The sequence below is a fragment of the Rhizobium sp. BR 314 genome (assembly GCF_047445805.1).
Classification (GTDB): domain Bacteria; phylum Pseudomonadota; class Alphaproteobacteria; order Rhizobiales; family Rhizobiaceae; genus Rhizobium; species Rhizobium lusitanum_B.
In genome coordinates this window covers 1-56,717 of record NZ_JARWLA010000004.1, presented here as the reverse complement: position 1 = coordinate 56,717, position 56,717 = coordinate 1, and the positions used below count along the sequence as shown (strand labels likewise).

General features: G+C 59.2%; 57 protein-coding genes (1 of these 57 running past the window's edge). 40 read left to right on the top strand and 17 right to left on the bottom strand.

The annotated features are described in order from the left end of the window. From QD461_RS07350 to QD461_RS07335, 4 genes are all read left to right on the top strand, one after another. Positions 1-1,066, top strand: partial view of a glutathionylspermidine synthase family protein gene (locus tag QD461_RS07350; protein WP_414087132.1) — the 3' portion only. Its footprint begins 104 nt before the window's first position; 1,066 of the gene's 1,170 nt are visible here — the last part of the coding sequence; its start codon lies off the left edge, out of view; its stop codon occupies positions 1,064-1,066. 230 nt (positions 1,067-1,296) lie between these two features. After that, positions 1,297-4,782 carry a carbamoyl-phosphate synthase large subunit gene (gene carB, locus QD461_RS07345; RefSeq protein ID WP_414087131.1) on the top strand — a complete coding sequence of 1,162 codons (3,486 nt, stop codon included), beginning with the start codon at positions 1,297-1,299 and terminating at the stop codon, positions 4,780-4,782. Between the two features lie 299 nt (positions 4,783-5,081). Continuing rightward, on the top strand, positions 5,082-5,558 hold the full coding sequence (greA, locus tag QD461_RS07340; protein WP_184703180.1) for a transcription elongation factor GreA: 477 nt from the start codon (positions 5,082-5,084) through the stop codon (positions 5,556-5,558). A 6-nt stretch (positions 5,559-5,564) separates the two neighbouring features. After that, positions 5,565-6,644, top strand: a complete 1,080-nt coding sequence (locus tag QD461_RS07335; RefSeq protein WP_414087130.1) for a glycosyltransferase family 4 protein — start codon at positions 5,565-5,567, stop codon at positions 6,642-6,644. A gap of 6 nt (positions 6,645-6,650) precedes the next feature. Here QD461_RS07335 and QD461_RS07330 read toward each other — a convergent pair whose 3' ends face one another. Both QD461_RS07330 and QD461_RS07325 read right to left on the bottom strand, forming a co-directional pair. Continuing rightward, positions 6,651-7,559 carry a glycosyl transferase gene (locus QD461_RS07330; protein ID WP_414087129.1) on the bottom strand — a complete coding sequence of 303 codons (909 nt, stop codon included), beginning with the start codon at positions 7,557-7,559 and terminating at the stop codon, positions 6,651-6,653. Between the two features lie 6 nt (positions 7,560-7,565). Then, positions 7,566-8,033, bottom strand: coding sequence for an Lrp/AsnC family transcriptional regulator (locus QD461_RS07325; protein ID WP_034476732.1), 468 nt, complete (start codon positions 8,031-8,033; stop codon positions 7,566-7,568). Positions 8,034-8,271: 238 nt separating this feature from the next. On the opposite strand from QD461_RS07325, the gene trxB reads away from it, so the two are divergent. The 7 genes from trxB (at position 8,272) to QD461_RS07290 (ending at position 14,925) form a co-directional block, all read left to right on the top strand. Next, positions 8,272-9,246: a thioredoxin-disulfide reductase gene (trxB, locus tag QD461_RS07320; RefSeq protein WP_414087128.1), complete on the top strand. Its 975-nt coding sequence runs from the start codon at positions 8,272-8,274 to the stop codon at positions 9,244-9,246. 23 nt (positions 9,247-9,269) lie between these two features. Then, the gene (locus QD461_RS07315) at positions 9,270-10,166 is read left to right on the top strand and encodes a LysR family transcriptional regulator VtlR (RefSeq protein ID WP_004116399.1); all 897 of its coding nucleotides are present in this window, start codon (positions 9,270-9,272) and stop codon (positions 10,164-10,166) included. A 565-nt stretch (positions 10,167-10,731) separates the two neighbouring features. Further along, on the top strand, positions 10,732-11,025 hold the full coding sequence (locus tag QD461_RS07310) for an ArsR/SmtB family transcription factor (RefSeq protein WP_184703175.1): 294 nt from the start codon (positions 10,732-10,734) through the stop codon (positions 11,023-11,025). Between the two features lies 1 nt (position 11,026). Then, positions 11,027-12,193 (top strand): MFS transporter, encoded by a 1,167-nt coding sequence (locus QD461_RS07305; protein WP_414087127.1) that lies wholly within the window; start codon positions 11,027-11,029, stop codon positions 12,191-12,193. 37 nt (positions 12,194-12,230) lie between these two features. After that, positions 12,231-13,343 (top strand): alkene reductase, encoded by a 1,113-nt coding sequence (locus QD461_RS07300; RefSeq protein ID WP_414087126.1) that lies wholly within the window; start codon positions 12,231-12,233, stop codon positions 13,341-13,343. A gap of 279 nt (positions 13,344-13,622) precedes the next feature. Next, positions 13,623-14,003: a MerR family transcriptional regulator gene (locus QD461_RS07295; RefSeq protein WP_414087125.1), complete on the top strand. Its 381-nt coding sequence runs from the start codon at positions 13,623-13,625 to the stop codon at positions 14,001-14,003. Beyond that, on the top strand, positions 13,981-14,925 hold the full coding sequence (locus QD461_RS07290) for an aldo/keto reductase (protein ID WP_414087124.1): 945 nt from the start codon (positions 13,981-13,983) through the stop codon (positions 14,923-14,925). Before QD461_RS07295 ends, QD461_RS07290 begins: the two co-directional genes overlap by 23 nt. Before the next feature lie 152 nt (positions 14,926-15,077). Here QD461_RS07290 and QD461_RS07285 read toward each other — a convergent pair whose 3' ends face one another. Beyond that, positions 15,078-16,061, bottom strand: a complete 984-nt coding sequence (locus QD461_RS07285; protein WP_414087123.1) for an SDR family oxidoreductase — start codon at positions 16,059-16,061, stop codon at positions 15,078-15,080. A gap of 92 nt (positions 16,062-16,153) precedes the next feature. On the opposite strand from QD461_RS07285, the gene QD461_RS07280 reads away from it, so the two are divergent. After that, positions 16,154-17,062: a LysR family transcriptional regulator gene (locus QD461_RS07280; protein WP_414087122.1), complete on the top strand. Its 909-nt coding sequence runs from the start codon at positions 16,154-16,156 to the stop codon at positions 17,060-17,062. Positions 17,063-17,235: 173 nt separating this feature from the next. On the opposite strand, the gene QD461_RS07275 is transcribed toward QD461_RS07280, so the two are convergent. Then, positions 17,236-17,517: a DUF2188 domain-containing protein gene (locus tag QD461_RS07275; RefSeq protein WP_184703168.1), complete on the bottom strand. Its 282-nt coding sequence runs from the start codon at positions 17,515-17,517 to the stop codon at positions 17,236-17,238. A gap of 273 nt (positions 17,518-17,790) precedes the next feature. Between QD461_RS07275 and QD461_RS07270 the strand changes: the two genes are divergently transcribed. Next, positions 17,791-18,846, top strand: coding sequence for a calcium:proton antiporter (locus QD461_RS07270; protein ID WP_414087375.1), 1,056 nt, complete (start codon positions 17,791-17,793; stop codon positions 18,844-18,846). Positions 18,847-18,987: 141 nt separating this feature from the next. Here the strand turns inward: QD461_RS07270 and QD461_RS07265 are convergent, their stop codons facing one another. Continuing rightward, positions 18,988-20,190, bottom strand: coding sequence for a pyridoxal phosphate-dependent aminotransferase (locus QD461_RS07265; RefSeq protein ID WP_414087121.1), 1,203 nt, complete (start codon positions 20,188-20,190; stop codon positions 18,988-18,990). A 488-nt stretch (positions 20,191-20,678) separates the two neighbouring features. Here QD461_RS07265 and QD461_RS07260 point away from each other — a divergent pair, with 488 nt between their 5' ends. The 5 genes from QD461_RS07260 (at position 20,679) to QD461_RS07240 (ending at position 24,907) form a co-directional block, all read left to right on the top strand. Further along, positions 20,679-21,824 (top strand): PQQ-dependent sugar dehydrogenase, encoded by a 1,146-nt coding sequence (locus QD461_RS07260; protein ID WP_414087119.1) that lies wholly within the window; start codon positions 20,679-20,681, stop codon positions 21,822-21,824. Between the two features lie 88 nt (positions 21,825-21,912). Then, positions 21,913-22,803: a DMT family transporter gene (locus QD461_RS07255; RefSeq protein WP_414087118.1), complete on the top strand. Its 891-nt coding sequence runs from the start codon at positions 21,913-21,915 to the stop codon at positions 22,801-22,803. A gap of 496 nt (positions 22,804-23,299) precedes the next feature. Next, positions 23,300-23,515 carry a cold-shock protein gene (locus tag QD461_RS07250; RefSeq protein ID WP_004116423.1) on the top strand — a complete coding sequence of 72 codons (216 nt, stop codon included), beginning with the start codon at positions 23,300-23,302 and terminating at the stop codon, positions 23,513-23,515. 145 nt (positions 23,516-23,660) lie between these two features. After that, the gene (locus QD461_RS07245) at positions 23,661-24,098 is read left to right on the top strand and encodes a BA14K family protein (RefSeq protein ID WP_414087117.1); all 438 of its coding nucleotides are present in this window, start codon (positions 23,661-23,663) and stop codon (positions 24,096-24,098) included. Positions 24,099-24,376: 278 nt separating this feature from the next. Continuing rightward, positions 24,377-24,907 (top strand): nucleoside kinase, encoded by a 531-nt coding sequence (locus tag QD461_RS07240; RefSeq protein WP_414087116.1) that lies wholly within the window; start codon positions 24,377-24,379, stop codon positions 24,905-24,907. Positions 24,908-24,935: 28 nt separating this feature from the next. Here the strand turns inward: QD461_RS07240 and QD461_RS07235 are convergent, their stop codons facing one another. Then, complete coding sequence (locus QD461_RS07235) at positions 24,936-25,580, bottom strand: MBL fold metallo-hydrolase (protein ID WP_414087115.1); 645 nt, start codon at positions 25,578-25,580, stop codon at positions 24,936-24,938. 233 nt (positions 25,581-25,813) lie between these two features. Between QD461_RS07235 and QD461_RS07230 the strand changes: the two genes are divergently transcribed. The 6 genes from QD461_RS07230 to QD461_RS07205 all read left to right on the top strand — a co-directional run bounded on the left by QD461_RS07230 (position 25,814) and on the right by QD461_RS07205 (position 30,702). After that, positions 25,814-26,452 (top strand): DUF1236 domain-containing protein, encoded by a 639-nt coding sequence (locus QD461_RS07230; RefSeq protein ID WP_184703160.1) that lies wholly within the window; start codon positions 25,814-25,816, stop codon positions 26,450-26,452. A gap of 247 nt (positions 26,453-26,699) precedes the next feature. Further along, the gene (locus QD461_RS07225; RefSeq protein WP_184703159.1) at positions 26,700-26,963 is read left to right on the top strand and encodes a hypothetical protein; all 264 of its coding nucleotides are present in this window, start codon (positions 26,700-26,702) and stop codon (positions 26,961-26,963) included. Between the two features lie 495 nt (positions 26,964-27,458). Continuing rightward, the gene (locus QD461_RS07220; protein WP_184703243.1) at positions 27,459-27,929 is read left to right on the top strand and encodes a MarR family winged helix-turn-helix transcriptional regulator; all 471 of its coding nucleotides are present in this window, start codon (positions 27,459-27,461) and stop codon (positions 27,927-27,929) included. Positions 27,930-28,003: 74 nt separating this feature from the next. Beyond that, positions 28,004-28,708, top strand: a complete 705-nt coding sequence (locus tag QD461_RS07215; RefSeq protein ID WP_184703158.1) for a response regulator — start codon at positions 28,004-28,006, stop codon at positions 28,706-28,708. 18 nt (positions 28,709-28,726) lie between these two features. Continuing rightward, the gene (locus QD461_RS07210) at positions 28,727-30,109 is read left to right on the top strand and encodes an ATP-binding protein (protein ID WP_414087114.1); all 1,383 of its coding nucleotides are present in this window, start codon (positions 28,727-28,729) and stop codon (positions 30,107-30,109) included. An 11-nt stretch (positions 30,110-30,120) separates the two neighbouring features. Beyond that, the gene (locus tag QD461_RS07205; RefSeq protein WP_414087113.1) at positions 30,121-30,702 is read left to right on the top strand and encodes a DUF1349 domain-containing protein; all 582 of its coding nucleotides are present in this window, start codon (positions 30,121-30,123) and stop codon (positions 30,700-30,702) included. Positions 30,703-30,733: 31 nt separating this feature from the next. On the opposite strand, the gene QD461_RS07200 is transcribed toward QD461_RS07205, so the two are convergent. From QD461_RS07200 to QD461_RS07185, 4 genes are all read right to left on the bottom strand, one after another. Further along, a complete protein-coding gene (locus tag QD461_RS07200) occupies positions 30,734-31,075 on the bottom strand; it encodes a tRNA-binding protein (RefSeq protein ID WP_414087112.1) in 342 nt (113 codons plus the stop codon). A 124-nt stretch (positions 31,076-31,199) separates the two neighbouring features. Further along, entirely contained in the window at positions 31,200-32,039 is an 840-nt protein-coding gene (gene proC / locus QD461_RS07195; RefSeq protein WP_414087111.1) for a pyrroline-5-carboxylate reductase, read from the bottom strand. 1 nt (position 32,040) lies between these two features. Then, positions 32,041-32,541: a YbjN domain-containing protein gene (locus tag QD461_RS07190; protein ID WP_184703153.1), complete on the bottom strand. Its 501-nt coding sequence runs from the start codon at positions 32,539-32,541 to the stop codon at positions 32,041-32,043. Positions 32,542-32,929: 388 nt separating this feature from the next. Next, positions 32,930-33,190, bottom strand: coding sequence for an accessory factor UbiK family protein (locus QD461_RS07185; RefSeq protein ID WP_414087110.1), 261 nt, complete (start codon positions 33,188-33,190; stop codon positions 32,930-32,932). A 277-nt stretch (positions 33,191-33,467) separates the two neighbouring features. Between QD461_RS07185 and lgt the strand changes: the two genes are divergently transcribed. The 6 genes from lgt to QD461_RS07155 all read left to right on the top strand — a co-directional run bounded on the left by lgt (position 33,468) and on the right by QD461_RS07155 (position 39,565). Next, on the top strand, positions 33,468-34,355 hold the full coding sequence (gene lgt / locus QD461_RS07180; protein ID WP_414087109.1) for a prolipoprotein diacylglyceryl transferase: 888 nt from the start codon (positions 33,468-33,470) through the stop codon (positions 34,353-34,355). Between the two features lie 80 nt (positions 34,356-34,435). Further along, on the top strand, positions 34,436-35,533 hold the full coding sequence (locus QD461_RS07175; protein ID WP_414087108.1) for a class I SAM-dependent methyltransferase: 1,098 nt from the start codon (positions 34,436-34,438) through the stop codon (positions 35,531-35,533). Between the two features lie 133 nt (positions 35,534-35,666). Then, positions 35,667-36,449 (top strand): peptidoglycan editing factor PgeF, encoded by a 783-nt coding sequence (pgeF, locus tag QD461_RS07170; RefSeq protein ID WP_414087107.1) that lies wholly within the window; start codon positions 35,667-35,669, stop codon positions 36,447-36,449. A 1-nt stretch (position 36,450) separates the two neighbouring features. Beyond that, a complete protein-coding gene (locus QD461_RS07165; RefSeq protein WP_414087106.1) occupies positions 36,451-37,602 on the top strand; it encodes a M24 family metallopeptidase in 1,152 nt (383 codons plus the stop codon). 55 nt (positions 37,603-37,657) lie between these two features. Next, entirely contained in the window at positions 37,658-38,527 is an 870-nt protein-coding gene (locus QD461_RS07160) for a hypothetical protein (RefSeq protein ID WP_414087104.1), read from the top strand. A gap of 105 nt (positions 38,528-38,632) precedes the next feature. Then, entirely contained in the window at positions 38,633-39,565 is a 933-nt protein-coding gene (locus QD461_RS07155) for a ribose-phosphate pyrophosphokinase (protein ID WP_414087103.1), read from the top strand. A gap of 116 nt (positions 39,566-39,681) precedes the next feature. Here QD461_RS07155 and QD461_RS07150 read toward each other — a convergent pair whose 3' ends face one another. From QD461_RS07150 to QD461_RS07140, 3 genes are all read right to left on the bottom strand, one after another. Then, the gene (locus QD461_RS07150) at positions 39,682-40,917 is read right to left on the bottom strand and encodes an MFS transporter (protein ID WP_414087102.1); all 1,236 of its coding nucleotides are present in this window, start codon (positions 40,915-40,917) and stop codon (positions 39,682-39,684) included. Positions 40,918-40,942: 25 nt separating this feature from the next. Next, complete coding sequence (locus tag QD461_RS07145; RefSeq protein WP_414087101.1) at positions 40,943-42,397, bottom strand: hypothetical protein; 1,455 nt, start codon at positions 42,395-42,397, stop codon at positions 40,943-40,945. Positions 42,398-42,510: 113 nt separating this feature from the next. Then, positions 42,511-43,950: a hypothetical protein gene (locus QD461_RS07140; protein WP_414087100.1), complete on the bottom strand. Its 1,440-nt coding sequence runs from the start codon at positions 43,948-43,950 to the stop codon at positions 42,511-42,513. A 299-nt stretch (positions 43,951-44,249) separates the two neighbouring features. On the opposite strand from QD461_RS07140, the gene QD461_RS07135 reads away from it, so the two are divergent. The 5 genes from QD461_RS07135 to QD461_RS07115 all read left to right on the top strand — a co-directional run bounded on the left by QD461_RS07135 (position 44,250) and on the right by QD461_RS07115 (position 49,483). After that, entirely contained in the window at positions 44,250-44,861 is a 612-nt protein-coding gene (locus QD461_RS07135; RefSeq protein WP_184703142.1) for a 50S ribosomal protein L25/general stress protein Ctc, read from the top strand. A 241-nt stretch (positions 44,862-45,102) separates the two neighbouring features. Next, positions 45,103-47,469 carry an EAL domain-containing protein gene (locus QD461_RS07130; RefSeq protein WP_414087099.1) on the top strand — a complete coding sequence of 789 codons (2,367 nt, stop codon included), beginning with the start codon at positions 45,103-45,105 and terminating at the stop codon, positions 47,467-47,469. A gap of 14 nt (positions 47,470-47,483) precedes the next feature. Further along, entirely contained in the window at positions 47,484-48,215 is a 732-nt protein-coding gene (locus tag QD461_RS07125; protein WP_414087098.1) for a substrate-binding periplasmic protein, read from the top strand. A 73-nt stretch (positions 48,216-48,288) separates the two neighbouring features. Then, on the top strand, positions 48,289-49,008 hold the full coding sequence (gene pth, locus QD461_RS07120; protein ID WP_414087097.1) for an aminoacyl-tRNA hydrolase: 720 nt from the start codon (positions 48,289-48,291) through the stop codon (positions 49,006-49,008). A 1-nt stretch (position 49,009) separates the two neighbouring features. Beyond that, positions 49,010-49,483, top strand: coding sequence for a GNAT family N-acetyltransferase (locus tag QD461_RS07115; protein ID WP_414087096.1), 474 nt, complete (start codon positions 49,010-49,012; stop codon positions 49,481-49,483). Between the two features lie 15 nt (positions 49,484-49,498). On the opposite strand, the gene clpS is transcribed toward QD461_RS07115, so the two are convergent. Next, entirely contained in the window at positions 49,499-49,810 is a 312-nt protein-coding gene (gene clpS, locus QD461_RS07110; RefSeq protein WP_184703137.1) for an ATP-dependent Clp protease adapter ClpS, read from the bottom strand. Positions 49,811-50,128: 318 nt separating this feature from the next. Here clpS and QD461_RS07105 point away from each other — a divergent pair, with 318 nt between their 5' ends. The 3 genes from QD461_RS07105 (at position 50,129) to ychF (ending at position 53,217) form a co-directional block, all read left to right on the top strand. Then, a complete protein-coding gene (locus QD461_RS07105) occupies positions 50,129-51,349 on the top strand; it encodes an RNA ligase RtcB family protein (protein ID WP_414087095.1) in 1,221 nt (406 codons plus the stop codon). Further along, positions 51,342-51,959: a peptide chain release factor H gene (gene prfH / locus QD461_RS07100; RefSeq protein WP_414087094.1), complete on the top strand. Its 618-nt coding sequence runs from the start codon at positions 51,342-51,344 to the stop codon at positions 51,957-51,959. Before QD461_RS07105 ends, prfH begins: the two co-directional genes overlap by 8 nt. A 154-nt stretch (positions 51,960-52,113) precedes the next feature. Then, a complete protein-coding gene (gene ychF / locus QD461_RS07095) occupies positions 52,114-53,217 on the top strand; it encodes a redox-regulated ATPase YchF (RefSeq protein WP_184703134.1) in 1,104 nt (367 codons plus the stop codon). 125 nt (positions 53,218-53,342) lie between these two features. On the opposite strand, the gene QD461_RS07090 is transcribed toward ychF, so the two are convergent. Beyond that, positions 53,343-54,464, bottom strand: a complete 1,122-nt coding sequence (locus QD461_RS07090) for a hypothetical protein (RefSeq protein WP_414087093.1) — start codon at positions 54,462-54,464, stop codon at positions 53,343-53,345. Between the two features lie 289 nt (positions 54,465-54,753). On the opposite strand from QD461_RS07090, the gene QD461_RS07085 reads away from it, so the two are divergent. Together QD461_RS07085 and QD461_RS07080 are read left to right on the top strand one after the other, a co-directional pair. Then, a complete protein-coding gene (locus QD461_RS07085) occupies positions 54,754-55,218 on the top strand; it encodes a MaoC family dehydratase (protein WP_414087092.1) in 465 nt (154 codons plus the stop codon). Next, entirely contained in the window at positions 55,215-55,682 is a 468-nt protein-coding gene (locus QD461_RS07080) for a MaoC family dehydratase (protein WP_414087091.1), read from the top strand. The genes QD461_RS07085 and QD461_RS07080 overlap by 4 nt, the downstream gene beginning before the upstream one ends. A gap of 97 nt (positions 55,683-55,779) precedes the next feature. On the opposite strand, the gene QD461_RS07075 is transcribed toward QD461_RS07080, so the two are convergent. Next, positions 55,780-56,322, bottom strand: a complete 543-nt coding sequence (locus QD461_RS07075; protein ID WP_414087090.1) for an adenine phosphoribosyltransferase — start codon at positions 56,320-56,322, stop codon at positions 55,780-55,782. Between the two features lie 147 nt (positions 56,323-56,469). After that, a partial coding sequence (locus QD461_RS07070) for a transposase (protein ID WP_414087089.1) occupies positions 56,470-56,717 on the bottom strand: 248 nt, incomplete at its 5' end.

Sequence of the window (56,717 nt, the reverse complement as noted above, 5' to 3'; positions counted from 1 at the left end):
GCATGCTTATGCCTTCTCCCTCGAAGAAATTGAGACGAAACTCGAGGAACCCTCGGCCAAATTGCTGGAAATGTGCTACGCGGCAGCCGAAAGGATCGCTTGCGATGCCGAACTCATGCGTCGGATGGCCATTCCGCCGGCCTATCACGATGGGATATTGCGCTCATGGCGCAATCGGGAACATGATCTCTACGGCCGTTTCGATCTCTCCTATGACGGAAGCGGTCCGGCAAAGCTCCTCGAATTCAATGCCGATACCCCGACCAGCCTGTTTGAAAGCGCGGTTTTCCAATGGCAGTGGTTGGAAGACATGAAGCAACGCGGCGAACTTCCATCTTCGGTAGACCAGTTCAACTCGCTGCATGAGCGCCTGATCGATGCGATCCGTGTTCTTGCCGCGCCTTCGGGTCGCATGCATTTCGCCGGCATGCTGGAATCGGAAGAGGACCTCGTAACCCTGAACTACCTCGCCGATTGCGCCGTACAAGCCGGGTGCGAAGCAAAACTCCTTGCCATGCCCGATATCGGCATCGATGATACGCATTGGCTCATCGATCTTGAGGACGAGCGGATGGACTGCCTGTTCAAGCTCTATCCGCTCGAAGATATGGTTCGCGAGCCTTTTGGCCGCCATATGCCGCTCACCCCGACCCGCGTCATCGAGCCGCTGTGGAAGCTGACCTTATCGAACAAGGGATTGCTGCCGGTGCTTTGGGACATGTTCCCCGGCCACGAAAATCTGCTGCCGGCCTATTTCGAAGACGATCCGTGTATCGGCGTCCTCGGCGATCGCTACGTTCGCAAGCCCTTGTTATCCCGCGAAGGCGCGAATGTGACGCTCGTCAACCACGAAGCCAGCAGCGGCATATATCAGGTTGAAGGCCCCTATGGCGAAGAGGGATATATAAGGCAGGCAATGCACTTGCTTCCCCGCTTCGGCAACGATTGGACCGTGATCGGCTCCTGGGTCGTGGCCGGGCAGCCTGCAGGTATCGGCATTCGCGAAGATGACACCCCCATCACGCGGGATACCTCGCGCTTCGTCCCTCATTATATAGAGAGCTAGCCCGATCGGGGAGCCCGATGCGGGCGTCATATTGCCTGTACGGCTCCTCATTTTGCGATGGCGTGATGATCTAGGCAGAATTCATGTCGATTCCGCCATTTATGGGGTTCCGTTTGCAAATACATTTGCCTATAAGCCGCTTCTAGCCTGAAAATATTGCCCATGCGCCCCGACCGGTGACCTCCCACCCTGGCCGGCTTTTTGCGCAACAAAAAAACGGATGAGAGCCCATGCCGAAGCGCCAAGATATCAAATCGATCCTCATTATCGGTGCAGGACCGATTGTTATCGGCCAGGCTTGCGAATTCGACTATTCCGGTACCCAGGCCTGTAAGGCACTCCGAGAGGAAGGCTACCGCGTCATCCTCGTCAACTCCAACCCGGCAACGATCATGACCGACCCGGGCCTTGCGGATGCGACATACGTCGAGCCGATCACGCCTGAGGTCGTCGCCAAGATCATCGCCAAGGAGCGCCCGGACGCACTGCTGCCGACCATGGGCGGCCAGACGGCGCTCAACACCGCCCTGTCGCTGAAGCGCATGGGCGTGCTCGATCGCTATAATGTCGAGATGATCGGCGCCAAGCCCGCCGCCATCGACATGGCCGAAGACCGCGCCCTCTTCCGCGAAGCCATGGCCCGCATCGGCCTGGAGACACCGCGCTCCATGCTGGCAAACGCCACAGACATCAAGGATGCCGACCGCAAGACGCACGAGGCCGAGCGCAGCAAGCTGAAGGCATCCCTCTCAGGCCCCGCGCTCGACAAGGCGCTCGACGAACTGGAAAACCAGTGGAACCTCGGCGAGAGCGACCGCAAGCAGCGCTATATGAGCCATGCGATAGCCGTTGCCGCGCAGGCACTCGACCATGTCGGCCTGCCCGCAATCATCCGTCCATCCTTTACGCTCGGCGGCACTGGCGGCGGCATCGCCTACAACCGTTCGGAGTTCTTCGAAATCGTCGGCGGCGGCCTCGATGCCTCCCCGACCACGGAAGTCCTGATCGAAGAATCGGTGCTCGGCTGGAAGGAATTCGAGATGGAAGTCGTCCGCGACACGGCGGACAACTGCATCATCATCTGCTCGATCGAGAACATCGATCCGATGGGCGTCCACACCGGCGACTCCATTACCGTTGCTCCGGCGCTGACGCTGACGGACAAAGAATACCAGATTATGCGTAACGCCTCGATCGCGGTTCTGCGCGAGATCGGCGTCGAAACAGGCGGCTCGAACGTACAGTTTGCGGTTAATCCGAAGGACGGCCGCCTCGTCGTCATCGAGATGAACCCGCGCGTATCGCGTTCCTCCGCGCTCGCCTCGAAGGCCACTGGTTTCCCGATCGCCAAGATCGCAGCCAAGCTCGCCATCGGCTACACGCTGGACGAACTGGAAAACGACATCACCGGCGGTGCGACGCCGGCCTCCTTCGAGCCGTCGATCGATTATGTCGTCACCAAGATCCCGCGTTTCGCCTTCGAAAAGTTCCCAGGCGCTTCTCCGGTTCTGACCACCGCTATGAAATCTGTCGGTGAAGTCATGGCGATCGGTCGTACTTTTGCTGAATCGCTGCAGAAGGCTCTGCGCGGCCTTGAAACCGGCCTGACCGGCTTGGACGAGATCGAAATCCCTGGCACCGAGGAAGGCGAAGGCAGCCAGAATGCCATCCGTGCGGCCATCGGCACGCCGACGCCGGATCGTCTGCGCATGGTCGCCCAGGCGCTGCGCCTGGGGCTCAGCATCGAAGAGGTGCATGAAGGCTGCAAGATCGACCCATGGTTCCTCGCCCAGCTCAAGAACATCGTCGATATGGAAACCCGTATCCGCGAACATGGCCTGCCGACGGATGAAGCCAATCTGCGCATGCTTAAAGCCATGGGCTTTTCTGACGCGCGCCTGGCGACGCTGACGGGCAAGCGCCCCAAGGAAGTGGCCGAACTGCGCAACTCGTTGAATGTCCGCCCCGTCTTCAAGCGCATCGACACCTGCGCGGCCGAATTCGCCTCGCCGACCGCCTACATGTACTCGACCTATGAGACGCCCTTCGTCGGCACCGCCCGTTCGGAAGCACAGGTCTCCGACCGCAGGAAGGTCGTCATCCTCGGTGGCGGCCCTAACCGTATCGGCCAGGGCATCGAGTTCGACTATTGCTGCTGTCACGCCGCCTTCGCGCTGAAGGATGCCGGCTACGAAGCAATCATGATCAACTGCAACCCGGAAACCGTTTCGACCGACTACGACACCTCGGATCGTCTCTATTTCGAGCCGCTGACGGCGGAAGACGTCATCGAAATCCTGCGCGCAGAGCAGGAAAAGGGCGAAGTGGTTGGTGTCATCGTGCAGTTCGGCGGCCAGACACCGCTGAAGCTCGCCGAAGCGCTCGAAAAGAACGGCATTCCGATCCTCGGCACTGCACCCGACGCGATCGATCTTGCAGAAGACCGCGACCGCTTCCAGAAGCTGCTGATGAAGCTCGATCTCAACCAGCCGAACAATGGCATCGCCTATTCGGTCGAGCAGGCTCGCCTCGTCGCGTCCGAAATCGGCTTCCCGCTGGTTGTTCGCCCGTCCTACGTTCTCGGCGGCCGCGCCATGCAGATCCTCCATTCGGAAGGCCAACTGCAGAGTTACCTGCTCGACACGGTTCCGGAACTAGTGCCGGAAGACATCAAGCAGCGCTACCCGAACGACAAGACCGGCCAGATCAACACGCTGCTCGGCAAGAACCCGCTGCTGTTCGACAGCTACCTCACCAACGCAATTGAAGTCGACGTCGACTGCCTCTCCGATGGCACTGATGTCTACATTGCCGGTATTATGGAGCATATCGAAGAGGCTGGCATCCATTCCGGCGACTCCGCGTGCTCGCTGCCGCCGCGCACCCTCTCCCCGGAGATGATCGATGAACTGGAGCGCCAGGCCAAGGCCATGGCCAAGGCTCTGAACGTCGGCGGCCTGATGAACGTCCAGTTCGCTATCAAGGACGGCACGGTCTATGTGCTCGAAGTAAACCCGCGCGCCTCGCGTACCGTGCCTTTCGTCGCCAAGACCATTGGCGCCCCGATCGCAAAGATCGCGGCCCGCGTCATGGCTGGCGAAAAGCTGAATGCGACCTTTGCCGCCTATGGCGAAAAGCCCGATCCGCGCAAGCTGAAGCATATCGCCGTCAAGGAAGCGGTGTTCCCCTTCGCTCGCTTCCCGGGCGTCGACACCCTGCTCGGACCGGAAATGCGCTCGACTGGCGAAGTCATCGGCCTCGACACCGACTTCGCGCTGGCCTTCGCCAAATCGCAGCTCGGCGCGGGCGTCGAACTGCCGCGTGACGGAACGGTATTCGTGTCGGTTCGCGACGACGACAAGCCGCGCGTGCTGCCGGCCATCCGCATGCTGGCGGAACTGGGCTTCAAGGTTCTCGCGACCGGCGGAACCCAGCGCTATTTGGCCGAAAACGGTATCGAAGCCACGAAGATCAACAAGGTGCTCGAAGGTCGCCCCCATATCGAGGACGCCATCCGCAACCGGCAGGTCCAGTTGGTGATCAATACCACCGATAGCAACAAGGCGATCTCCGATTCCAAGTCGCTGCGCCGGGCGACGCTGATGCAGAAGGTGCCCTACTACACCACCATGGCTGGTGCCGAAGCAGCCGCCATGGCGATCAAGGCACTGAAGGCCGGAAACCTCGAAGTTCAGCCGCTGCAGAGTTACTTCTGACACGCAAGAATTGTCGCGGCGGATGTGAACGGCAATAGCCGGCTTACATCGGCCGCGGCGTCATAGGATCCATGCGACAATTTTTGACGCTTGCCGCCTCGTCGATTGCAGGGGATTGATCTGCAATGTGTGCGAGCGGGGAGCGGCATTCCTTCAAGCATCGAATCTTCTGGAAATCGGCTGTCGCAATCTGCTATAGATGACAAAATGATGGCTCTACTGGTTCCGAAGTACCGCTTCGGAACCTGTTTTCTTTTGTGTGTGCGAAAGAGCAGCGCAGGGACTGAAGGATAAGGAAAATGGTTGAAAAGGTACCGATGACGCAGAGCGGGTTCGTCAAGCTGCAGGAAGAACTGCGCTGGCGTCAGCAGGAAGAGCGCCCGCGAATCATCGAGGCAATTGCGGAAGCACGCGCCCATGGCGATCTCTCCGAAAATGCCGAGTACCACGCTGCCAAGGAAGCCCAGAGCCATAACGAAGGTCGCGTCAGCGAGCTCGAAGACCTGACGGCGCGCGCGGAAGTTATCGACCTCACCAAAATGTCTGGCTCGAAGATCAAGTTCGGCGCCAAGGTAAAGCTCGTCGACGAGGATACCGAGGAAGAGAAGATCTACCAGATCGTCGGTGATCAAGAAGCCGACGTGAAGGCCGGCCGCATCTCCATCTCCTCGCCGATCGCCCGCGCCCTGATCGGCAAGGAAGTCGGCGATTCCATCGAGGTCAATGCGCCAGGCGGCGCCAAGGCATACGAAATCCTCTCCGTCACCTGGGGCTGATTGCCGGTGCGCGATCGTGATTCAGCGCATGCCTCCGATCTCCGCGAGATCGAGATCATCGCAACGAATTTCAAACGCCGGTTGTCCGGCGTTACCTCGACGATCGTACAGCTCATCCCGAAGCAGATCGAGCTTGGCTATCATGTCGCCACGCTCGGTCCCGGCCTGCCGGAAAACCTGCCCAAGCTCGGCTGGCTGAGGCTTCCCGGCCTTTGGAGAAGGCCACGCCGGCATCGCCACCGGATTTGGCACGCCCGCCGCAACAACGAGATGCTGGTGGGCCTGCTGCTTCGCGCCGTTCTGCGCATGCCTTTGAAGCTCGTTTTCACCTCCGCCGCACAGCGCCGCCACAGCAATTATACCCGCTGGCTCATCCGCCGCATGGATGCGATCATCGCCACCAGCACGCGTTCCGGCAGCTTTCTGCAGGTTCCGCACACCGTCATCCAGCACGGCGTCGATCTCAATCGCTTTCATCCGCCCGAAACTCCTGACGATCGCATGGCCGCCACCGGGTTGCCCGGCATCTACCTGATCGGCTGTTTCGGCCGTGTCCGGCATCAGAAGGGCACCGATCTCTTCGTCAAGGCGATGATAGAGCTGCTGCCGCGCTATCCCGATTGGACGGCGATCGTCTGCGGTCGGGTCACCGCCGAACATCGCGGCTTTGGCGATGAGTTGGAAAAGATGGTCGCCAGCGCCGGTCTCTCGGATCGCATTCGCTTCATGGGCGAAGTCGACGACATCAAGCCCTGGTATCGTCGTGCCACGCTTTACGTCGCCCCTTCCCGCAACGAGGGTTTTGGCCTGACGCCATTGGAGGCCATGGCGTCGCGCACCGCGGTCGTCGCCTCGGATGCCGGAGCCTATGCGGAGATGATCGTTCCGGGTGAAACCGGCGCCGTCGCGCCGGCAGGCGACGGGGAAGCCCTGACCAAGGCCATCGCCTTCTATCTGGCCAATCCCGAAGAGGCGCTTCGCCAGGGTGACAATGCCGTACGCCATGTGCGCAGCGAGTTCGCTCTGGAAAAAGAGGCCACCGCCATCGGCGACGTCTATCGGCAGGTACTTGCTACCAACCGCTGAGGCACGTCACGCCTTCGGCTTTACCGCAAACCTGTCGTCATAACCGAAGTCATACTTCAGCAGCGCCGAAACCGGAGAGTAGTTGACAAGCGAAACACCGCGCTCCGCAGCCATCTTGCGCGCGAATGCGAGATGCTTGACGATGCGCCCCTCGGCCTGGGCAATGCCGGAAAACGCAGTATCACCAGCGGTTTCGTAAAAGCGAGGTTCGCGGGCGTTGGAAATGTCAATCCCGAGAAAGCCGATCGTGCGCTGCGCGCAATACAGAGCAAACTGCAAGGCCGATACCGCCACCGACCCGCCGACGAAAACGCCGTGATCGGGCAAGAGCGAGAAGCCGGCCGAGCCGGCCGCATCCAGGCGCACATATTGAAGCTTCCGGAGATCGTCAAGGGAGCGGCGCCGCGCGCCATAGGGTTTGCGGATGTCGTCGATCAGGATGATCGTCTTGTCCTCGAGGTAGCTTCTGTCGACCTCGCAAAGGGCGCGCAGCACCGCTACGGAAAACAGACAGAGCGAACCGGGAGCAATCTTCGCACGCATCGTGTCGATGTGCCGCCAGACGAAACGCTCATCCTCGATTGCGACCGCCAGCGGCTCGCCGATCTGCTCCCCGGCGAGCCTTATCGCACCATTCAGAAGAATGGCGCTGCACGCTTCCATGCCGCTCAGGTCGCAATGACGAATGGATGGTCCCGAACCGACAATATAGATTGCCTCACCGGACCGCTCGCTCAGCCGGTCCATCCCGGCAAGACTGGCGACTTTGGCGCCACGGTAGAGCACCTCGCCGCCGTTTGCGTTGCGATTGATGTTGAGCCCGGGAAACCAGTCCTGCACATGCGCCAACGAGCCGCCCAGGAAAACACGCACGCCAGACTTGATCAGCGATCGATGCCAGGGCCTACGTGTCATCTCTACCTAGAGCTCTACCAAACCAAGCTTCTTGACCTGTCGAATGGTCAACATCGTACGCACCGTATCGACATGTTCGTTCGCGGTCAAAACCTCGATGACGAAATCCTGGAAGCGGGTGAGATTTTCGGCCACGCAATGCAGCAGGAAATCGCTGTCTCCAGAGACCATCCATGCCTGCCGGACCAGCGGCCACGCCGCTGTCGCACTGGCGAAAGCCTTGAGATTGGCTTCCGACTGATGCTTGAGACCGACCATACAGAAGGCGACGAGATCGAAGCCCAGCTTCGGGCTGTTCAACATGGCGTGATAGCCTTCGATGACGCCGGCTTCTTCGAGCTTGCGCACCCGACGCAGGCATGGCGGTGCGGAGATGCCCACCCGATCCGCGAGTTCGACGTTGGTCATCCGTCCGTCCCGCTGGAGTTCCCGCAGAATCTTGATATCGATGGCATCGAGTTCAGCGCGAAGCACTTGCATTGCCTTTCTTTAATTCCCCCTCGCCAGCTTCTATATAAGGCACGAAAATTCGCAAGAAAGTTTCTCGGGGGTGACCGATTCTTACACAAAGCAGATTTGCTCTGTGTGTAATGCAAGGCTGCCCTTGAATAAATGCATAAGGCAATCATAAATGGAGCCGCGGATCGCGAAATCGCCTGCTTTACCCGCTTGAAGCCGCGTTTGCGAACTCGCTGAATTGAAAGGACTGACTATGCCCGCCCGCCACACCAAAGTGCTCATCATCGGCTCCGGCCCAGCCGGCTATACCGCCGCTGTTTATGCCGCCCGTGCGATGCTGCAGCCGGTACTGATCGCTGGACTGGAACAGGGCGGCCAGCTGATGATCACGACGGATGTCGAAAACTATCCGGGCTTTGCCGATCCCATCCAAGGACCATGGCTGATGGAGCAGATGCTTCAGCAGGCACAGCATGTCGGCGCCGAGATCGTCAACGACCTCGTGACCGAAGTCGACACCAGCAAGCGTCCTTTCGTCGCCCACACCGATAGCGGCCAGGTCTGGACCGCCGATACCCTCATCATTGCTACCGGCGCAAAGGCGAAGTGGCTGGGCATCGAGAGCGAGCAGCATTTCCAGGGCTTCGGCGTTTCCGCCTGCGCCACCTGCGATGGCTTCTTCTATCGTAACAAGGACGTGATCGTCGTCGGCGGCGGCAACAGCGCCGTCGAAGAAGCGCTCTATCTCTCCAATATCGCCAAGTCGGTAACGCTCGTGCATCGCCGCGATACCTTCCGCTCGGAGAAGATTCTGCAGGAGCGCCTGTTCGCCAAGGCAAACGTCAACATCCTCTGGAACACCGAAGTTGCCGAGATTACCGGTACTCCGGCCAAGCCGCCGATGCCGCCGTCGGTTACAGGTGCCCGCCTGCGCGATACGCGCACGGGCGCTATCACCGAAATGCCGATCGACGGCGTCTTCGTCGCCATCGGCCACGCACCGGCAACCGAACTCTTCAAGGGCAAGCTGAGGCTCAAGGATAACGGCTATCTCTGGACCGCTGCCGATTCTACGGCGACCAGCGTAGAAGGCATCTATGCCGCCGGCGATGTGACCGACGACACGTTCCGACAAGCGATCACGGCAGCGGGGATGGGCTGCATGGCCGCGCTTGAAGCGGAACGCTACTTGACCGGGCACATGCCCGTCGCCGTGGCTGCGGAGTGATGCAGCCGATGAGGGGAAACGGCATGCCATTGGATTGGGACAAGCTGCGTATCTTTCACGCGGCCGCCGAAGCGGGTTCGTTCACGCATGCGGCTGACAAATTGCATTTGTCCCAATCCGCCATCAGCCGACAGGTCAGCGCACTTGAGCAGGACGTCGGCATAAAGCTTTTCCATCGCCATGCGCGCGGCCTCATCCTGACCGAACAGGGTGAACTGCTGTATCGCACGGCTCACGACGTTCTGCTGAAGCTCGAAACGGTCAAGATGCAATTGACCGAAACGACCGACAAGCCGAGCGGCAAGTTGCGCGTCACGACGACGGTCGGTCTCGGCCAGGGCTGGCTGACGGACAAGATCCAGGAGTTCCTGCAGCTCTATCCAGATATGCAGATTCAGCTGATCCTCGATAACGAGGAGCTGGACGTGAACATGCGCCATGCGGACTGTGCCATTCGTCTACGCCAGCCGCAGCAATCCGACCTGATCCAGCGCAAGCTTTTCACCGTGCATATGCACGTCTACGCAGCCCCCTCCTACATCAACCGCCACGGCGAGCCGCAATCGGTGGAGGATCTGGACGAGCATCGCATCATCAGCTTCGGCGAACCGGCGCCCAATTACCTGCTCGACGTCAATTGGCTCGAGATCGCCGGCCGGTCGTCGGATAACAAGCGCATACCGCATCTGCAGATCAACAGTCAGACCTCGATCAAGCGCGCCTGCCTGCTCGGCATCGGCATCGCCGTCCTGCCCGACTACATCGTCGGCCGTGACCCAGGCCTCATTCAGCTCGCGATCAACGCCGACGTGCCGTCCTTCGACACGTATTTCTGCTACCCGGACGAGATGAAAAATGCGGCAAAACTCAAGGTTTTCCGAGATTTTATCGTGGCCAAAGCTCGAAACTGGAATTTCTAGCGAAGGTAAGCCACTGATAACGAACTCGTTTTTGTGACCGGCATATCAGCCACGCATATGACGCATGGCTGATATGCACAAAATAGAGTTGAAGCCTGCCCATATAACTACCATATCGCACATAGCTGATGCACACGGTGGCTTTTCCTCCCAGTTCCACCGCATTGGCTGTTCCCCTCTGGAGGTTTTTGACCTTCATACCTATAGGGCCCTGGTTTACTCCGGCGGCCCTTTTTTTTGCCTTTTTGAATCTGGCGCGGCAAATGCATAACTGCCATGCACAAAAATGCATTGCGCACTGCACAAATTAGCATCATAACGCACACAGCTGATGCACATGGTGGCTTTTCCTCCCAGTTCCACCGCATTAGCTGTTCCCCTCTGGAGGTTTAGACCTTCACACCTATAAGGGCCCTGGTTCATACCGGTGGCCCTCTTTTTTTGCCTTTTTTTCGATCATGCACTCCGGCTGCCTTGCAGAAAATAATGTTCTGTGCCGACCTTGATATATCGAAAAGCATCGATACATAAATCGAGATTATTCGATATTCATCTAGTGAACACCATGGACAAGAGCGAGATACTCAAAGCCCTGGCCAACCCGGCAAGGCTCGAAATCCTGAACCACCTCAAGGATCCGCATACCCATTTTCCCACCCAGGAACATCCGCTTGAGCTTGGCGTTTGCGCCAGTCAGTTCGAGCGTTGTGGCCTTTCGCAATCCACCGTGTCGGCGCATCTGAGCACGCTGCATCGCGCCGGCCTGGTGACGACGCGGCGCCTGGGCCAATGGATTTTCTACAAACGTAACGAGGAAACCATCGCGGCATTCCTCGAAGCCATGCAAAAGGAACTTTGACATGCCCCTAGCGCTCCTCATTCTTGCGCTCAGTTCTTTCGCCATCGGCACCACCGAGTTCGTCATCATGGGTTTGTTGCCGGAAGTGGCATCGGACCTCTCCGTCACCATTCCGCAGGCAGGCTGGCTGGTAAGCGGCTATGCGCTGGCGGTGGCGATCGGCGCGCCGATAATGGCTGTTTCGACGGCCCATCTGCGCCGCCGCTCGGCTTTGATCATGCTGATGGGCTTCTTCATCCTCGGCAATCTCCTCTGTGCCATCGCCCCCGACTACTGGATGCTGATGGTTGCTCGCATCGTGACCGCTCTTTGCCACGGCGCCTTCTTCGGCATCGGTTCGGTCGTTGCGGCAAGTCTGGTCGCGGAAGACCGCAAAGCTCGCGCTGTCGCCCTGATGTTCACGGGCCTGACCCTCGCCAACGTGCTGGGCGTTCCCCTCGGCACCGCGTTCGGTCAGGCGTTCGGCTGGCGCGCTCCCTTCTGGATCGTGACCCTCCTCGGCGTTGCCTCGATCGCCGGCCTCATTGCGGTGCTGCCGAAGAACGAAGAGGTTCGCAACGGCAATCTCGCCCGCGAGATCTCGGCGCTGCGCGGAGCCGGGCTGTGGCTGTCACTGCTGACGACGGTATTTTTCTCCGCCGCCATGTTCGCGCTCTTCACCTATATCGCCCCCATGCTGCGCGACGTAACCGGCGTCTCGCCGGAAACGGTTACCTGGACACTGCTTTCCATCGGCGTCGGCCTGACCATCGGCAATCTCATCGGCGGCAAGCTGGCGGATTGGCGTCTCGGCACCACCCTCGCCGGTGTCTTCATTGCGATTGCTGTGACGTCGGCCATCTTCAGCGTCACCGTCCATTCCTTCATCGGCGCCGAGATCACCCTCTTCCTGTGGGCCGCCGCTGCCTTTGCCGCCGTTCCGGCGCTGCAGATCAATGTCGTCGCTTTCGGAAAGGACGCGCCGAACCTCGTCTCGACCATCAATATCGGCGCCTTCAACGCGGGCAATGCGCTTGGCGCCTGGCTCGGTGGTGTGGTCATAGACCAAGGTTTCGCTCTCTCGCAGGTACCGCTTGCCGGTGCGGCCATGGCGATCCTCGGCCTCGTCACCGTTCTCCTTACCTTCTCTGCTGTCCGATCCAAGGACGAAGCCCTCGCCTCTTCCTGACATCCTTCCTCCTCCCCCCTCATAGAAAGGACCAATCATGACCAAACTGTTTGAACCGACGAAGCTGGGCGACATCTCGCTTGCCAACCGCATCGTCATGGCGCCGTTGACGCGCAATCGCTCCCCGAATGCCGTGCCCAACGAGCTGAACGTCAAGTACTACGCCCAGCGCGCCACCGCTGGCCTGATCATCACAGAAGCGACCGCCATCACCCATCAGGGCCAAGGCTACGCCAATGTCCCGGGCCTTTACAGCAAGGAAGCGCTCGACGGCTGGAAGAAGGTGACGGACGCGGTGCACGCCAATGGCGGCAAGATCGTCGTGCAGATGTGGCATGTCGGCCGCATTTCCCACACCACCCTGCAGCCGAATGGCGGAAAGCCGGTCTCCTCCACCTCCAGGCGCGCGGAAACCTCGAAGACCTATCTCGTCAACAGCGACGGCACCGGCGGTTTTGCCGATGTCTCGGAACCGCGTGCGCTGGAAACCTCTGAAATCCCGAACATTGTCGAAGACTATCGCAAGGCTGCCCGCGCGGCGATCGATGCCGGCTTCGATGGCGTCGAGATCCACGGTGCCAACGGCTATCTGCTCGATCAGTTCCTGCGCGGCAACGTCAATGATCGCACCGACCAGTATGGCGGCCCGATCGAGAACCGCGCGCGTTTCCTCTTCGAGGTGGTCGATGCCATCACCAAGGAAATCGGCGCCGGTCGCACGGCGATCCGCATTTCGCCGGTAACGGCCTCTGGCGATGTCAGCGATCCGGCTCCACAGGAGCTCTTCACCTACGTGGTCGAAGGTCTGGCGAAATATGATCTGGCTTATGTCCACGTCATCGAAGGCCAGACCGGTGGCAAGCGTGACTCCCTGCCCTTTGACTATGATGCTCTGCGCGCCGCCTATAAGGCTGCAGGCGGCAAAGCCGGCTGGATGGTCAACAATGCCTATACCCGCGAAATGGCGATCGAAGCCGTCGAAAGCGGCAAGGCCGATGTCGTCGCATTCGGCAAGCCCTTCATCTCCAACCCGGATTTCGTCCGCCGCCTGACGGAAAACGCGCCGCTTGCGCCCTGGGATCAGGCGACGCTCTATGGCGGTGGCGCCAAGGGTTACGACGACTACCCGACGCTGGACGAAGCCGCGTGAACACAGTGACATCTGCAGGCGCCTGCCGTTGACGTTCAGACGGTGAGATCAGCCTCGATCAAACAGCTCCCGCAACATTCGATTGCGGGAGCGCCCTTGCAAAAATTACCGGATATGGTTGAGGTCGACCGTTCCGTAGAAGCCAACCGATTATTTTTATTGACATAATTCCAATTTAGCGCCTCCTTTGGAAATGCTTGCAATCCCTCTTGACTTAGAGCGCGCTCTAAATCGTACAGTCCGGTGGCTGGCGGATTGCCACGATGAACGGGAGGGAAAATGGACGCATTTTCAATTGGGGAAGCGGCCGAGCGATTGGCCTTGAGCCCACACACGCTTCGCTATTACGAACGGGCGGGGCTGCTCGACATGGTGGCGAGAAATTCCGCCGGCAGACGCGTCTACACAGACGCAGACCTCCATTGGATATCGCTCCTCATGTGCCTGCGATCCTCGGGCATGCCGATCGCCAACATGAAGAAATTCAGCAATCTCGTACGTGCCGGCCTTTCGAACGTGCCGGATCGCATTGCGCTGCTGGAGCAGCACCGCGCAAAAGTAGTCGCGGATATGGCGGCGCTACAATCGGCGCTGACGATCATCGACGGGAAACTTCAACGATATCGGGGCATATCCAATGAGAACCAAATCGCTCGGTAACTCCGGCCTGCATGTGTCTGAGCTCTGCCTGGGATGCTTGGATTTCGGTACACGGCTTGATCGCGAAGCTTCTTTCGAACTGTTGGATACTTATTATGAGGCTGGCGGTCGCTTTCTCGATACCGCAAACAACTATGCCTTCTGGGCTCCCAACGGCGTTGGAGGAGAAAGCGAAAAGATGCTTGGCGAGTGGCTCTGCGCTCGCGGCAGGCGCCATGATATGACTATCGCAACGAAAGTCGGCGCACAACCGACTCGTCCCGGCGCTGGTTTCGAGGCAGCGGAAGGGCTCGGAGCGCAAGCGATCGCGCGCGCGGCCGAGGCCAGCCTTTCAAGGCTCGGCATCGATCACATCGACCTCTACTATGCCCACATCCAGGATGATGACATCACCCAGGAGGAAACGCTATCCGCCTTCGAGCGCTTGCGCAAAGACGGCAAGATCAGCGCCATCGCCTGCTCGAACCACAGCCTCGAACGCATTATCGCTGCCAAGGGCATCGGCGAGCGGAACAGTTGGCCTGCCTATTGCTGCCTGCAACAGCGTTACAGCTATCTGCCGCCCAACGCCGGCGCTGATTTTGGCCCGCAGAAGACGATAGACGCCGAACTGAAAGCCTATCTGCAGGCGGCCGACATGCCGCTCATTTCCTATGCCACCCTTCTCGGCGGTGCGTATGAAACCGGGGTACTACCCAAGGCCTACGACGCTGCAGAAAATCAGGCACGGCTCGATCGGCTCCGGAAGGCGGCGCAAATTCTCGGCGTGACGCCAAGCCAGGCGGCTCTCGCCTGGGCGAGGCTTTCGTCCGGCAATGTAATCCCGCTGCTCGCGTCCGGCAGTGCCGAGCGCCTCAAGCAAGGGATAGCGACGTTGAATATAACTGCCGAACACCTCGCCACAGCCATGGGCGCGGACTGACCGCTAACTCGTCAAACAAGACGTTGATCGGACCGACTGTCCGGCCAGGGCTTTCGACGGCATGGCTCCCGGGCGACGATGATACGAAGAATGCATATTCGGATTTCACCGTCGCCCAACTTGCTTCGACCGGGTTGAGCGCCTAAGCCGCCTCAGGCGGCCTGAGCTCGCAAGCAACCGATCGAGACCAGGCTTGCGCGGATAGCTTCGTCAATGGGCGTATGCGGCTCCTCTCCAAGCACCGCCACCAGCCTGTCGTTCCGCATCTGCAGCGGAACTTTCCAAAGATAGGTCATTTCGCGCAGCTCCCGCATGAACGGAACGAAGGGGCTGGCCAGCGGCACGATCCACCAGGGAAATGCCCTCACCTTTACATTGTGACCAAGCACGCGCTGCACGGCTTCGATCATCTGCCGGCCATCGCCATCCCAATGGCCGCGCATGTGATAGACGGCGAAGGATGGCAGTTGGTCGCCCTTCTCGATCAGCCGGATCATCGTTTCGGCAACGTCAGGCAGGTAGGCCCATTGATGGCCGAGGCCAGTCTTGCCCGGGTAGGTCAAGGAGCGGATCAGCTTACCCGGCGTGACCATCGCCTGCGAAAACCAGCTATTGGCGCGCAATCCGCCAAAAAAATCGCCAGCGCGAACGATAATGACGGACGTACCGCCCTGCTCTGCCGCTGCCTGCAGGCGCCGTTCCATCTGCACGCGGATGGCGCCCTTGCGGGTCTTCGGCCGCTGCGGGCTGTCTTCCGTGACCCTCGGGAAGACGTCGGGGCCGAAATTATAGACGGTTCCCGGCAGCACAATGCGCGCACCGACGGCCTTGGCCGCAGCAATGGTGTTGTCGAGCATCGGCAAGACGACTTGCCCCCAATTGCGATAGCCGGGCGGGTTGACCGCATGCACGATAACCTCGGCTCCTTCAGCTGCCTTCAGAACATCGCCCGCCTGCATGGCATCGCCCTGGAACCAGTCGAATTCGGGCTGGCGGCGGGCCGCCTCGGCTGCATTGCGGTTCAGCGCCCGGATGCGCCAACCGCGAAAGGCTAGCCCTTCAGCGACAGCACCGCCAATGCCGCCGGTAGCACCAAGGATCAAGGCCGTCTTTACGCTTTCCATCTGCTTGCTCATCGTCATCCCCATCGGTTTCGATGGACTGACTATGGCCCACGATCGCAATAGACGAAATTGCCTAAAAATCTGCAGATGCTATACATAAATGTATGACATCAGAACCAAGCTGGGATTTCTATCGTACCTTTCTCGCGGTGCTGGAGCACGGCTCACTGTCTGCTGCCGCCCGCGATCTCGGCCTGACGCAGCCGACAGTCGGCCGTCATATAGACGCATTGGAACAATCGGTCGGCGCCGAACTCTTCACGCGGTCACAGCAAGGCCTGTTGCCGACCGATGCCGCCCTTGTCCTGAAGCCCTACGCCGAAACGCTGGCGAGCACGGCTGCCGCGCTGCTGCGCGCCGCCACCGGCTCCAGGGAGGAGGTCAGTGGCACAGTGCGCATCAGCGCCAGTGAAGTAATTGGAACGGAGGTACTGCCGCCCATTCTTGCCGGGCTACAGGCACAGTATCCCGAACTGATCGTGGAATTGTCCGCTTCCGACATCGTGGAGGATCTGTTGCAGCGCGAGGCCGACATTGCCGTGCGTATGGTCGCGCCGGCGCAAGAAGCGCTGCTGGCCCGCCATGTCGGCGTAATCTCCCTGGGTCTTTTCGCGCACAAACGCTATATCGAGCGACACGGCAAGCCGGAAACGATCGCGGACCTCCGCCGACACAAGCTGATCGGCTTCGATCGGCAGACCGCCTACATCCGAAGCATGGTGAAACGCTATCCGATGCTCGACGGCATCTCGTTCAGCTTTCGATCCGACCACAGCATCGTTCTGCACAATGCCCTGCGATCCGGCATCGGCATAAGCTTCTATCAGATCCCCTTGGCCAAACGCGACGCCAACCTTCAACGGCTCTTGCCGGAAGTGGAATTGACGATCGACACCTGGATCGTGATGCACGAAAACCTGAAGACATCGCCACGCTGCCGCGTGACGTTCGACGCGCTCGTCGCGGGCTTGCTGGACTATGCGAAGGGAAACGATACGCCGGAAGGACAATAGTCATGAGGGCAGCGGTGGAGCTCGCACCATGCGATCCGAACTGGCCGAAGGATTTTGAAGTTATCCCCGACAAGCGTACTCAATTTTGCCGACAGCTTATGCCCAGACGATCGAGCATATCGATACGATATCGGTCGCTAGGGCGTCGAGCAGGTAATCGGTATAGCGCCAATCTATGCGCCGGGCGCCGTATCCACTGGTGGAAAATGCCTCTGGCCGTCAATGACTTCCGTTTCCGGCCGGTCTCCACCGTCAGCATATTCCTCATGCCACTTGCCGCTTTCATCCTGCCAGCTGATCTCGGCGGAGTCTCCTCCCACCTGCTGCTCTGCGGCAACAATCCTTGCGGCCTCCACGGCCTCGGAATGTGTCGGAAACGCTTCCGAATAGACATCGTGGAAGCGATATGCCCATCCACCGTCATGCGGCACGATTTCGTAAACGACCTTGACCATTCAAACCCTCCTTCTCATCTGCCAAGACCTTCGGGACCGGGCGTTGCCGGCAGGACCGCATGCATCTGAGACGGATTCGAGGATGCCGCGACGTTTGGGGTGGGCAGACCGACGGGCACAGTATTCCATTAAATGGTTCTGACTGCAAATCCCGCCCTCAACCATACGCGCTTGATGTGCGAAATCATTGATTTAGAGTGCAACCGTGAATCGGCGCAGAAGGTGGGGAAGGTGAATATAGTGAAGTGGTTCAAGCAGGAAAAAGCCCTCTTGGTGGCACTGGCGATCGCCGTCATTGCCTATGTCGGCGAGCATTCAGTGCTGGAAATGGGGCAGACCGCCTCGATAACCGCGGCAGCGGCATTGATCGCAACGATTGTACTGGCATCGATGCGCGTCGCCCATCATGCAGAGACCCTTGCGGTCAAGGTCGGTGACCCCTACGGCACAATGATTCTGACGCTTTCAGCCGTTGCCGTCGAGGTGATCATCCTCGCCATCATGATGAGCGGCGAAAGTTCGCCGACGTTGGTGCGCGATACCATCTACGCCGCCGTCATGCTCGACATCAACGGTATCCTAGGCCTGGCCGCCCTTCTCGGTGGCCTGAAGCACGGCGAGCAACCTTATAACGACGATTCCAGCCGGACCTATGGCGTCATGATCCTGACCGCCATGGGCATTTCGATGATCGTGCCGGAATTCATCCCGGAAGCAAAGTGGCACTACTACTCCGCTTTCACCATCGTCGCGATGATCGCGCTCTATGCGCTCTTCCTGCGCATGCAGGTCGGCAAACATAGCTATTTCTTCAGCTACAGCTATCCGCGTACCGAGAAGAAACTCGGAATGCCCGAAGAGCATCACGAAGAAGAATCCACGACGACATCCATCGTCACCATTCTGATCGGCGTCGTCCTGATCGGCACGCTGGCGGAATTCATGTCGGCCTTCATGGATACAGGCCTAAAGGGCACAGGCGCGCCGCCGGCCATCGCAGCCATCGTCGTCGCCGCGATCTCGGCAGCTCCGGAAATCCTGACGGCGCTGCGTGCGGCGCTCAGAAACCGCATGCAGGCAACGGTCAATATCGCCTTGGGCGCCTCGCTATCCACGGTCATCCTGACGGTACCCGTCATGGAGGCGATCGCACTCTATACAGGCCAGCCGTTTATCATGGCCATGTCTCCGGTGCAGACGGTCATGATAATGATCACGCTGATCGTTGCCGCTATCAACCTCAATGACGGCGAAACCAACGCCATCGAAGGCATGACCCATTTCATCCTCTTCGCCACCTTCATCATGCTAACGACACTCGGTCTTTGATTCCAATTTCAAGGACTTGCGCCGACTGGCGGAATCAAATTGCGAAGCGCTTGAATCAATTGATGAAGCCGCAACCGGCAATCTGAATAGGAAAAGCCCGCCATTTCTGGCGGGCTTTCCATGTAAGCTATCGCTGGCTGCTTACTTGCAGGCGGCGCAGAAGCGCTGGATGCGGCGGCAAGCTTCTTCGAGCAGCTCTTCCGAGGTCGCATAAGAGATGCGGAAGTTCGGGCCGAGGCCGAAGGCCGAACCGTGAACAACGGCTACACCTTCCGATTCCAGCAATTCGGAAACGAAGTCTTCGTCCGTTTCGATGATCTTGCCGGTCGGAGCCGTCTTGCCGATCAGGCCGGCGCAGGACGGATAAACGTAGAAGGCGCCTTCCGGAACCGGGCAGGAAATGCCCTTCGCCTGGTTCAACATCGAGACGACGAGGTCGCGGCGGCCTTCGAAGATCTTCTTGTTGCGCGGAATGAAGTCCTGCGGACCGTTCAGCGCTTCGACGGCCGCCCACTGGGCGATCGAGGTCGCACCCGAGGTCTGCTGGCCCTGGATCATGTCCATGGCCTTGATGAGCTGCAGCGGGCCGGCAGCATAGCCGATGCGCCAGCCGGTCATGGCATAGGCCTTCGAGACGCCGTTCATCGTCAGCGTGCGGTCATAGAGGCTCGGCTCGACTTCGACCGGCGTGGCGAATTTGAATTCGCCATAGGTCAGGTGCTCGTACATGTCGTCGGTCAGGATCCAGACATGCGGATGCCTGACCAGCACGTCCGTCAGCGCCTTCAGCTCGTCATGCGTATAGGCAGCGCCCGACGGGTTGGACGGCGAGTTGAACATGAACCACTTGGTCTTCGGCGTGATCGCCTTTTCAAGATCGGCAGGCTGCAACTTGAAGCTGTCGGCCTGCGTTGTCGCGACGAAAACCGGCGTGCCGCCGCACAGCGCCACCATTTCCGGGTAGGAAACCCAGTAGGGCGTCGGGATGATGACTTCATCGCCCGGGTTCAGCGTCGCCATGAAGGCGTTGAACAGGATCTGCTTGCCGCCCGTGCCGACGATGGTCTGCTCCCAGGTATAGTCGAGATTGTTCTCACGCTTGAACTTGGCGGCAATCGCCTTGCGCAGTTCCGGGATGCCGGAAACCGGCGTGTACTTCGTCTCGCCGCGATTGATCGCGTCGATGGCGGCCGTCTTGATATTATCGGGTGTATCGAAATCCGGCTCACCGGCGCCAAGACCGATCACGTCGCGTCCTTTTGCTTTCAGCTCGCGCGCTTTCTGAGAAACGGCGATGGTGGCAGAAGGCTTTACACGGGAAAGAGCGTCGGCAAGAAAGGCCATGGTGATCGGTCCTATTCGGTTGAAAATGGCAGAAAGCCTGTGGACCAGATTTCTGCGCTAAGCTCTATGTCGAATATGGGCCGACGTTTCAAGCGCAAAGGCGTCACAGTGGCTTTATTTCCTGGCTTTCGGGCCATGTCTTCGATGCAGATTCCAAGCCTTGGCGCGACGACTGCTGCAGCCCATCGACGGCCCGCAAGCCTCGCCAACTTGAATCAATTTGCGAAGCACCTGATTCAACGTCTGAGCAGAACGGCGATTTCCCATTGTAACATAAGGGCTTGCCCCAAACGCCACCTTCGACAAACCCTTGTTCCACGCGCCTTCCGCCTCGGTCCTATGCTTTGGCGCGCCGGACGGTTTCAGGACGCGACGCAGGGCGACACCAAATTCGCGAACACAAAGACGTTATCGGCACAGCACTCGGCCTTGAACGTCAAGGCGGTCGACCCACCTTGAAAAACCAGCGGTCTTGGGGAGCGGCAAATATGCGTGTGATAAGAACGGGAGTTACCATTGCATTGACGGTTTCTGGCCTGTTGGCGGCAGGCGTGGCGCTGGCAGAAGCTCCGCAGACCTTCAAGACGCAAAAAGTCACGGTCAAGGTCGAGGCAATCGCCACCGGGCTCGAGCATCCATGGGCTGTGGCAGTGCTGCCGGATGGCGCCTATCTCGTCACCGAGCGCCCCGGCCGTATGCGCCTCATCCGCAACGGCAAGGTCTCGCCGCCACTCGCAGGACTGCCCGAAGTCTACGCCCGCGGACAGGGCGGCCTGCTCGACGTCGAAATCGATCCGAAGTTCAGTAGCAACCGAACCCTCTATTTCACCGCGTCGGTGGCGGGAGACGGCGGCAGCGGCACGGCCGTTTTCCGTGCGAAACTGTCAACCGACGAAACGCAGCTGGCCGATGTGAAGCGCATCTTCCTGATGAACAAGCTGTCGAGCGGCAATATCCAGTACGGTTCGCGCATCGCGATCGCCCGCGACGGCAGCCTCTTTGTCAGCCTTGGCGATCGCGGTGAGCAGGACCGCGCCCAGGATTTCCACGACGATGCCGGCACCATCATCCATATCCAGACCGACGGCGGCATTCCGTCCGACAATCCGTTCAAAAACGGCCAAAAGGCCCTGCCCGAAATCTGGTCGAAGGGTCATCGCAATCCGCAGGGCATTACCTTCGATAGCGAGACGAACAGGCTTTACACGGCAGAGCACGGTGCAAAGGGTGGTGACGAGATCAACACGCCGGAAGCCGGCAAGAATTACGGCTGGCCGGTCATTTCCTATGGCACCAATTACAACGGTACGAAGATCGGCATCGGCACGGCGAAGAAGGGCATGGAGCAGCCGCTTTTCTATTGGGACCCATCGATCGCTCCCGGTGCGATTGCCGTCTATCGCGGCAAGATGTTTCCCGAATGGAATGGCGATCTGCTGGTGACTGCGCTGAAGTTCCAGCTGCTGTCTCGCCTCGATCGTGACGGAGCCGGCAAGATCACCGAGCGTGAGCGCATGTTCGAAGGCAAATTCGGCCGCATGCGCGACATCGTCGTCGCGCCCGACGGCGCGCTTTTGATCACCACGGACGAAGATAACGGCGCGCTCCTGCGGGTTTCGAAAGCAACGAACTAGCCAACACCTGCGACGCCATTCGCCCTTGCCGAGCACAACAGCAACTGCTAACGGTCGGCTATTCGTTTCCCCCTCCCGCAGGATGCAGATGTCTCGCATACAGGCGAATTTGTTGTTGTTGTTCGCTGCCGCGATCTGGGGCGGCGGCTTCGTCGCGCAATCAACGGCAATGAAGTCGATCGGACCGTTCTGGTTCATCGGCCTGCGGTTTGCTGTCGCCACCGTAGTCGTCCTGCCCTTCGTCTTGATGGAAAGCCGCAAGGCGAGGCAACCGTTGACGAGCCGCAACTGGCTGTCCTTCGTGATGATCGGCGTCGCGCTGTTCGGCGGCGCCGCGACGCAGCAGCTTGGGCTTTTAACGACAACCGTCACCAATTCCAGCTTCATCACCGGCCTTTACGTGGTGTTCGTGCCCGTGATCGCCGTCATCTTCATGCGGCGCTCGCCGCACTGGATCATTTGGCCCGCCGCGCTCATGGCGCTCTGCGGCATCTATCTGCTATCCGGCGGATCGCTTTCCAGCCTCACGACGGGCGATCTCCTCACCGTCATTTGCGCCCTCTTCTGGGCAGCACAAATCACCCTCGCTGGCTCCGCAGTCAATGAGACTGCCCGGCCGCTTGCCATTTCCGCGATACAATTTGCCGTCACAGCCGCCCTCGCCCTTGCCGTTGCTGCTCTGGTCGAACCCATCAGCCTTGCGAGCATCCAAGCAGCACTCGGTGAGATCCTTTATGTCGGCATATTCTCGTCCGGGCTTGCTTTCGCGCTGCAGGTAATCGGCCAGCGCTACACGACTGCGCCGCAGGCGGCGATCTTCCTCTCTTCGGAGGCCTTGTTCGGAGCTTCTTTGGGCGCGCTGGTGCTCGGCGAGACCATGGGACCGCTCGGCTACGCCGGTTGCGCTTTGATGTTTGCAGCAATGCTTGCCGTAGAACTGGTGCCGGAGCTGGTACGCCGGCGGAACGCAGCGGCCTGAAAACACCAGAAATGCGCGTCATGAGTGTTCAATTGCAACGGTTTTTGAAATTTTTTTGAACAATCGAAAATCGACGTTCACCCCAGCCGACTTGGGAAAATTTCGCCAAAACTATATCGCAAACGATGCAAAAACCTTAGAAACTTGTTTCAAAGTGAGAAAATTTGCGAATCGCGTTAGCACAGTCGCATTACTATAGTGTGCTGCCTGCGATACGTTAAAAAACTTTTGCTTGCCAATTCCCAACAAACACAGCACTCTCAATGATGTTCGGGCATTTTTAGAGCATGGGAAGTCCTAAGAAAAACGCGCGCCGGAGACGCTAATATTCCGGTCAGCTGGTTGAAATGCGGGGTGGCAAACATCGCATCGAGATCATGCCGAGGTATAGGGGACCTTTTCCTTAAAATTTCGAGAACTGCCTGCAAGCGCCCGCAAGGGCAACACAGTAATGCTGCCCGTGTGGATGGTGGGCAGAGAGAAAAGGACCTGAGGCATGGCCGAGACTGGCACTGTAAAGTTTTTCAATACCGATAAAGGCTTCGGTTTTATTAAACCGGACAAGGGTGGCGCAGACATCTTTGTACACATTTCTGCGGTTCAGGCTTCCGGCCTGGCAGGACTGTCGGAAAACCAGAAGGTAAGCTTCGACACGGAACCGGATCGCCGCGGCAAGGGACCGAAGGCCGTCAATCTCCAGATTGCCGGCTGAGACCCTTAAGGTTATCATTCGAGTTGAGGCCCGGCAGCAATGCCGGGTTTTGTCATTCAGTCTGTATTCAGTTTGCCGCGTATAGTTTGCTCATCATGAAAGAGCGGGAGCGACAGTCATCCCGTTTTCCTGAGAGGACAAACCAATGACCATACTCGGCAAATCGCTCGCTGTGTCCGCCATGGCTGCAGCATTGATGCTGACGTCCATGACTGCCGCGTCTGCAGGCGATTATTGGCGTCATCGGGATCGCGATGGCTGGGCGCTCGGTGCCGCTGGGCTTGCCACAGGCCTGATCGTCGGTTCGGCGATTGCCAGCCAGCCGCGCTATGTCGAGCCGGGACCGGTCTATGCCGAACCGGACTATGATGCGCCTCCGCCGCCCTACTATTATCGTCCGGCCCCGCGTCGGGTCTATGTCGAGCGCGATGTGAGCTACTATGCTCCGCCGCCGGTTTCGGGCTTGCGTCCCTGGTCCTCTGCATGGATGCGCTACTGCTACGATCGTTACAGAAGCTTCGACGGCCGCAGCGGCACTTATGTCGGCTATGATGGCATGCGCCACTTCTGCACGGCCGACTAAGTTCCGGCAGCGATCGACTAGCCACTCCGAGAGCGGAAGTAGCCGCTTGCCCGCAGCTGAAAAATTGAAGTCCTTCCTATCGCAAGACACCGTTTGTCTTGCGATAGCTTGGCCACGACATGGTTGGCCGTTGCAGCCTCTCACCAGCTCACGCCACATGCTGGAGAGCCACCTCCAAGCCATACCGCCATAATGTCTTGCCACAATCATGTTGGCCACCTATTCCGGCTGTTGCCGCATCGCACGGCGCCTGCAAGCTCTCGGAACAGGGTCTGAAAATGGGCGTTAGGAACTATCTAATCGAAGGCGTTTCGGGAAGCGGGAAGACATCGGTCGCCACCGAATTACAGCGGCGCGGCTATGACGTGATCCATGGTGACCGCGAGCTGGCCTACAAAGGCGATCCTGAAACGGGAGAGCCGCTGATTGGCTCACCGCAGACAGGTGGCTGTGCGGACGTCGGTTTCGCGCATTGGCATCACCTCTGGAATGTCGACAAAGTCAAATCCCTGATTGCCGATCAAAGCCACCCGATCTCATTCTTTTGCGGTGGCTCCAGGAATCTCCACCGCTTCATTGGTCTCTTCAATGCGATCTTCGTTCTAGACGTCGATGCAGATACGGTGAGCAACCGACTCGCCAGCAGACCGGAAGACGAGTTTGGCGGAACGCCGGCGGAGCGGGACTTCGTTCTAAGACTGCACGCGACGCAAGGGGATATTCCGAAGAACGCGACAAGCATCGACGCCACTGCCCCGCTCGCCAGCGTCGTCGACGATCTTCTCTCCAGATGCGGCGAGCGCCGCTAGATTGCCTCCATCGGCCCCTCGGTGCCTCTTACAACCCGCGCAGGAATGGATTGGTGCGGCGCTCGTCGCCGATCCGGCTGCCGGATCCGTGACCGCAGATGAAGCCAACCTCGTCGCCGAGCGGAAAAACCTTGTCGCGGATTGAATCAAGCAGTTGCTGATGACTGCCGCCCGGCAGGTCCGTCCGGCCGATCGAACCATTGAAAAGCACATCGCCAAGATGCGCGAAACCCTGCTTGCGGTTGAAATAGATGACATGGCCGGGCGCATGACCGGGACAATGGAAAACCTCGAACTCATGCTCGCCGAAGGAGACCTTGTCCCCTTCCTTCAGGAACCGATCCGGCACCACGTTGCGCACGCCGTCTATGTTAAACATCTTGGCCTTGCCCTCGATATCCTCCAGCAGGAAGCGGTCATCTTCATGCGGGCCGATAACCTCGATGCCGAGCACCTCGCGGACTTCGTCGGCGCCGCCGGCATGGTCGATGTGCCCGTGGGTGAGCCATATGGCCTTCAGGGTGATGCCGTTCTCGCGCACCGTCTGCAGGATAATGTCGACATCGCCACCGGGGTCGACCACGACGCCCTCTTTCGTCTCCGGGTCGAACAGGATGGTGCAGTTCTGTTCGAAAGGGGTCACCGGAATGATGCCGGCCTGGAGCATGCCCATGAATGCCTCGTCTGTTTGAATGTCGTGCTGTCGGTATAGCGGCAAACTTGGGACAAAACAGCCCCCGACACTCGAACGCGAAGACGCCGGATCGAGGTGTAAAAATATGAATATAATTCAATTGGTTACCGCGACACTTCATCAGTCGCCGGCCGTAACGGGCCCGATCGACAGGAACACAGTGGCGCGCAAAACGTTGAAGTTAGGTCTTTAAAGGCAGAAGGAGAGAACCAATGTCCTTGAAGAGAAACCTGTTGCTGGCCGGCGTTATCCTTACCGGCAGCGTCGGCTTGGCCCATGCCGAGATGGCCGCGACGACCGCTAGCGACATTGAAGTGCGGTCGGGACCTGGCGCCGAGTTTCCGACCGTCGGCGTCGCGACACGTGGCTCTCCCGCCACGCTTGACGGCTGCGTCGAAGGCAGCCGCTGGTGTCGAGTCGATGTCAATGGCATGCGCGGCTGGGTTTACGCCCAATATCTTAGCGTCGAGCAAAATGGCGCGCCGGTTGTCGTTCAGGATCATCGCGACGACCTCGGCATCCCCACGATAACCTATGAAAAGACGGATCCGGTCACGACCGGCGGCATCCAGTCAGCCCAGCCCGACCCGGATGACCAGTTGCTTGGCCGCGTCGATGAGGATAGCGGCAATATCGTCGCGATCACACCGCCGGAGGAAGTCCGGACCTATATCGACGACAATCCGGTCGATACCGTCCAGCTCGGTGGAAACTTGGCCATCGGTGCGACCGTTCCGCAAAGCGTCGAGGTTCACCGCATTCCGGACTATCAATACAGCTATATCGACGTAAATCACAGACAGGTGCTGGTCGATCCGGGCACGCGGCGCATCGTTTACGTCTACCGATGATTCGGCCTGAAAGCCGAACATAGTGGCGAAATTGGCGTGCGGCCGGACAGCCGCATGCCCGAAAATTGGATTTCCCCCGGAATTATCGGGGCATTCTCTCGTTGAAGTTGCCTTTCTATTTCCACCGGCCGGCGCATGATGTACTTCTGATACCAGTGAGGATTATCGCCGCCCCCAGGCATCGATCCCGGGCGCGCCGAGAGGGCATCCGGAAGCGTCTCCGGAACACTGGGAGAAGGGCAATCACATGGAAAGTCTAGGACCTATCATCACGCAACTGATAGCTGGCGCCATTGGCGGCAACGCAGCGAGCGGCGTTTTGAAGCAGGACGGCATCAATCTTGTTGCCAGAACGATCGCGGGTGCCATTGGCGGGCTGGGCGGTGGCGTCCTTCTCAAGCTTATCGGCAGCGACGCCCTCACCGGCCTGGTGGCACAAGGCATATCCTCATTGATCGCCGGCGGCGTGCTTTCGGCAATCGTTGGCGTAGTTCTCGGCCGCAAGTCGTAAGGATCAAACCTGCAAGGGCCGGAGAAAACATCCGGCCCTTGCAGGCGGCTGCAAGGCACTCCGGGGATTGCATGCGCGCCTGACTATCGACGAATGAGCGAATAGCGCTCCCCAAAGGGCTGAAGGTGAAAATCCGCGGGCCTGGAACTTGAGCCGTTCCAATTGCGATACCCCAGGCCTGTTTGTTCATCGGGGAAGCCCCCTCCCCATCCTTCCTGCAGAACTCTTGGATCTGCCGAGATGAGGTCGGGCTTACGGCAAGGAAACGCCTCCCCTTTGACGCTCCTTGCCCCCGTCGGCTGAGAAAACTCGAAATAGGTTGGAGTTTTGCCAGTCCGCACCTAGATTTCCCGAAATGGCGCAGTCTTTCAGGCCGCACGGCATTGTGCGGAGGCAGGCGATGGCGTAAAAATACGTCAATAAAGCTGACATATTTTTGCGTAAATTTCGCAAACGCGCAAAAAATAAAAAGGAAATGCTATTGTGCCACGACAGATGAGCCAAAACGCGGCAAGGGCTGAGTTGCTGGCGACACCGATGCAGAATGCGGGGAATATCGACTTCGAGATCATCGAGCTACTTTTCTTCGCCTACCGCGATTTCGTGTCGGACCCGGATCAGATCCTGATCAAGAGTGGCTTCGGGCGGGCTCATCATCGCGTCGTGCATTTCGTTAACCGCGAACCGGGCATGACCGTTGCAGACCTTTTGGAAACATTGCAGATCACCAAGCAGAGTTTGGCACGGGTTCTCAAACAATTGATCGATTCGGGTTATATTCATCAGGTGGCCGGTCCGGAGGACCGTCGGCAGCGCAAGCTTTATCCGACGCAGGCAGGACGCGATCTGGCGCTGGCGCTGGCAGAGCCGCAATCGCGCCGTATTGAACGGGCATTCGAAGGCGCATCGGACGCGACGCGCGAAAGCGTAAAGCGCTTTCTAAGGGGAATGCAGACAGCAAAATAATGGCAAATCGGCCGGGGATCCGGCGCGGAATGCCGCTTATCAATCGTGGGTAAGACAGGATCGAGACGGATCGAATGACGACAACGAAAACAGTTATTTCGGACGATGCTGCACATCTTCTGGTGGTAGACGACGACACGCGTATCCGCGCCCTTCTCAATCGCTACCTTATGGAAAAAGGCTTTCGGGTAACGGCGGCAGCCGATGGTGCCGAAGCACGACGCAAGCTCGAAGGACTGGATTTCGATCTCATCATCATGGATGTGATGATGCCGGGAGAGTCCGGCATCTCGCTGACATCGAGCCTGCGCGCCATCAAGAACGTTCCCGTTATCATGCTGACTGCGCTTGCAGAGGCCGATTCCCGCATAGCCGGCCTTGAGGCCGGCGCCGACGATTATCTGCCGAAGCCGTTCGACCCCCGCGAGCTGGTGCTGCGCGTCAACAATATCCTGCGGCGCAATGCGCCTGCCGATTCACCGAAGATCGAGCTTGTGATGTTCGGGCCTTATACGTTTTCCCTGACCCGCAAGGAGCTGAAGAAGGCCGCAGAGCTGATCCGGCTGACGGATCGCGAACAGGAAATCATGCTGCTCTTCGCCAAACGCGCGGGCGAGACCATCCCGCGCCATGAGCTCATCGGCAATGAGGCCGAGGTCGGTGAACGGACCATCGATGTCCAGATCAACCGGTTACGCCGCAAGATCGAAGACGATCCTGCAAACCCCATCTGGCTGCAGACGGTGCGAGGTATCGGTTACCGCCTGAGCATAGACTGACCTACGGGATCATAGGCGATGGTGACATTCGATTCGATCAGACGCGAGCAGGATCACACGCCGACCAACGGGCTGCGGTGGCTGGCGCGCTGGATGCGTCGATATGTGCTGCCGACAGGCCTTTATGCCCGCTCCCTGCTCATCTTCATCCTGCCGATGATCATCCTGCAGGCGGTCGTCACTATCGTCTTCATGGAGCGTCACTGGCAGATGGTGACGCAGCGGCTATCCATGGCAACGACGCGCGACATCGCCGCCATCATCACCATTATTCAGACATACCCGCAGGACGACGACTATGCCGCCATCACGCAGATGGCGCGGCAGAAGCTCGACCTCGTAATCTCGATCGAACCGGGCGGCGAGCTGCCGCAGCGACGCGACAAGCCCTTCTTCTCGATCCTCGACAGCATCCTCAGCGACGAGATTAAAGATCAGATCAACCTGCCCTACTGGATCGACACTGTCGGAAACTCCAGCCTGGTCGAGATCCGCATCAAGCTGCCGGATAAGGTGCTACGCGTCTTCGCCAAGCGTAGCCAGACCTATGCCTCCAACACCCATATCTTCATCCTGTGGATGGTCGGCACGTCGCTCGTGCTGATCGGTATCGCAGTGCTGTTCCTGCGCGGCCAGATCCGGCCGATCCTGGCGCTGGCTCAAGCCGCGGAGAGTTTCGGCAAGGGACAGCGGCTCGAAAACTACTCCCCCCGTGGCGCCGACGAGATCCGTCGTGCGGGCCTCGCCTTCATCCTGATGCGCGAGCGCATCGAGCGGCAGTTGGAGCAACGCACGGCGATGCTATCCGGCGTCAGCCACGATCTGCGCACGGTGCTCACTCGCTTCAAGCTCCAGCTCGCGCTGGTCGGCGACGATCCCGATCTTATCGGCCTCAACGAAGACGTCGAGGACATGCAGAGCATGCTCGAGGGCTACATGGCTTTCGCACGCGGCGAAGCTGAGGAGGATGTCGGCCAGTTCAAGCTCAGCGATATCCTCGAAAAGATCCGCCAGGACTTCACCTTGCATGGCAAGTCCATGGATTTTTCCATCGAAGGCGACGACGAAATTTCCGTTCGTCCGAACGCCTTTACCCGTCTCGTCACCAATCTCGCCACCAATAGCCGCCGCTACGCCACAAACCTGCGCATAGAGGCCAAGCACAGTGCAAAATGGTTGACGATCGTTTTCGACGATGATGGCCCGGGCATTCCTCTCGAAGCGCGCGAGGACGTCTTCAAGCCGTTCTTCCGGCTGGATTCCGCTCGCAATCTCGATAAATCCGGCACCGGGCTCGGTCTTGCCATTGCGCGCGATATTGCTCGGAGCCACGGCGGCAATGTCACGCTCGGCGACAGCCCGCTCGGCGGCCTGCGCGCCACCATCCGCATCCCCGCCTGAGGAGACATCCGATGCCGATCGATATCGATGGCATGCACTGGCTGAATGCGCCGCAGGCGTGGGAAATGAACCAAGGCCGGCTGTTCGTGCGCTCGAACAACAAGACGGATTTCTGGCAGGAAACCTATTACGGATTCCATCGCGACGACGGTCATTTCCTCGGCAAGCCCCGCCGCGGCGACTTTACCGCGGAGGTAGCCTTCGTCGGGCATTACCAGGAACTCTATGATCAGGCCGGCCTGATGATCCGCCATGACGCCAGACACTGGATGAAGTGCGGGATCGAATACACCGACGGCGCCAAACACTTCAGCGTCGTTGTCACCAACGGCAATTCCGATTGGTCCGCCTTTCGGCTCGATCATGACTTCGACGCCATGTCCGTGCGGGTGACGCGCAATGGCGACGCTCTTTTCATCCAGTACCGCACCGACCAGATGCGGGAATGGCGGATGGCAAGGCTTGCCTGGTTCGATCCGATGTTGGAGGAACTAGCGGTCGGCCCGGCCTTCTGCTCGCCCCAACGCGAAGGCTTCGAAGCGGAATTTCTCCACTTCAGCCTGACGGACCCCGTATCGAGAGATATCCATTGAACCTGTCCCTTTCGGTGCGAAAGGGCGGCGCTCACATCAACTTCTTGCCGTTCGGCACCGGTTGCATCACCGCGGCGAGAACGATCGCTCCCGCCTCATCCTCAAAGCCCAAAGTCAGCACCTCGGAGCGAACCGGCCCGATCTGGCGCGGTGGGAAATTGACAACGGCGAGCACCTGACGGCCGACAAGAGTTTCCGGCGTATAATGGACTGTTATCTGCGCGGACGATCGCTTGACACCGATTTCCGGTCCGAAATCGATCCGCAGCTTGTATGCCGGCTTGCGCGCCTCTGGAAAGGTCTCAGCCTCGATGACTGTCCCGACGCGAATATCAACGCGCTCGAAATCGCCATAGGTGATTTCTTCCGTCATGCCTCTGCCCTTCCTATAGAAAACTAAAGCGGTGCAGTGCTTTCGCTCAGCACCCACCGCTCCAGCTCTTTTCCCTCACGCAATTCCGGACGGAAAACCGCTGTGCAGTTTCCCCGCAATTGCCTTAACCAGCCAACTCCTGCGCCCGCTTGCGCGCCGCTTCCAGTGCGGCATCGAACAAGGGCTGCATGCCGTCTTCCGCCATCAGCACGCCCAAAGCCGCGGCAGTCGTGCCGCCGGGCGAAGTCACGTTCTGGCGCAAGCGCGATGCGTCGTCGGGGGACTGATGGAGCAATTCACCAGCCCCCGCGACAGTCTCCCGTGCGAGCCGCATAGCGAGGTCCGCCTGCAGGCCGAGCTTGCGCCCTGCCTCCGCCATGCATTCGACGAGATAGAAAACATAGGCAGGCCCACTGCCTGAAACCGCCGTCACAGAATCGATGTCGGCTTCTTCCGGCACCCATTCGACCGGCCCGGAGACTTTCAGAAGGTTCTGAACAAGCTGACGCTGCCGCTCGCTGACCCTGGCATTTGCAAAGGCGCCGGTAACGCCGCGACCGACCATCGCAGGCGTGTTGGGCATGGCACGCACCGTCGCGGCCGGCCCCAGATTCTTCTCAAGCGAGGCAATCGTCTTGCCGGCGGCGATGGATACAACAACCGTCTCCGCGTCTAAAATCGCTTTAAATGGCGGCAAAACCGCATCCATCACCTGAGGCTTGACCGCAACGAACAGGACACCGGCAGTGATACCTGCGGGAACGCCGGTCAGGTGGCTGGCGCCAGCATCAGCAATCGTCTGGCGCATCGCCTCGGATGGATTGGGATCGACGACAACCACAGAAGATCCGGGCACGCCGTTCTTCAGCCATCCCATCAGCAGCGCGCCTCCCATATTGCCCGCGCCGATCAGGATGATCGGCCCGGAGGATGCAAGGATGCTGGAGGAATGTTCGCTTGTCATATCACGCTTCGCCTACAGTTTCGAAAAGCACGGCTTCCATGGCGCGGTTGGCATCAAGGCCCGACCATACAACGAACTGGAAAGCCTGATAATACGCCTCGCACGTGTCAAGCGCATTGGAAAGCAGCACTTCCACCTGCCGATTGGTAGGCTCAGCACCGCCCGAAAGCAGCAGGGACTGGCGGAAGATCACGATGTCTTCCTGCCGCCACAGATCGAAGTGACCCATCAGCACCTGTCCGTTGATGCAGGACAGCAGCTTGATCACCTCGTTGACGCGCGGCTCGGGAACCTTCACGTCGAAGGCGCAGGCGATATGCAGCGCCTCGAATTCTTCCATCCACGAGAAAGAGACATGATAATCTGTCCATTTCCCTTCGACGGTCATGGCGATTTCGTCTTCGCCGGACCGCTCGAACGACCAGTCGTTGTTGGCCGCCACAAACTCGATCATGTCAACCGGATTCGATTGTCGTTCGACTTCCACTTCCATCAGGCTCATGCAGCACCTTCTTGACCGGAACGAATGCAGTTTTCACGTGGTCCAACACTGAGAGAACGCAAACAGTTTTACTCCGGAAACATCCTCGGGATGATGTTGAACGGCTGCCAGACTAACGCGTCCACCCTGCCCGGAGCTTACCAAGTCCGTTTCGAATCATCATTTAAAATCAGTGTATAGCGGCATGCCCGGCCTGCCAGCCCCTGAGCTTCGTTTTTGGAAAAGGCGCTGTGGACAGCTCTTCGGACACCTATTCAGAAGGGAGTCATAACCGACTCTGACGATTGGCTTTTTTGCCGATGTCCACAGGTGGAAAAACAAATAGGATTTTCATAAAAAATGCGCGACAAACGTGTGCCGCGCAGATCGTTAATAGCGGAATGCGTGTTTACTCGCCCTTGGACGCCAGCTTTGCTTCCAGCGCTTCGATTCTCGCGAGCAGTGCTTCGTTTTCGTCGCGCGCCTTGATGGCCATCTCGCGAACGGCCTCGAACTCCTCGCGCTTGACGATATCCATGCTATTCAGCCAGCGTTCGACCTGGGCATTGAAAGCCGTTTCGATTTCGCGGCGCACGCCCTGGGCCGCACCGGCGGCATCGGTCATCAGCTTGGCGAATTCATCCATGATACGGTTCGGTCCAGTGCTCATAGCAATCTCCTTGCGGCCGTCGGCCCTCAACGGTCAGGCATCTATCTGGGCCAGATAGTGCTGAGGTAGGATTTCCGGGAAGCCGATGCAAGTAAATTGACATGGGGCAAATTGAGATAGGACGGGACAACAGGCCCGGCCCATACGGCCTCAATAACAATCGACTTGACCGTTTCGATAGCGGACGCCATGTTCCGCGCACATTTGGATATAGCATGGTCCTGCTCCGAAATGGCAGAGTGCCTTCGGGAATCATGCGATAACGGGCCTGACGATCTTGCTGACATCCGCCAATCTTGCCGCCATCCTCCCATTTCCGGACCTCGATCCGGTTGCCATTTGGCTTGGGCCGGTCCCGGTTCATTGGTATGGGCTTGCCTATGTGGCGGGCATTCTGCTCGGCTGGCTCTACGCGAGGCGGCTGATCGACAACGGCAAGCTCTGGCTGAACGATACCGCTCCGATGACCCGCCAGCATCTGGATGACTTCATCCTTTGGGCTGCCATCGGCATCGTCCTGGGTGGACGCATCGGCTACATCTTGTTTTACGATCTCGGGCCGGTTTTGAACGATCCGATACGGGCCATACAGATCAACAAGGGCGGCATGTCCTTCCATGGCGGATTAACCGGCACGACCATCGCCATGTTTTTGTTCGCCAGACGCAATAAGATTCCGGTCTGGAGCATGTTCGACATCGTTGCCGCCGTAGCGCCGATCGGCCTCTTCTTTGGCCGCATCGCCAATTTCGTCAATGGCGAGCTTTGGGGCCGCGTCACCGATGTTCCCTGGGCGATGGTATTCTGCAGCCAGCATCTGGTCGATGCCAACAACGGAATCTGCCCCGCCGGCCCCGACCCGCGCCACCCAAGCCAGCTTTACGAAGCCGGCATAGAAGGCATTTTGCTCTTCCTCGTTCTGTTCGCGCTCTGCCGCTGGGCGCTCGCGCTGAAAAAGCCGGGGACAGTCAGCGGTATTTTCATTATCGGCTACGCATTCTCGCGTATTTTTGTCGAATTCTTCCGTCAACCTGACCGGCAGCTCGGCTATCTGCTTGAGACGAACTGGCTGACGATGGGCATGGTGCTGTCGCTTCCGATGGTTGCCATCGGCCTGTGGGCAGTTATTCGCGCCGGTCGGGCAGCGACCAGGCAAGCGGCTTGAGTTGAGGGTTTAATGTCGCGTGGCCTCCGTCGAAAGACGCTCCCAGCTTGTTGCGGGTCACGCATTAGCGAAAGCAAAGAATGACGACGGCGCTCGGGGAAAAAATCAAAGCCATCATCCGCACCAACGGGCCATTGAGCATCACCGATTATTTTTCGCTGTGTCTCGCCGATCCGGTGCACGGTTATTACAAGACGCGTGAACCCTTCGGCCACTCCGGCGACTTCGTCACCGCGCCCGAAGTCAGCCAGCTCTTTGGCGAAATGATCGGCGTCTTCATGGTGCATGCATGGCAGCGTCACGGGACGCCGGCGGACGTGCGGCTCGTCGAGATCGGCCCCGGCCGCGGCACGATGATGGCCGATATGCTGCGCGTCATCGGCAAGCTCGCGCCGCAGCTCTATGACGCCATGACGGTGCATCTGGTCGAGACCAGCGAAAGGCTGCAGGGTTTCCAAAAGCAGACGCTGGAGGCGCATGGCACGAAGGTCACGTGGCATATGGACTTCGGCGAAGTGCCTACCGGCTTTACCCTGCTTGCCGCCAACGAACTCTTCGATGCCATCCCCATCCGCCAGTTCGTGCGCACGCAAAGCGGCTTCCGCGAGCGCGCGGTCGGGCTCGACATCAGTGATGAGCTGACCTTCACGACAGGTGTCGCGACGCTCGATCCGGCGCTTCTTCCCGACGGCAGCTCGCCGCCGATCGGTACTATCTTTGAAATTGCCCCTGCCCGCCAGGCCGTGATGACAACGATCTGCGACAGGCTCGCAGTCCATGGCGGCACTGCGCTGGCCATCGATTATGGGCACATGGCCACTGGTTTTGGCGACACGCTGCAAGCCGTGCGCATGCACGAATATGACCCGCCACTCGAACATCCGGGCGAAGCGGACCTCACCAGCCACGTCGATTTTCAGGATTTAGCTCAAACCGCGCTCGCCTCCGGCATGCACATCAACGGATGCTGTCATCAAGGCGATTTCCTCGTCGGGCTCGGCCTGCTGGAACGGGCGGCAGCGCTTGGCCGCGACCAGGACGCGACCACCCAGGAGAGCATCCAGAACGCCGTGGAAAGGCTGGCCGCAGCCGGCGAAGGCAAGATGGGCGAGCTCTTCAAGGCTCTCGCGGTTTCTAGCCCGCCGATCGATCTCCTGCCATTTCGTCCCGTCAGTTGAACAGTGACTGTCGATCCTACGGATTGACAGTCAGCGCTGCGCTGGGCCAACATCCCGGTCAAATCGAACTGCTTCGCCGCAGACGCGTTGTTCGTCGCACGACAGGCAAACCAGAACTCAAGGAACGCTCCAGTTGCCGACACCAATTGCAAGCACGCTGCTGAGCGCCGCCGAGGCTGCCGGCATTCGCCATGGCTATTTCACCCGTGCAGGTGGCGTTTCGGAAGGCATTTATCGCGGATTGAACGTCGGGCTTGGCTCAAAGGACGATCGCGAACATGTGCAGGAGAACCGCCGTCGCGTCGCCGGCTGGTTTGGCCTCCCGGTGCAGAAGCTGGCCACTGTCCATCAGGTTCATTCGCCTGATGTCATGACGGTCGACGTGAATTACGATGGAAACCGCCCGGAAGCCGATGCGATGGTCACGGCCACGCCCGGCATCGCGCTCGGCGTACTGGCGGCCGATTGCGGTCCCATCCTTTTCGCCGATCCGGAAAATCGCGTCATCGGCGCGGCCCACGCCGGCTGGAAAGGCGCGCTGACCGGCGTACTGGAAAACACCATCGATGCGATGGTGGCGCTCGGCGCCCGCCGCGGGGCGATCATCGCCTGTCTTGGCCCCTCCATCAGCCAGGCAAGCTACGAAGTCGGCCCAGAATTCGTGGATCGTTTCCTCGCTTACGATGCCGGCTATGGCAAATATTTTGTACCGTCTGAACAAGCCGGCCATGCGATGTTCAATCTGCCGGCACTGACCGTCGATCGCCTGCGCAAGGCGGGCGTGACAGCCGAAAGCCTGAACCTCTGCACCTATCCGGACGCCGACCGTTTCTTCTCCTATCGCCGCACGACGCATGCGAAGGAGCTGGATTACGGCCGGCAGATCTCAGCTATCGCCATCGCGGAGACAAGTTGACATGGCCCTGCATTTCGAACGCAGCGAATTCGATGCCCGCCTCGCGCGGCTGCTTGCCAGAATGCAGGAAGAAAAGCTCGATGCCATGCTGCTGTTCGCGCAGGAGAGCATGTACTGGCTGACCGGCTACGACACGTTCGGCTTCGGCTTCTTCCAGACGCTGGTGGTCAAGGCGGATGGCTCGATGACGCTTTTGACGCGCTCTGCCGATCTTCGCCAGGCGCAGCTCACTTCGGTCATCAAGGATATCCGCGTCTGGGTCGATCGCCCCAATGTCGATCCGACACTCGATCTCAAGGAATTGCTCGTCGAACTCGATCTTCTCGGTGCACGTATCGGCGTCGAATACGACACCCACGGCATGACGGGCCGCATCGCCCGACTGCTCGATCATCAGCTGTCCAGCTTTGGCCAGATTGTCGATGCCTCTTATGTTATCAGTCGCCTCCGTTTGACGAAGAGCTCGGCAGAGATCGCCTATATCGAACGGGCAGCAGCCCTTGCGGATGATGCACTCGACGCAGCCCTGTCGCTGATCAAGCCGGGGGCAGACGAAGCCGATATTCTGGCTGCCATGCAGGGCGCCGTCTTGTCCGGCGGCGGAGACTATCCCGCCAACGAGTTTATCATCGGCTCGGGCCAGGACGCACTGCTCTGCCGCTACAAGGCCGGACGCCGCAGGCTCGATGCCGACGACCAGCTCACGCTCGAATGGGCCGGCGTCGATGCCCATTATCACGCCGCGATGATGCGCACCGTCGTCATCGGCAATTCCAGCCATCGACATCGCGAACTCTATAGCGCCTGCCTGGAAACGCTGCAGGCGATCGAAACGATCCTGACACCCGGCCACACGTTCGGCGACGTTTTCGACATGCATGCCAGGATCATGGATGAGCGTGGCCTCGCCCGTCACCGGCTGAACGCCTGCGGCTATTCGCTCGGCGCCCGCTTCTCGCCCTCGTGGATGGAGCATGAGATGTTCCACATGGGCAATCCGCAGGAGATGGTGGAGAATATGTCGCTCTTCGTGCACATGATCATCATGGACTCCGACAGCGGCACCGCCATGACGCTCGGACAGACCTATCTGACCACGTCCCAGACCCCGAAAGCCCTCTCGCGACATCCTCTCGAATTTCTTAACCGTTAGCGGCGTATTGTAGCGATCCTGAACGGGAGGACCGGAAAGAGGAAGGATCGCGCCAATGGGACTGGTCAGGATAGCATTGACTGTCGTCGGCTTTTGCCTCGCGCTCTCTGCCTGCAACACCACGGACGCTTTGACGCCGCCCGAGGCCATTGGTTATGCCGGCTCCAGCCCCGTCACGCAGCGCGATGTCGAGCGCCTGGCCGCAGCGCCACAGCCCCGCCGGAACTATCAGAACTCGCAGGATAGCTTCGGTTATCAGCAGCAGACTTCCCAGCAGGCCTATCAGCCCCAAAGCTACGGCGGCAGCGGCTCGCTCGACGAACAGGCGTCGGCGCTGCGCTCGAGCGGCACCAACCCCTATGCCTCCCGACCCTTGGACGGTGCTCGCACGGCGTCGATCCCCCAGGCCAACGGCAACCAAATTTCCGAGAGTGACGAGCAGCGCGAGGCGGACCGCCGCCTCTCGGAAGACCCACCGCCACAACAGCAGCAAGCAGCTGACGATCAACAGCCGGACCAGCAACAGGCATCGCTGCCGCCGGCCGCAGCGACGACAGGCGGCAGCAGCATCCGCTTTCTGCCGATCATCGGCGCGCCCGTTCAGGCCGTCACGCCGCTATCGCGTCAGCTCGGTGCCGATGCCCGTTCGCTCGGCTTGACGATCAAGAGTTCCAGCGACGCCAGCGCAAGCTACATCCTAAAGGGCTACCTCTCAGCCTTCGAGGACGGACCGCAGATCTCCGTGACCTATGTGTGGGACGTACTGGATGGTGCCGGCAACCGCGTCCACAGAATCCAGGGAGCCGAAAGCGCTCCGTTGAAGCGCGGCGATCCGTGGACGGCGGTCCCTCCAGCGGTCATGCAGAAAATTGCCACCAAAACAATGGCGGATTTCAACTCCTGGCGTAATTCCAGCGGTGGATAGTCACAAGCTTTTCAGAAATATGAAAGGTAACGCGCCTCTACCCCTTGCATTCGAGAGCGAGGTGATTAAAAGCGCGGCTATCAGGTTGGTAACAGGCGGACCACAATGAAGGTTTTCGCAGGCAATTCGAACCGGCATCTAGCCGAAGCGATCTGCAATTATCTTAACGTTCCTTTGGGCAAGGCTAGTGTCAGGCGCTTTGCGGACCAGGAAATCTTCGTCGAGATCCAGGAGAACGTGCGCGGCGAGGACGTATTCGTCGTCCAGCCGACTTCGTTCCCGGCCAACGACCATCTCATGGAACTGTTGATCATGATCGATGCGATGCGGCGCTCCTCGGCGCGGCGCATCACGGCGGTTCTTCCCTATTTCGGCTATGCCCGTCAGGATCGTCGCGCCTCCGGGCGCACGCCGATCTCGGCCAAGCTGGTGGCCAATCTGATCACCGAGGCAGGAGCCGATCGCGTTCTCACACTCGACCTGCACGCAGGCCAGATCCAGGGCTTCTTCGACATCCCCACGGACAATCTCTACGCCCTGCCGATCCTGACGCGCGATATCAAAGCAAATTACGATATCGGCAACGTCATGGTCGTCTCGCCTGACGTCGGCGGCGTCGTCCGCGCCCGCGCGCTTGCCAAGCGCCTCGACTGTCTTCTGGCGATCGTGGACAAACGCCGTGATCGCCCGGGTGAATCCGAAGTGATGAACATCATCGGCGAAGTCTCCGGCAAGGATTGCATTCTCATCGACGATATCGTCGATTCCGGCGGCACGCTCTGCAATGCGGCCGATGCCCTGCTTGCACGAGGCGCGGCAAGCGTTACCGCCTATATCACACACGGCGTTCTCTCCGGTGGCGCTGTGACCCGCGTGACGAATTCGCAGCTGAAGGAACTGGTCATCACCGATTCCATCCAGCCGACGACGGCCGTGCAATCGGCCCCCAACATCCGCGTCATAAGCACGGCAACTCTCATCGGCGAAGCCATTAACCGCACCAGCCAGGAAGAGTCGGTTTCCAGCCTGTTCGACTGAGGTCGGATAGCGCCTTGGAGCAATTCGAGGAAGCGTGCATAGCGGTTTTCCGCCCTAAATCGCGTAACAGCGAAAAGATGGAGCATCTTCGCGATTCGAAGAAAAGCGGAAAGGCCCTAGGAAGCCTTTGCTCCGGCTGAATGCGTCTGTCGCCATGTCAGCAGGCCAATTCCGATCAGGCCGGAGACGAAAACCGCTGCGCCAGCTCCCATGATCGACGGCCCGATGCCGAACCATGCAAACAGGCTCGGTGACATGAGATAGGCCAGAAACAGGCCGGAAAAGATCGCGCACATCATCAGACGATAGACCTGCCCGAGACGATGCGGCTCGCTGCGCGTCTGCATCAGATGCAGCATGGCCAGATTTTCGAAGGGGCCGTTGATGGCCGCAAAGCAAGCGACGATCATCAGCCACATCCGATCATGCATCAGCGGCAACAGAAAGACCCCTGCCCCGAAAGTCAACTTCGCCGCAATGATCCAGACGACAGGCCGGCGCGGCTTGATGCTGCTGAGAATGAGATTGGTCGTGACATTGCCGACCCCGTAGGCCGTCATCATCAAGCTGTAATCCGTCAGCGGATCGGCGCTGGTTTCTCGCAGGTGCAGGATCATCCCGAGCAGGATGCCCATGGCCCAGGCGATGTTTCCCATCAGATTGGTGAACAGGCCATAGAGAATGGCGGCGTGGCCTCGCGCGACACGCCATCCGCCGAGAACGCCGTCCACAACGGCAGCCGTGCCTGAAAATTCCCGCCGGCGCGGTGCGGCCGGCAGCTTTGCCACGGCCAGCCAGACCGCAAGTGCCGAGAGCAGGAAGGTCGCAGCCGTCACGGTGAAGAATTGCGACTTCGGCAAAAAGCCGTTCACGAGGGCAATCAGGCTCGGCCCGAGAATGCGCGCCATGCGGCGCGTGGCATCAAAGAGGCCGTTGGTGGCATGCCGGACATCCGGATCGACGGCAATGGTCGGCAAGGTTGCCTGCAGCGACGGGTCGAATGCCGACGTCAGCAAGGCAATGCTTCCGGCAAGCACCATTAGGAGCAGCAGGCTCATCAGATGCAGAAGACCGGCAAGCGACAGCATCAGCAAGAGCGCCGCCCTTACGAGATCGGTCGCGATCATCGTGGTGCTGTGCCGCCAGCGATCCGTGAGGATGCCGCCGAAAAGACTGCCGAACAGCAGCGCTCCGGACTGCAGCGCGGACACATATCCCGCATTACTGCCGATAAAATCCGCCGCGATCCAGACGACCGCGACCATGTAGAATTCCGAGCCCGTGGCGGCCAGCACTTGGCCGGCCCACAGAAGAGAGATCGAGCGCTGGCTCAACGGCCTCAGAACAAACATGGTCGCATTCTGATTTCAGAGTGGCTTACTTCATGACTTGGCCGTTGACCGTCACGCTGCCAGTATCGGAGAGATCGATGTCCCAGCGCGACCGCCCATCGGCATCCGTCTTGGCAAAACCCTTGGCCATCATCAGACCGAAGGAGAGCTGGGAAAGATCGGCCTTCGTCTTTGCCGCTTCCTGGACGGCAGCAATCGTCTTGTCGAGATCACGTGCGAACACAGACATCTTCATCGACACGCGGTCTTTCTCGTTCAGCCAGCCACGCATGCTTCCGGTCGCCTCGACATCATAGAGACCAGAGACGGCGCTGATCTTCGGGAAGTTGATTGTCATCGTGCCGTCCGGGAACATGGCCTCCTGCAACTTGGTGTCGAGAGCCGCCTTGCTTTCCGGATCATTGAAATCGGCCTGCTGGAAGACATCCATCAGGGCCGAAAAATTCAGGTTGGGCATCTGAATCTGGAAATCGGTCACATCGGGAATGAAAGCGATATAGTCTTCCGGCACCAGACCGGTGGCCAAGGTAAGCTTTTCGGCGCTCAATCCAAAATCGGCGTTCATCGCGTTGGTCGGGCCAGCCAACTTGACGAAGTAACCCAATTTCTGCAGGCCGCCTTCCCCGAAGGGTGTCGTAACGGAAATATCCTTGGCGGTGATGGCCTCGTCGAAGGAACCGACGATCGGCATGGCATTCATGAACAGCGCCTTCAGCGCCTTGCTGTCCGCGTCGGAGAGCGTCTTCTGGTCCTTGTGCTCGGAGACGAAGTGCAGGATGGAATTGACGGCCTTCAGCGGCAGCTTGGTCGCACCGGCGTTGAAGTCGATCGCCGCCACCTTGATTTCAGCAAGCGTCGCATCTGCGGACGAAACCTTGTCGTAGAACGACTGCATGCTTCCGTTCATCTTGACGTCGAGCCTGCCGGCCTCGCCACTATCGGCGGAGGAAAGCGTGTAGCCTATGCTATCGACCGTTCCTTCGTTCTTCTGGGCGCTGGCGTCGTTGGTCTTCGTGGCGAAGGTGATGCCTTTGCCCTGCAGATCGGCCGATCGCAGATAGTGGAGCGCCGGATCGAAGACGCCTTTGAAAACAGAGGAGGCTAGCGCGTAGCGGAACTCCACATCAGGGTCGGTGCCGGGCTTGGACTTCGCGGAAATGTCAAAGCCATTATTGCCCTCGACGTTCCAAAGGCCGCTGTCCAGTGGCGTCGCAAACATCGTCAATGGCTTCAGGCCGCTGATCTCGAAACCAGTGATATCTAGCTTATCGAACAGCGCCTTCAGGTCATAAGTGACCTCGTACTGAGAGCCTGCCGGCTTTACCGCGATGCTGCCGCTCTTGGCAATATCGTCGGGCAGGAAATAGGTCAGATTGTTGAAAAGATCCTTCGCACCCTGCTCACTGACATCAGCCGCCTGTGTGGCGCCAGCCACACCTGCAGCAAGGACAGCTGCCGCGGCAACCGCTTTGAAACGCATAATTTACCCCCAAAATATGATGGAAAAGAAATGTGAAAGCTCGAAAAGCACCATCCGGCTCTTCAAGCGGAGTTGTGTCTTTGCCCCGCTGCATCACGCGCGCCTGCGCCGCTTCAGGGCTTCTTCATCACCTGTCCGTTGACCGTTATCGTTCGATCCTCGTCCATCGTGACATCCCAGCGCAAACGGCCGTCGGGATCGGTCTTCGCAAACCCCTTTGCGGCCAGCATGCTGATGGAAACCCTGTTGAGACGGGCGTCTGCCTTCGCAGCCTCCTGAATGGCGGCAATGGTCTTGTCGAAATTGCGCACCAGGATCGTCGCCTGCAGCGAATAATCCGAATGTGCCTTGGTTGAGCCCTTCAATGCGCCGGAAACCTCTAGGTCGTAGACGCCCGACGTAGCGCTGACCTTTGGAAATTCAAGCGTGCCGTATCCATTTGGGAACATCGTGCGCTTGACGGCCTCGCCGGACATAGGCGCCGCCCGCGTGGTGATCGTCTCAAGCGCCGTGTCGATGAGGCCGGAAAAATTGATATTGGGGACACCGAGCTGCACATCCAGCGTCTCGGGCAGGAAGGACGCGTAAGCTGCCGGAATAAGACCCGCATCCGGCGTGAAATGCTCAGCTCGCAGCCCCAGATTGACATTCGAGGCCTTGGTGAAGCCGTCCATCTTGAAGCTGTAATCGATCCGCTTGATGCCGACCTTTCCCTTGTCCGTCGCGATGACGGCATTATTCAACGTCACCGTCTTGCCGAGAGAGCCGAATACGGGCAAGGCCTTGTGCACCAACTGCTCGAATTTCTCGCCGCCGCTCTCCGAAAGCTGCTTGGTCTTGATGTGCTGAACGAAGAAACGGATGAGTGCGCTCAACTCCTTCACAGGCAAGCTGGTCGCGGTAACGTTGGTGGTAACGCTATCGGCACTGAAGCTGAAGGGCGAGCCCTGCGGCAAAGTGAACGTCTCGTTCAGTTGCTGCAGCGAGCCTTGCATTTGCAGATCGACCTTGCCCGCTTCGCTGCTATCGGTCACCGTGTGGGCAAACGAAGCGCTGTCGATGGCGACATCGACCTTGCGGCCGCTTTTTGCTCCGCTGCCGACGCTCGAGAATTTCACACCGCCGCTTTTGATGCCCATCGAGCGCATCATCTCGATCGACGGATCGAATATGCCGTCAAAGGAGCTTGACGCGATCGAATAGGCGATATCCGAGACTGGCGAATGCACGGCGACATTGAGGCTATTGTCGCCCGTGAGACGCCAGCGGCCTTGTTCGACAGGTTTCGCAAACAGGGACAACGGCTTAAAACCCGTCACCGAAAGCACGTTGGAGTTGATCTTGTCGAAGAACTTCGCAAGATCGTAGATAATCTCGTATTGGTCACCCGCCGGCTTGACGGCCACGAAGTCGCTCCGAGCGAGATCGCGTGAAAGCGGAGAGAGCAGGATGTCGCGGAGATCGTCCGCACCCCGCTGACTGACGTCGGCGGCGTGCGATGCGCCGGTAAGGCCCATGGAGAAAATCGCGCCGACGATAAGCTTGGAGCGCATGCTCGACCTCACCTTCTGCCCCTGATCGATTGAACTCGACTGTTGAAGAGGCCGAGCGTATATGTCAAGCCGTTGATAGAAATGACGCCGCGGCTCGTGCCTCTCAGTTGCAATGTCATCACAGACCCCTGTTTCCGGGGGTGCTTGCACCTTTCACCACTTTGTATTATACGCCACGCGTCCGCGTAGACACCCTTGGAGGCAACGCGGATGAGGCAGGGCACGCCCTCCTCCAGTTCAATCGATACGGCGTATGACCGACCGGATGAACTCTCCAAATAACCTCGAAAGGAATAGCTATGAGCCACGAAAGCTACGAGCTCAAGGCCGAGGCGCGCGAACGGGTTGGTAAGGGGTCCGCCCGTGAACTTCGCCGCAATGGTCTGATCCCCGCTGTCATCTATGGTGACAAGCAGGCCCCCATTTCCATCGCTCTCAACACCAATGAGGTGACGAAGCGCATCCACGCCGGCGGCTTCTTGACGACGATCGCCACGATCGACGTCGACGGCAAGAAGATCAAGGTTCTGCCGAAGGACTATCAGCTCGATCCGGTCCGTGACTTCACGGTTCACGTCGACTTCCTGCGCGTTTCCGGCAACACCGCCGTTACCGTTGAAATCCCGGTTCACTTCGAAAACCATGAGAAGTCCCCCGGCCTCAAGGCTGGCGGCGTACTGAACATCGTTCGTCACGAAGTCGAAGTTCACTGCCCGGCCGACGCCATCCCGGAATTCTTCTCCGTTGACCTCAGCGGCCTGAAGAGCGGCGACAGCGTTCATATCTCGAATGTAAAGCTGCCGAAGAACGTCACGCCTGTTATCGCCGACCGCGACTTCACGATCGCAACGATCGTTGCTCCGGCAGCCGGTCTTGCCGAAGAAGAAGGCAGCGAAGAAGCCAGCGCCTAATCGGCCTCTTCATCGTAACATTCGAAACCCGCCTCCCCCTGGGATGGCGGGTTTTTCGTGTTTGGCGCGAATATTAGAGAAAGTAAACATAAAGATTTCTTGAATCTATACTTCAATCGAGGTCCATTAACCCCAGAGTTTCAGCAACATTTAACAGATTCATGAAAATCTACGCGAAAGAGTTGTGGGGAGCGGCGCACCCAGTATGCGGTTGGCCTGCGACTGGGGAGCAAACGGAATAATGAGTCATTCGGTCGAAAACAGGTTTTTCGCGATCGTCTGCGGTGCGCTGCTGGTTTTCGTGGCGCCACTCTTCATTCTGTTCCTTTTTCTCTCCTCCGAGCGCGCAGAAAAAGAAATCAAGGATCACATTACCGTTCTGCTCGTCGCCAATGCCCAGGCGCTGGCAAAGCCTTTATGGGACCTGGACGAGGACAGCGTCACCCAGATCAGCGCTACGACGGTCGCTGAGGGCGCGATCGTCAGGGTGAATGTCCGCGATCTTTCCGGCCAGCTCGACGTTACGCAATCGACCATCCCGAAATCCTACAAGGGCAATCTGGAATCGGTCTCCCGCCCGATCGTCTACAATGGCGTCGATGGCGCCAAGAAACTCGGCACCATCACCGTCTACTATCCCGAACTCGGCCTCTTCGATGGGCTGAAGAATGAAGAGATCGTCTTCATTTCGATCTTCATTTTCGCCGTGTTGACCGTTTTCGGCGCAGCGCTGATCGGCAACCGCATTTTCGTCATTCAGCCGCTGATGCGGTTGACGCATGCCATCGAGGCGACCCGCCGTCTTGGCTCGCGTCATCATGTCGACTGGCAGTCGAGCGACGAGATGGGTCGGCTTGCCAGCAGCTTCAACGACATGCAGAGCAAGCTACAGCGCGAAGAATCCGAGTTGAAATTCGCCCATCGGCGGGCGACCGACACTTACAATCTGACGCCCGCTATGCTGTTCTCGCTCGACAAGGACGATTGCATCGCCGCCGTCAGCGACTATTGGCTTGCCGCCACCGGTTATGACCGCGCCGAAGTGCTCGGCCGCCGGTTCGCAAGCCTGGTCCTTCCGGATTCGCGCTCGGAATACAGCGAACGCAAGCACGACAACCCCGACAGCGCCGCTCGCCTTGCCGTGACGGTGAAATTCCTCTGCCGTGACGAGCGGGTCATGGACGTCTTGATCCTCGAAACCACCGCGATCCAGGACGGCCTCTCGCTTTCGGTCATGACCGACGTCACCGAGCTCAAGCAATCCGAGGACCGCAATCTGCGGCAGGCGATCACCGATCACCTGACCGGCCTTCTCAATCGTCAGGGCTTCGAGACCGCACTGGACGCCAAGATCAACGAGGCAGACCTACGCAAGCGCGAACTCGCCTGCCTCTTCATCGACCTCGATCGCTTCAAGTGGATCAACGACAATATGGGCCATGCCGCCGGCGATGCGGCGTTGCGGGAACTTGTCTCACGCCTGCAGGAGTGCCTGAAACCCGGCGATATCGCAGCCCGCCTGGGCGGCGACGAATTCGCGATCCTGCTATTGGCCGAGAACGCGGAAGCACGGGCCTTCGACATGTCCGCCCGCATCGCGGAGATTTTCGAAGCGCCCTTCGAAGGCGACGCGCGTCTCAGCGCCAGCATCGGTATCGCCATCTATCCGCGCCACGCCACAAACGCCGCAGAACTGCTGCTGAAATCCGACATCGCCATGTATGCCAAGAAACGCGACGGGAAGAACGGCGCGCAAATCTTCGATAATGGCATGCTCGACGACTCCCGCCGCCGCGCCGAATTGGAAAGCAATATCGAGAGCGGCCTTAACGACGACTGGTTCGAGGCATATCTGCAGCCGATCGTGAATATCGACGACCGCTCGGTTGCCGGATTCGAAGCCTTGATGCGGCTGAACCATCCTCAGAAAGGTATCCTGCCTCCTGCCCGCATTATCGAGGTCGCCGAGGAAACCGGGTCTATCGTGCGTATCGGCAATCGCGTCATGGAAAAGGCGATCGCCAGTTTCGCAAAGCTGTCACGTCTCGATGGCATGGAAGATACCTACCTCGCCATCAACTTCTCGCCGCTCCAATTCGAGCCGGAATTGCCGATGCGCATCGCCGCCCTGCTCTCGCGCCACGATATTTTGCCACGGCGCATCGTCGTCGAGATCACCGAGGCCGTGCTCATGGATGACAATCCGGAGACGCGCATGGTCATCAACGAAATCTGCCGCTATGGCTGCCGCATCGCGCTGGACGATTTCGGTACAGGCTATTCGTCGCTGAGCTATATCAACCGTTTCCCGGTCGACATCATCAAGATCGACCAGTCCTTCATCAGGGCGATCAACGACACGGCTTCCGATGTCAGCGCCAAGAGCCGCATGCTGGTCGAAAGCATCACCACGCTCTCGCACAAGATGAACTGCACTGTCATAGCCGAGGGCGTCGAGACGGAAGAGGAATGCGCGACCCTGCGCACCATGGGCATAGATTATGGCCAGGGCTACCTCTTCTACCGGCCGCAGCATCCGGACAATCTGATGAAGATATGGACGGGCCTGATACAAGATCATCCAGCTCCTGTAGCCCAAGCATCCTAGCGAAGAGGAACCGCATGCGAAAGCCGCTGCTCATCATTGCAACCAGCCTGTTTTCGCTCTCTTTTCTCTCTCCGGTTCGCGCTGAAACGGTTCATTTCACCACCGAAGAATATCCGCCCTTCAACTATCGCGAGGGCAAGACACCCGTCGGCGCTACCACCGAACAGGTACAGAAGATCATGGCCGATATCGGCGTGAGCTATACCATCACCGTGCTGCCCTGGGTTCGCGCATACAATCAGGCCTTGACGGAACCGATGACCTGCGTCTTCGCCACCGCCCATAATGAAGAGCGCAACTCGCTGTTCAAATGGGTGGAACCATTGCTGATCGATCGCAGCGTTCTGATCAAGCATAGCGGCTCCAAGGTTGCGGCAGCAAACCTGGATGAAGCCAAGCAGTATCTCGTCGGCACCTGGCGGGAAGACTATACGGCAACGATATTGCACCGAAACAATTTCCAGCGCATCGACGTCGGCAGCGACTTCAAGGCAAGCCTGAAGAAGCTGATGAGCGACCGCATCGACCTGATGCCGATCTCGGAATTCTACTTCGACAAGCTGAAGGATGAAGGCAACGCGGTGGAAGAGGTAGCCGTCCTTGCGCAGCAACCCCTGAGCATCGCCTGCCAAAAGGATTTCCCGTCCGATCTTCTGAGCAAGATGCAGACGGCACTGACCGCGCTGATCGCCGACGGAACGCAGAAGCGAATTTACTTGAAGTACGGCCTGCATCTCGGCGACTGATCGCATCTAACCTTGACTTTGCCGCCATTTCCTTGTGGTGAAGGGCATCAGCATTTTCCAAGGGGTGAAGCGCATGCTTCTCATCGCGGGTCTCGGCAATCCCGGCGCCAAATATCAGAGCAATCGCCACAATATCGGCTTCATGGCGGTGGATGCGATCCATCGTCGCCACAGTTTTTCGCCCTGGTCGAAGAAGTTCAAGGCCGAGATTGCGGAAGGCGAACTCGGAGGCGAGAAGGTGCTACTCATCAAGCCGCAGACTTTCATGAACCTCTCCGGCGAAGCTGTCGGGGAAGCCATGCGCTTCTACAAGCTCGAACCCTCCCATCTTGTGGTGATCTACGACGAACTCGATCTGGTCGCCGGCAAGGCGCGATTGAAGACCGGTGGCGGCCATGGCGGTCACAACGGCATTAAATCCATCGACGCGCATGTCGGCCGCGAATATCGACGCCTACGCCTCGGCATCGGCCATCCGGGCGCCAAGGAACTCGTGCATAATCACGTCCTCGGCGATTTCGCCAAAGTGGACAGGGACTGGCTTGAACTCCTGTTCGATTCGCTTGCCGATAATGCCGACATGCTGGTGCGGGGCGAAGATTCGCAGCTGATGAACAAGATCGCGCTCGCTCTCGGCGGCAAGTCGGAAGACGACGCACCGAAGCCGGAGAAGAAAGCGCCGGCTGCCAAATCGCACATTCATCAGGCGCGCAACCACAGCCAGCCCAAGATGCCGGAAACCGGCCCGATGGCCGAGATGCTGAAGAGGATGTTCGGCAAGAAGGACAATTGAAATGCCGGAGGCAGCCTTCAAAGACACCGCAGAGATTAGCATCCGGCCGATAACGGCCGCGGATCTACCGACGCTCATTGCCCTCTACCAGCATTTGAACGCAGACGACCCGGTGCTGGAGCTATCGTTGGCGCAGCGCCGTTTCGCGGAAATCCTCGCCCATCCTGGCATGACCATTTTTGCCGCCTTTGACGGCGAGAAGGCGCGTTCTTCCGTTACACTGGCGGTCATTCCCAATCTGACGCGCGGTGGTGCGCCCTATGCACTGATCGAGAATGTCGTGACACATGCCGATTCCCGCCAGCGCGGCCTCGCCGGCAAGGTTATCCGCAAGGCAACAGCGACTGCTTGGGACAAAGGCTGTTACAAGGTGATGTTGCTGACAGGGTCGAAAGACCCGGCAACCCTGCGCTTCTACGCCAATAGCGGCTTCACGCAGGACAAGACCGGCTATCAAATCCGTCGCCCTGTCTGAGGCGCGACCGTAACCCTATTCTTCCGGCTCGGTCGTGAACATCAGCGGAAAGCCTCCGCTTTTCGCGAGATCAATCGCCTCCTGGGCCTTGGTCTCGGCAATATCCCGCGCACAAACCATGACAACGCAGGTACCGAGCTTGTGCGCCGTCATCATGACGCGATAGCCCGTCTCCTCGCTCATACGGAAGACGGCTTTGAGTACCATGATGACGAATTCCCGCGGCGTGTAATCATCGTTCACGAGAATGATCTTGTAGAGCTTCGGCCTGTCGACCTTCGGCTTGGTTTTAGTCTTTGGTTTCAGGACAACATCATTGTCACTCATCGGCATCACCGTTGACGACAGGAAAAGAGCTTTGGAATGATAGAAGGACTATAGTGCAGCGCACCACATCGTTCAAGGACAGTCCTGTCAAGGAGATAATGTGGTCGGCGGCAGCCACCAGCGAAACCAGGGCTTGCAATCCGTTTGGTTTCGCTTATAAAGCACCATCTATTAACTCAGGTTTGGGAGCAGCAAAATGAAGAGCACAGCTTCATCGCGCCCCTTAGGGGCACAAGCTTAAGCAGCGTCGACGCGCTGCGATGAGCTTTTTCGATCGGCGTTGACGCCGAGAGATTGACCCATCCTGGGAATATTTTCATGGGCAATTCCATAGGGACCTCCGGTCCCATCGCTATGCGCTGCGGTCAGCCTACTGCCGCGGTCGCACATTATTTTACATCGAAGTCCTGGATCGAAGGGACGGCACTCGAACAGCTCGGAGAGATCGCAAAGCTCCCCGGCATGCTTTCCGTCGCCGGCCTTCCCGACCTGCATCCCGGCAAATACGGGCCAGTCGGCATGGCCGCACTGGCGTCGAGACTCTATCCGCAACTGATCGGCAACGATATCGGCTGCGGCATGGCTCTTTTCGAACTCGATCTGCCTCAGCGTAAGTTCAAGCTCGACAAGGCGGCGGATATGCTGCGGGGCTTGGAAAACATCAGGCTCGATGTGTCGGATGTCTCGCAGATCGACCGATCGCTCGACCTCGAAATCAGCACGGAGACGCTAGGTACGATTGGCGGCGGCAATCATTTCTGCGAGATCCAGGCAGTCGAAGACCTGCTTGAGGAAGATGCAGGCCAGTTGCTGGACAAGCAGAAGCTCTATCTGCTCGTTCACACCGGCTCACGCGACCTCGGCGCCAAGGTGTTCAACCGCACCATCGACGTGAGCGGCGGCTTAGCTGAAGGCTTCGATCCGATGTCCGAAGCCGGCATGCAGTGGCTGCAGCTTCATGATCTTTGCGTCGAGTGGGCCAAGCTCAATCGGCGCATGATTGCGCAGCGGGCCGCTGTAGCCCTGCGGACAGACTGCAGGCTGATCGCCGACATCCCGCACAATCTCGTGCGGGCGACGGCGGACGGCTACGTCCACTATAAGGGCGCGGGTGCCGTCCAGAATTCCGCGATCGCACCGATCGCCAGCTCCAGGGCAAGCCTGAGCTATGTCGTCGAACCGCTTGCGGCTGCGGCAAAGTCGCATTGGGCGATCTCGCATGGAGCCGGTCGGAAGTATGATCGTCGCAACATGCACGGCCGGACGGGTTCCACCCGCTCCGAGCGGGAGGCGCTGCTGCGCAACCCGTGGGGCGGCATCGCAATCTGCGACGATCGCAAGCTCGCGATTGAGGAGGCGGCCGGCGCCTACAAGAATGCCGGTCAGGTCATCGCCGATCTGGCCGATCACGGCCTCATCCGGCCGCTGGCATCGATGAAGCCTCTAATTACCTACAAGAAGGTCAGCATCGATCACGAGGAGCCGAAGAAGGATCGCATGCGGGACCGCAGAGCAAGCGGGAGGCTCCGGGATGTCTGAAATTCATCTTCTCGCAACCTCAGGCAACGGCCCGGCAGAATGCAGGGTCGCGCTGAAGGCCCTGCTGTCCATTCTGGAGAGCGAGGCCCGCGACAAAGGCTGCGAGATCGAGGTTACCGCGTCGCGGGCACCCGATCTGCACGACCCTGTTTCGGCAATCATCACGCTGCGCGGCGCCGAGGCACATCGCCTCGCAGCGGATTATTGCGGCTCGATCCGTTTCATCTTCAAGAGCAGGATCAGGCCGGGACACAAACGGCAAAACTGGTTCGTCGGTATCAAGCAGATCGAATTGCCTGATACGGCAAAGGAGATCCCGAGCATTCAGCGGGACGATATCCGCTTCGAGACACTGCGTGCCGGCGGCCCCGGCGGGCAGCACCAGAACACGACCGACAGCGCCGTCAGGGCAACGCATATCGCGACCGGCATTACCGTAACCTGCCGCGATGAACGTTCTCAGCACCGCAACAAGGCGCTGGCGGTAAGGCGACTGGAGGCAATGCTGCAACTGCTGGCCGAACGTCAGAATCAGAACGCCAAGACCGCCCTCTTTCTCGCCAACAAGGAGCTGGAGCGCGGCAATGAAGTAAAGGTGTTCCGACTTTGAAAGGATGACCCGCTCGGCTGAAACCGGGCGGGTCATTTGGTCCAAAACGCCCCTTTTTGCCGGAAAATAGGCTCGGCTTTCGCACAAGGCTTGACCCGCAACGGCCCTTCCCCCATAGGCACTGCAAAGATTTTCAAGATATGGACAAGGTGCCATGGGTTTCAAATGCGGTATCGTCGGGCTGCCTAATGTCGGCAAGTCCACTCTGTTCAACGCGCTGACCAAGACGGCGGCGGCGCAGGCGGCCAACTATCCGTTCTGCACGATCGAGCCGAACACGGGTGAAGTCGCGGTTCCCGATCCGCGCATGCGCAAGCTTGCCGACGTTGCCAAGTCGAAGGAACTGATCCCGACGCGCATCTCCTTCGTCGATATCGCCGGCCTCGTGCGCGGCGCGTCGAAGGGCGAAGGTCTCGGCAACCAGTTCCTCGCCAACATCCGTGAAGTCGATGCCATCGTGCACGTGCTGCGCTGCTTCGAAGATAGCGACATCACCCATGTCGAGGGCCGCATCAATCCGGTCGCCGATGCCGAAACGATCGAGACCGAGCTGATGCTCGCCGACCTTGACAGCCTGGAGCGCCGCACCGAACAGACGCGCAAGCGCGCCACCGGCAAGGACAAGGAATCCATGGCGATGCTGCCGATCATGGATGCATCGCTCGCATTGCTGCAGGAAGGCAAGCCGGTTCGCACGCTGCTGTCGAAGCTCGATGCCGAAGAAATCCGCATCCTTAAGAGCCTGAACCTTTTGACCTCGCATCCGGTGCTCTACGTTTGCAACGTCGCCGAAGGCGATGCCGTCAGCGGCAATGAGCATACGGCGGCCGTCGCGGCCATGGCGAAGGAACAGAATTCCGAAGTCGTCATCATCTCTGCCGCGATCGAGGCTGAGGTCGCGCAGCTGCCGGAAGAAGAGGCGAAGGAATTCCTCTCGGCCCTCGGCCTCGACGAAGCCGGCCTCGACCGGCTGATCCGCGCCGGTTACAAGCTTCTACACCTCATCACCTACTTCACCGTCGGGCCGAAGGAAACGCGCGCCTGGACGATCGAACGCGGCACGAAGGCGCCGCAGGCAGCCGGCGTCATCCATTCGGATTTCGAGCGCGGCTTCATCCGCGCCAACACCATCGCCTATGAAGACTACATTGCTTTCAACGGCGAAACCGGCGCGAAGGAAGCCGGCAAAGCGCGCGACGAAGGCAAGGAATACGTCGTCCAGGATGGCGACGTCATCCACTTCCGCTTCAACACCTAAGGCATGCCGCGCGAAAGTGTTGGCCGGACTTACGACACCCATATGCGTGAAATCAAAGGCCTGAAGCGCGAAACGCGAATCTGAGAGATCACGACGCGCTTCAGCACACCTCGGCTTGCCGGCGCCTATCTGAGCACCGGCAGTCTCGCTTGCAGGCCATCCGGCAGCTGAGAGACGACGACGCGACGCAATGTCGTCCAACCAATGCCGATCACAAGCACCACCACCCCGACAATCAGCAGAACCAGAAAGCCAACCTGATCGAGCCCGGCATTGTTGTGGCGAAGAAGCGCGCCTGTCGCGAGACCAAGCGACACGAGACCGGCGGTGACGAAGGCGCGGCGATCGATCACAAGGCCGATGAGCATCATTGCCACGACAACGCCGAGAACTGTCAGCGCCTGCGTATAGCCGCCGAAAAAGACGTTGGCGAGGTTGGCGAAGGCAGCAGCGCCGTCACCAAGCTCCAACCGCAACGCCAGCAGAATCGTCGAATAAAGTAAGGCTGGCGCAGTCGCGAGATGTAGCCAGAAGGCAACGTCGGAGCGGCGCGTAACCCTTCGCGGATCACTCAGGTCAAAGCGCATCGCCAACGCAAAGCTGCCGACAGCGGCGGCCAGCAGGATCACGAGCGTCACGGTTGGGTAATCGGCCGGCACGTCCGTGGAGTGAAGCGCCGAGCCGATGACATAGAAGATCGTCGCCAGCAGCAGCCCGAACAGGGAGAAAAGTAGCAATGCCAGCGACAGGGGCACCCGGTAGCGCCAGTAAAATGCCGCTAGCGTCAACGGGAACGGAACGGTCAGCACCAGCGCGCCAATGGTGAAGTTATCGGAAAGGGCTGGCGTGGCGCTGATATAGCCTATCACCGTGTAGATAAGCCAAACGACGAGAGCCACTGTCAAAACCACAGCCGGCAGCGCCAGTCGCTGGCGGCGCACCAGGATCTCCGCCAAAAGGACGATCGCCAGCACCAGCAGATACCGATGCGCCAGCCCCCACAGCCCGACGAGCAGGACGATAATGCCGATCGTGATCAGTACATCATGGAAACCGCGAACGAAACGCGGAGCCTCCGTGTCCTCCAACGGGTTGGCTACCTCGGCTGAAGGTGCGTCCAAAAGGCCGCCGGCCACGCGCGCGCCGATATTTCTCGCGGTCAAATAGGGAAGCAGCCGCTCTGCCTGCGTGTCGGAAATAATCCCCTCGCCGGCCGCATCTTCCAGCGCGATTCTAAGCTCGCTCATCTCTGATCCCATTACATTTCCTTGCCAGCAAGCCTCAGCATATCGTTGCGGCACAATCAAGAGCTGCCGGGACATCCACGGCTATTCGGCGGCGGGTATCGCTCGCCACGTCGTTGAAAGGGCTTGCGCCGCGACTAGTCCCTATGCGATTGCCGATCTGGAGCATGTCGCGCAAAAGCGCGTTGCGGTTTCGCGACAACGACATGCCGAGACGCCAGAACCTGAAGAACAAGGAGCAGATCCAAGGGATCGCGATGCGCTTCAGGCGATTTGAAGGACGGCATGAGACATGACGAAACTGGCCTATGAAGACTTCAAGCCCGAGCGGGAATTTCCGCTTGGTCCGAAGCATGTAACGGCTGAGGAAATTGTCGCATTTGCAAGCGAATTCGATCCGCAACCCATGCATCTCGACGAAGAGGCAGGCCGTGCCAGCATCCTCGGCGGCCTTGCGGCCTCCGGCTGGCACACATCTGCGATGTTCATGCGCATGATGTGTGATTCCTACCTTCTCAACACGGACGCCCAAGGCGCGCCGGGCATCGACTTCATGGACTGGAAGAAGCCGGTTCTGGCCGGCGATACGCTGTCCGGCCGCTCCATCGTGCTGGAGGCGCGCCCGATGCGCTCGCGCCCTGCCATCGGGATCGTCAAATTCCGTCACGAAATTGAAAACCAGCGCGGCGAGCTCGTCTGCCTCGGTGAGAATGCGACAATGGTCCGGTTGCGCGCCGGTGCGGAGGCCACGGCATGAAACTGAATGATCTCTACACGATCGGCGAACGCATGGAGATCGGTAGCCATACCTTCACGCCCGAAGGCATCGTCCGCTTTGCGTCGTGCTTCGATCCACAGATCTTCCATATGGATGCCGAAGCCGCCAAGCATTCGCTGTTCGGCGGGCTCTGCGCCTCCGGCTGGCATAGCTGTTCGGTATGGATGCGCAACTTCGTCGACTTTTGGAAGTCCGAAACGGCTCGTCTGATTGAGGCAGGCAAGACGCCACCCACGCTTGGCCCCTCGCCGGGCTTCAAGAACCTGCAATGGCTGCGCCCGGTCTTTGCCGGCGACACCATCACCTACGGTCTCACCCTCATTGCCAGCCGCCCTCTGGCCTCGCGTCCTGGCTGGACGCTCTATACGCTTGCCTGCGACGGCAGCAACCAGGACGGCACGCAGGTTCTGCGTTTCGAAAGTACTGTGCTGGGATTTGATTAGACCATGGCGGGCTGAGTTCCGCACGGAACTGCGCGATAACACCAAGTGGAGCGGCGGGGAGCGAACAGAACCCCGCACGCGCATCTCGCCGACGAGATCAGTGGCCGGAGAATTCCACCAGAGTGTGAACCGGCACCTCAAGCTCTTCGAGCTTCTTGCGGCCGCCGAGATCAGGCAGATCGATGACGAAGCAGGCTGCAACGACTTCGGCGCCGATCTGGCGCAACAGCTTCGTTGCGCCGACAGCGGTGCCGCCCGTCGCGATCAGGTCGTCGACGAGGATCACTCTTTCGCCCGGATTGACCGCATCGCGATGCATCTCCATTTCGTCGACGCCGTATTCCAGGCTGTAGGCGATCCGGACAATATCGTGCGGCAGCTTGCCCTTCTTGCGGATCGGCACGAAGCCGGCCGACAATTGATGTGCCACCGCTCCCCCGAGAATGAAGCCGCGCGCTTCCATTCCGGCGACCTTATCGATTTTCGTGCCGGCATAGGGCTGTACGAGAGCATCGACCGCGCGACGGAACGCCCTGGCATCGCCAAGCATCGTCGTGATGTCACGGAAGATGATGCCCGGCTTGGGATAGTCCGGAATGGAGCGGATGCTGGCGGCAAGCTCCGATGCAATAGTGTTCATCAAATATAGTCTCTCAGGCTGTGATAGGGCCGGCGGCACCCTAGCAACATGTAGGCGCTATACCAACAAAAAAGGCGGCCTCGACGCAGCCCGTGTGGAAACGTTTGGAGGCTCCGGTTTGACCGGAGCCTCTTTTGGTTTCTGGGTCTATGCGGGCTTTAATGTCATGTTTATGGTGGGCATGATGTTGTAGGCGAGCACGGAGAGGGCCATTTCGGTTCTGGTGCCCTTGAGGTTTCTGGTCAAGAAGCGTCCGCCTGCCATCATCCGTTTGATGGTGCCGAACGGATGTTCTGCCGTGCATCGACGCAATCGCATCATGTCGGGCGTTGCCCGTTGATGCATGCGGGCGAGTGCATCTTCATCGAGATGCCTTTGACCATATCTTCGGGTGG

What these genes read in the sequence shown, in the direction of transcription:
- QD461_RS07135 (WP_184703142.1), top strand. Translation starts at nt 44,250, where the DNA reads ATGAGCCACGAAAGCTACGAGCTCAAGGCCGAGGCGCGCGAACGGGTT.
- proC (WP_414087111.1), bottom strand. Translation starts at nt 32,039, where the DNA reads ATGACAAGCGAACATTCCTCCAGCATCCTTGCATCCTCCGGGCCGATC.
- QD461_RS07275 (WP_184703168.1), bottom strand. Translation starts at nt 17,517, where the DNA reads ATGGTCAAGGTCGTTTACGAAATCGTGCCGCATGACGGTGGATGGGCA.
- QD461_RS07305 (WP_414087127.1), top strand. Translation starts at nt 11,027, where the DNA reads ATGCCCCTAGCGCTCCTCATTCTTGCGCTCAGTTCTTTCGCCATCGGC.
- QD461_RS07245 (WP_414087117.1), top strand. Translation starts at nt 23,661, where the DNA reads ATGACCATACTCGGCAAATCGCTCGCTGTGTCCGCCATGGCTGCAGCA.
- QD461_RS07300 (WP_414087126.1), top strand. Translation starts at nt 12,231, where the DNA reads ATGACCAAACTGTTTGAACCGACGAAGCTGGGCGACATCTCGCTTGCC.
- QD461_RS07190 (WP_184703153.1), bottom strand. Translation starts at nt 32,541, where the DNA reads ATGAGCCTGATGGAAGTGGAAGTCGAACGACAATCGAATCCGGTTGAC.
- QD461_RS07150 (WP_414087102.1), bottom strand. Translation starts at nt 40,917, where the DNA reads ATGTTTGTTCTGAGGCCGTTGAGCCAGCGCTCGATCTCTCTTCTGTGG.
- QD461_RS07215 (WP_184703158.1), top strand. Translation starts at nt 28,004, where the DNA reads ATGACGACAACGAAAACAGTTATTTCGGACGATGCTGCACATCTTCTG.
- QD461_RS07205 (WP_414087113.1), top strand. Translation starts at nt 30,121, where the DNA reads ATGCCGATCGATATCGATGGCATGCACTGGCTGAATGCGCCGCAGGCG.
- QD461_RS07075 (WP_414087090.1), bottom strand. Translation starts at nt 56,322, where the DNA reads ATGAACACTATTGCATCGGAGCTTGCCGCCAGCATCCGCTCCATTCCG.
- QD461_RS07140 (WP_414087100.1), bottom strand. Translation starts at nt 43,950, where the DNA reads ATGCGCTCCAAGCTTATCGTCGGCGCGATTTTCTCCATGGGCCTTACC.
- QD461_RS07310 (WP_184703175.1), top strand. Translation starts at nt 10,732, where the DNA reads ATGGACAAGAGCGAGATACTCAAAGCCCTGGCCAACCCGGCAAGGCTC.
- QD461_RS07315 (WP_004116399.1), top strand. Translation starts at nt 9,270, where the DNA reads ATGCCATTGGATTGGGACAAGCTGCGTATCTTTCACGCGGCCGCCGAA.
- QD461_RS07115 (WP_414087096.1), top strand. Translation starts at nt 49,010, where the DNA reads ATGCCGGAGGCAGCCTTCAAAGACACCGCAGAGATTAGCATCCGGCCG.
- prfH (WP_414087094.1), top strand. Translation starts at nt 51,342, where the DNA reads ATGTCTGAAATTCATCTTCTCGCAACCTCAGGCAACGGCCCGGCAGAA.
- QD461_RS07290 (WP_414087124.1), top strand. Translation starts at nt 13,981, where the DNA reads ATGAGAACCAAATCGCTCGGTAACTCCGGCCTGCATGTGTCTGAGCTC.
- trxB (WP_414087128.1), top strand. Translation starts at nt 8,272, where the DNA reads ATGCCCGCCCGCCACACCAAAGTGCTCATCATCGGCTCCGGCCCAGCC.
- QD461_RS07210 (WP_414087114.1), top strand. Translation starts at nt 28,727, where the DNA reads ATGGTGACATTCGATTCGATCAGACGCGAGCAGGATCACACGCCGACC.
- QD461_RS07165 (WP_414087106.1), top strand. Translation starts at nt 36,451, where the DNA reads ATGGCCCTGCATTTCGAACGCAGCGAATTCGATGCCCGCCTCGCGCGG.
- QD461_RS07220 (WP_184703243.1), top strand. Translation starts at nt 27,459, where the DNA reads ATGAGCCAAAACGCGGCAAGGGCTGAGTTGCTGGCGACACCGATGCAG.
- QD461_RS07105 (WP_414087095.1), top strand. Translation starts at nt 50,129, where the DNA reads ATGGGCAATTCCATAGGGACCTCCGGTCCCATCGCTATGCGCTGCGGT.
- QD461_RS07080 (WP_414087091.1), top strand. Translation starts at nt 55,215, where the DNA reads ATGAAACTGAATGATCTCTACACGATCGGCGAACGCATGGAGATCGGT.
- QD461_RS07240 (WP_414087116.1), top strand. Translation starts at nt 24,377, where the DNA reads ATGGGCGTTAGGAACTATCTAATCGAAGGCGTTTCGGGAAGCGGGAAG.
- QD461_RS07145 (WP_414087101.1), bottom strand. Translation starts at nt 42,397, where the DNA reads ATGCGTTTCAAAGCGGTTGCCGCGGCAGCTGTCCTTGCTGCAGGTGTG.
- QD461_RS07200 (WP_414087112.1), bottom strand. Translation starts at nt 31,075, where the DNA reads ATGACGGAAGAAATCACCTATGGCGATTTCGAGCGCGTTGATATTCGC.
- QD461_RS07260 (WP_414087119.1), top strand. Translation starts at nt 20,679, where the DNA reads ATGCGTGTGATAAGAACGGGAGTTACCATTGCATTGACGGTTTCTGGC.
- QD461_RS07085 (WP_414087092.1), top strand. Translation starts at nt 54,754, where the DNA reads ATGACGAAACTGGCCTATGAAGACTTCAAGCCCGAGCGGGAATTTCCG.
- ychF (WP_184703134.1), top strand. Translation starts at nt 52,114, where the DNA reads ATGGGTTTCAAATGCGGTATCGTCGGGCTGCCTAATGTCGGCAAGTCC.
- QD461_RS07330 (WP_414087129.1), bottom strand. Translation starts at nt 7,559, where the DNA reads ATGACACGTAGGCCCTGGCATCGATCGCTGATCAAGTCTGGCGTGCGT.
- QD461_RS07155 (WP_414087103.1), top strand. Translation starts at nt 38,633, where the DNA reads ATGAAGGTTTTCGCAGGCAATTCGAACCGGCATCTAGCCGAAGCGATC.
- QD461_RS07090 (WP_414087093.1), bottom strand. Translation starts at nt 54,464, where the DNA reads ATGAGCGAGCTTAGAATCGCGCTGGAAGATGCGGCCGGCGAGGGGATT.
- QD461_RS07255 (WP_414087118.1), top strand. Translation starts at nt 21,913, where the DNA reads ATGTCTCGCATACAGGCGAATTTGTTGTTGTTGTTCGCTGCCGCGATC.
- QD461_RS07265 (WP_414087121.1), bottom strand. Translation starts at nt 20,190, where the DNA reads ATGGCCTTTCTTGCCGACGCTCTTTCCCGTGTAAAGCCTTCTGCCACC.
- QD461_RS07230 (WP_184703160.1), top strand. Translation starts at nt 25,814, where the DNA reads ATGTCCTTGAAGAGAAACCTGTTGCTGGCCGGCGTTATCCTTACCGGC.
- QD461_RS07250 (WP_004116423.1), top strand. Translation starts at nt 23,300, where the DNA reads ATGGCCGAGACTGGCACTGTAAAGTTTTTCAATACCGATAAAGGCTTC.
- pth (WP_414087097.1), top strand. Translation starts at nt 48,289, where the DNA reads ATGCTTCTCATCGCGGGTCTCGGCAATCCCGGCGCCAAATATCAGAGC.
- greA (WP_184703180.1), top strand. Translation starts at nt 5,082, where the DNA reads ATGGTTGAAAAGGTACCGATGACGCAGAGCGGGTTCGTCAAGCTGCAG.
- QD461_RS07225 (WP_184703159.1), top strand. Translation starts at nt 26,700, where the DNA reads ATGGAAAGTCTAGGACCTATCATCACGCAACTGATAGCTGGCGCCATT.
- QD461_RS07185 (WP_414087110.1), bottom strand. Translation starts at nt 33,190, where the DNA reads ATGAGCACTGGACCGAACCGTATCATGGATGAATTCGCCAAGCTGATG.
- QD461_RS07285 (WP_414087123.1), bottom strand. Translation starts at nt 16,061, where the DNA reads ATGAGCAAGCAGATGGAAAGCGTAAAGACGGCCTTGATCCTTGGTGCT.
- carB (WP_414087131.1), top strand. Translation starts at nt 1,297, where the DNA reads ATGCCGAAGCGCCAAGATATCAAATCGATCCTCATTATCGGTGCAGGA.
- QD461_RS07160 (WP_414087104.1), top strand. Translation starts at nt 37,658, where the DNA reads ATGGGACTGGTCAGGATAGCATTGACTGTCGTCGGCTTTTGCCTCGCG.
- clpS (WP_184703137.1), bottom strand. Translation starts at nt 49,810, where the DNA reads ATGAGTGACAATGATGTTGTCCTGAAACCAAAGACTAAAACCAAGCCG.
- QD461_RS07295 (WP_414087125.1), top strand. Translation starts at nt 13,623, where the DNA reads ATGGACGCATTTTCAATTGGGGAAGCGGCCGAGCGATTGGCCTTGAGC.
- QD461_RS07235 (WP_414087115.1), bottom strand. Translation starts at nt 25,580, where the DNA reads ATGGGCATGCTCCAGGCCGGCATCATTCCGGTGACCCCTTTCGAACAG.
- QD461_RS07130 (WP_414087099.1), top strand. Translation starts at nt 45,103, where the DNA reads ATGAGTCATTCGGTCGAAAACAGGTTTTTCGCGATCGTCTGCGGTGCG.
- QD461_RS07280 (WP_414087122.1), top strand. Translation starts at nt 16,154, where the DNA reads ATGACATCAGAACCAAGCTGGGATTTCTATCGTACCTTTCTCGCGGTG.
- QD461_RS07125 (WP_414087098.1), top strand. Translation starts at nt 47,484, where the DNA reads ATGCGAAAGCCGCTGCTCATCATTGCAACCAGCCTGTTTTCGCTCTCT.
- QD461_RS07175 (WP_414087108.1), top strand. Translation starts at nt 34,436, where the DNA reads ATGACGACGGCGCTCGGGGAAAAAATCAAAGCCATCATCCGCACCAAC.